General features: G+C 67.5%; 58 protein-coding genes (2 of these 58 only partly in view). 39 read left to right on the forward strand and 19 right to left on the reverse strand.

Features of this window, described 5'->3' with window-relative positions; genetic code table 11:
- Nucleotides 1-323: the 5' portion of a DUF885 domain-containing protein gene (locus J7J50_RS05095; protein ID WP_215056401.1), read on the reverse strand. Its footprint begins 1,522 nt before the window's first position; only the first 323 of its 1,845 coding nucleotides appear in the window; it begins with the start codon at nt 321-323; the stop codon falls past the left edge of the window.
- A gap of 173 nt (nt 324-496) precedes the next feature.
- On the opposite strand from J7J50_RS05095, the gene J7J50_RS05100 reads away from it, so the two are divergent.
- A complete protein-coding gene (locus tag J7J50_RS05100; RefSeq protein ID WP_215056402.1) occupies nt 497-817 on the forward strand; it encodes a TonB-dependent receptor in 321 nt (106 codons plus the stop codon).
- A gap of 386 nt (nt 818-1,203) precedes the next feature.
- Entirely contained in the window at nt 1,204-2,028 is an 825-nt protein-coding gene (locus tag J7J50_RS05105) for a DUF4349 domain-containing protein (protein WP_215056403.1), read from the forward strand.
- A gap of 51 nt (nt 2,029-2,079) precedes the next feature.
- On the opposite strand, the gene J7J50_RS05110 is transcribed toward J7J50_RS05105, so the two are convergent.
- A complete protein-coding gene (locus J7J50_RS05110; protein ID WP_215056404.1) occupies nt 2,080-2,376 on the reverse strand; it encodes a hypothetical protein in 297 nt (98 codons plus the stop codon).
- A gap of 105 nt (nt 2,377-2,481) precedes the next feature.
- Between J7J50_RS05110 and speG the strand changes: the two genes are divergently transcribed.
- The gene (gene speG, locus J7J50_RS05115) at nt 2,482-3,063 is read left to right on the forward strand and encodes a spermidine N1-acetyltransferase (protein ID WP_215056405.1); all 582 of its coding nucleotides are present in this window, start codon (nt 2,482-2,484) and stop codon (nt 3,061-3,063) included.
- Between the two features lie 228 nt (nt 3,064-3,291).
- On the opposite strand, the gene J7J50_RS05120 is transcribed toward speG, so the two are convergent.
- The gene (locus tag J7J50_RS05120) at nt 3,292-4,143 is read right to left on the reverse strand and encodes a peptidylprolyl isomerase (protein ID WP_251044229.1); all 852 of its coding nucleotides are present in this window, start codon (nt 4,141-4,143) and stop codon (nt 3,292-3,294) included.
- 116 nt (nt 4,144-4,259) lie between these two features.
- Nucleotides 4,260-4,493, reverse strand: a complete 234-nt coding sequence (locus J7J50_RS05125) for a hypothetical protein (protein ID WP_215062931.1) — start codon at nt 4,491-4,493, stop codon at nt 4,260-4,262.
- A gap of 101 nt (nt 4,494-4,594) precedes the next feature.
- On the opposite strand from J7J50_RS05125, the gene J7J50_RS05130 reads away from it, so the two are divergent.
- Together J7J50_RS05130 and J7J50_RS05135 are read left to right on the forward strand one after the other, a co-directional pair.
- Nucleotides 4,595-4,960: a PadR family transcriptional regulator gene (locus J7J50_RS05130; protein ID WP_215056407.1), complete on the forward strand. Its 366-nt coding sequence runs from the start codon at nt 4,595-4,597 to the stop codon at nt 4,958-4,960.
- Nucleotides 4,957-5,967 (forward strand): sensor domain-containing protein, encoded by a 1,011-nt coding sequence (locus tag J7J50_RS05135; RefSeq protein WP_251044198.1) that lies wholly within the window; start codon nt 4,957-4,959, stop codon nt 5,965-5,967. Before J7J50_RS05130 ends, J7J50_RS05135 begins: the two co-directional genes overlap by 4 nt.
- A 141-nt stretch (nt 5,968-6,108) precedes the next feature.
- Here the strand turns inward: J7J50_RS05135 and phaZ are convergent, their stop codons facing one another.
- Nucleotides 6,109-7,356 (reverse strand): polyhydroxyalkanoate depolymerase, encoded by a 1,248-nt coding sequence (gene phaZ, locus J7J50_RS05140; protein ID WP_215056573.1) that lies wholly within the window; start codon nt 7,354-7,356, stop codon nt 6,109-6,111.
- 383 nt (nt 7,357-7,739) lie between these two features.
- Nucleotides 7,740-8,348 (reverse strand): class I SAM-dependent methyltransferase, encoded by a 609-nt coding sequence (locus J7J50_RS05145; RefSeq protein ID WP_215056409.1) that lies wholly within the window; start codon nt 8,346-8,348, stop codon nt 7,740-7,742.
- 119 nt (nt 8,349-8,467) lie between these two features.
- Here J7J50_RS05145 and J7J50_RS05150 point away from each other — a divergent pair, with 119 nt between their 5' ends.
- On the forward strand, nt 8,468-8,890 hold the full coding sequence (locus J7J50_RS05150; protein ID WP_215056410.1) for a CopD family protein: 423 nt from the start codon (nt 8,468-8,470) through the stop codon (nt 8,888-8,890).
- Between the two features lie 187 nt (nt 8,891-9,077).
- Here J7J50_RS05150 and J7J50_RS05155 read toward each other — a convergent pair whose 3' ends face one another.
- On the reverse strand, nt 9,078-10,787 hold the full coding sequence (locus J7J50_RS05155; protein WP_215056411.1) for an alkaline phosphatase: 1,710 nt from the start codon (nt 10,785-10,787) through the stop codon (nt 9,078-9,080).
- A gap of 201 nt (nt 10,788-10,988) precedes the next feature.
- On the reverse strand, nt 10,989-12,161 hold the full coding sequence (locus tag J7J50_RS05160; protein WP_215056412.1) for an MFS transporter: 1,173 nt from the start codon (nt 12,159-12,161) through the stop codon (nt 10,989-10,991).
- A gap of 189 nt (nt 12,162-12,350) precedes the next feature.
- Here J7J50_RS05160 and J7J50_RS05165 point away from each other — a divergent pair, with 189 nt between their 5' ends.
- The 4 genes from J7J50_RS05165 to J7J50_RS05180 all read left to right on the forward strand — a co-directional run bounded on the left by J7J50_RS05165 (nt 12,351) and on the right by J7J50_RS05180 (nt 15,109).
- Nucleotides 12,351-12,794 (forward strand): helix-turn-helix domain-containing protein, encoded by a 444-nt coding sequence (locus J7J50_RS05165; protein ID WP_215056413.1) that lies wholly within the window; start codon nt 12,351-12,353, stop codon nt 12,792-12,794.
- A gap of 198 nt (nt 12,795-12,992) precedes the next feature.
- Nucleotides 12,993-14,315, forward strand: coding sequence for a dicarboxylate/amino acid:cation symporter (locus tag J7J50_RS05170; protein WP_215056414.1), 1,323 nt, complete (start codon nt 12,993-12,995; stop codon nt 14,313-14,315).
- 41 nt (nt 14,316-14,356) lie between these two features.
- Nucleotides 14,357-14,506 (forward strand): hypothetical protein, encoded by a 150-nt coding sequence (locus J7J50_RS05175; RefSeq protein WP_215056415.1) that lies wholly within the window; start codon nt 14,357-14,359, stop codon nt 14,504-14,506.
- Nucleotides 14,507-14,692: 186 nt separating this feature from the next.
- On the forward strand, nt 14,693-15,109 hold the full coding sequence (locus J7J50_RS05180) for a hypothetical protein (protein WP_215062928.1): 417 nt from the start codon (nt 14,693-14,695) through the stop codon (nt 15,107-15,109).
- A 186-nt stretch (nt 15,110-15,295) separates the two neighbouring features.
- On the opposite strand, the gene J7J50_RS05185 is transcribed toward J7J50_RS05180, so the two are convergent.
- On the reverse strand, nt 15,296-15,784 hold the full coding sequence (locus tag J7J50_RS05185; protein WP_215056417.1) for an 8-oxo-dGTP diphosphatase: 489 nt from the start codon (nt 15,782-15,784) through the stop codon (nt 15,296-15,298).
- Between the two features lie 228 nt (nt 15,785-16,012).
- On the opposite strand from J7J50_RS05185, the gene J7J50_RS05190 reads away from it, so the two are divergent.
- From J7J50_RS05190 to J7J50_RS05205, 4 genes are all read left to right on the forward strand, one after another.
- Nucleotides 16,013-17,446, forward strand: coding sequence for a pitrilysin family protein (locus tag J7J50_RS05190; protein ID WP_215056418.1), 1,434 nt, complete (start codon nt 16,013-16,015; stop codon nt 17,444-17,446).
- A gap of 11 nt (nt 17,447-17,457) precedes the next feature.
- Nucleotides 17,458-18,876, forward strand: a complete 1,419-nt coding sequence (locus tag J7J50_RS05195; protein WP_215056419.1) for a pitrilysin family protein — start codon at nt 17,458-17,460, stop codon at nt 18,874-18,876.
- Nucleotides 18,877-19,230: 354 nt separating this feature from the next.
- Nucleotides 19,231-19,860 carry an NAD(P)H-dependent oxidoreductase gene (locus J7J50_RS05200; RefSeq protein ID WP_215056421.1) on the forward strand — a complete coding sequence of 210 codons (630 nt, stop codon included), beginning with the start codon at nt 19,231-19,233 and terminating at the stop codon, nt 19,858-19,860.
- A complete protein-coding gene (locus J7J50_RS05205; RefSeq protein ID WP_215056422.1) occupies nt 19,857-20,354 on the forward strand; it encodes an acyl-CoA thioesterase in 498 nt (165 codons plus the stop codon). Before J7J50_RS05200 ends, J7J50_RS05205 begins: the two co-directional genes overlap by 4 nt.
- 235 nt (nt 20,355-20,589) lie before the next feature.
- Here the strand turns inward: J7J50_RS05205 and J7J50_RS05210 are convergent, their stop codons facing one another.
- Entirely contained in the window at nt 20,590-21,345 is a 756-nt protein-coding gene (locus tag J7J50_RS05210; RefSeq protein WP_343222434.1) for an NlpC/P60 family protein, read from the reverse strand.
- A gap of 149 nt (nt 21,346-21,494) precedes the next feature.
- Nucleotides 21,495-21,998, reverse strand: a complete 504-nt coding sequence (locus J7J50_RS05215) for a C40 family peptidase (protein WP_251044233.1) — start codon at nt 21,996-21,998, stop codon at nt 21,495-21,497.
- Nucleotides 21,999-22,167: 169 nt separating this feature from the next.
- On the opposite strand from J7J50_RS05215, the gene J7J50_RS05220 reads away from it, so the two are divergent.
- Complete coding sequence (locus tag J7J50_RS05220; RefSeq protein ID WP_251044235.1) at nt 22,168-22,686, forward strand: peptidylprolyl isomerase; 519 nt, start codon at nt 22,168-22,170, stop codon at nt 22,684-22,686.
- A gap of 342 nt (nt 22,687-23,028) precedes the next feature.
- The gene (locus J7J50_RS05225) at nt 23,029-24,267 is read left to right on the forward strand and encodes a DUF418 domain-containing protein (protein WP_215056423.1); all 1,239 of its coding nucleotides are present in this window, start codon (nt 23,029-23,031) and stop codon (nt 24,265-24,267) included.
- Nucleotides 24,268-24,471: 204 nt separating this feature from the next.
- On the opposite strand, the gene J7J50_RS05230 is transcribed toward J7J50_RS05225, so the two are convergent.
- The gene (locus J7J50_RS05230) at nt 24,472-26,271 is read right to left on the reverse strand and encodes a M4 family metallopeptidase (RefSeq protein WP_215056424.1); all 1,800 of its coding nucleotides are present in this window, start codon (nt 26,269-26,271) and stop codon (nt 24,472-24,474) included.
- Between the two features lie 349 nt (nt 26,272-26,620).
- On the opposite strand from J7J50_RS05230, the gene J7J50_RS05235 reads away from it, so the two are divergent.
- Nucleotides 26,621-26,806: a hypothetical protein gene (locus J7J50_RS05235; RefSeq protein WP_215056425.1), complete on the forward strand. Its 186-nt coding sequence runs from the start codon at nt 26,621-26,623 to the stop codon at nt 26,804-26,806.
- On the opposite strand, the gene J7J50_RS05240 is transcribed toward J7J50_RS05235, so the two are convergent.
- Nucleotides 26,799-28,625: a M4 family metallopeptidase gene (locus J7J50_RS05240; protein WP_215056426.1), complete on the reverse strand. Its 1,827-nt coding sequence runs from the start codon at nt 28,623-28,625 to the stop codon at nt 26,799-26,801. The genes J7J50_RS05235 and J7J50_RS05240 overlap by 8 nt on opposite strands.
- Nucleotides 28,626-29,162: 537 nt before the next feature.
- On the opposite strand from J7J50_RS05240, the gene J7J50_RS24675 reads away from it, so the two are divergent.
- The 5 genes from J7J50_RS24675 (at nt 29,163) to J7J50_RS05260 (ending at nt 36,222) form a co-directional block, all read left to right on the forward strand.
- Complete coding sequence (locus tag J7J50_RS24675; protein WP_251044200.1) at nt 29,163-30,461, forward strand: FAD-dependent oxidoreductase; 1,299 nt, start codon at nt 29,163-29,165, stop codon at nt 30,459-30,461.
- Nucleotides 30,458-31,837: a glutathione-disulfide reductase gene (gene gorA, locus J7J50_RS05245; RefSeq protein ID WP_251044202.1), complete on the forward strand. Its 1,380-nt coding sequence runs from the start codon at nt 30,458-30,460 to the stop codon at nt 31,835-31,837. The genes J7J50_RS24675 and gorA overlap by 4 nt, the downstream gene beginning before the upstream one ends.
- Before the next feature lie 64 nt (nt 31,838-31,901).
- Nucleotides 31,902-34,049 carry a prolyl oligopeptidase family serine peptidase gene (locus tag J7J50_RS05250; RefSeq protein WP_215056428.1) on the forward strand — a complete coding sequence of 716 codons (2,148 nt, stop codon included), beginning with the start codon at nt 31,902-31,904 and terminating at the stop codon, nt 34,047-34,049.
- Between the two features lie 8 nt (nt 34,050-34,057).
- The gene (gene hutG / locus J7J50_RS05255) at nt 34,058-34,867 is read left to right on the forward strand and encodes an N-formylglutamate deformylase (RefSeq protein ID WP_215056429.1); all 810 of its coding nucleotides are present in this window, start codon (nt 34,058-34,060) and stop codon (nt 34,865-34,867) included.
- Nucleotides 34,864-36,222, forward strand: coding sequence for a crosslink repair DNA glycosylase YcaQ family protein (locus tag J7J50_RS05260; protein ID WP_215056430.1), 1,359 nt, complete (start codon nt 34,864-34,866; stop codon nt 36,220-36,222). The genes hutG and J7J50_RS05260 overlap by 4 nt, the downstream gene beginning before the upstream one ends.
- 11 nt (nt 36,223-36,233) lie before the next feature.
- On the opposite strand, the gene J7J50_RS05265 is transcribed toward J7J50_RS05260, so the two are convergent.
- The 4 genes from J7J50_RS05265 to parE form a co-directional block, all read right to left on the reverse strand.
- On the reverse strand, nt 36,234-37,088 hold the full coding sequence (locus J7J50_RS05265; protein WP_215056431.1) for a hypothetical protein: 855 nt from the start codon (nt 37,086-37,088) through the stop codon (nt 36,234-36,236).
- Nucleotides 37,089-37,099: 11 nt separating this feature from the next.
- A complete protein-coding gene (locus tag J7J50_RS05270) occupies nt 37,100-37,405 on the reverse strand; it encodes a hypothetical protein (RefSeq protein ID WP_215056432.1) in 306 nt (101 codons plus the stop codon).
- A 318-nt stretch (nt 37,406-37,723) separates the two neighbouring features.
- Complete coding sequence (locus tag J7J50_RS05275; protein WP_215056433.1) at nt 37,724-38,065, reverse strand: hypothetical protein; 342 nt, start codon at nt 38,063-38,065, stop codon at nt 37,724-37,726.
- Nucleotides 38,066-38,326: 261 nt separating this feature from the next.
- On the reverse strand, nt 38,327-40,246 hold the full coding sequence (gene parE, locus J7J50_RS05280; RefSeq protein WP_215056434.1) for a DNA topoisomerase IV subunit B: 1,920 nt from the start codon (nt 40,244-40,246) through the stop codon (nt 38,327-38,329).
- A gap of 460 nt (nt 40,247-40,706) precedes the next feature.
- On the opposite strand from parE, the gene J7J50_RS05285 reads away from it, so the two are divergent.
- From J7J50_RS05285 to J7J50_RS05340, 12 genes are all read left to right on the forward strand, one after another.
- Nucleotides 40,707-40,931 carry a hypothetical protein gene (locus tag J7J50_RS05285; protein ID WP_057942171.1) on the forward strand — a complete coding sequence of 75 codons (225 nt, stop codon included), beginning with the start codon at nt 40,707-40,709 and terminating at the stop codon, nt 40,929-40,931.
- Nucleotides 40,932-41,175: 244 nt separating this feature from the next.
- On the forward strand, nt 41,176-41,562 hold the full coding sequence (locus J7J50_RS05290; RefSeq protein ID WP_215056435.1) for a DUF488 family protein: 387 nt from the start codon (nt 41,176-41,178) through the stop codon (nt 41,560-41,562).
- A gap of 186 nt (nt 41,563-41,748) precedes the next feature.
- On the forward strand, nt 41,749-43,407 hold the full coding sequence (locus J7J50_RS05295) for a CTP synthase (protein WP_215056436.1): 1,659 nt from the start codon (nt 41,749-41,751) through the stop codon (nt 43,405-43,407).
- Nucleotides 43,404-43,706, forward strand: a complete 303-nt coding sequence (locus J7J50_RS05300) for a hypothetical protein (RefSeq protein ID WP_215056437.1) — start codon at nt 43,404-43,406, stop codon at nt 43,704-43,706. Before J7J50_RS05295 ends, J7J50_RS05300 begins: the two co-directional genes overlap by 4 nt.
- Nucleotides 43,707-43,799: 93 nt before the next feature.
- Entirely contained in the window at nt 43,800-44,633 is an 834-nt protein-coding gene (gene kdsA, locus J7J50_RS05305; protein ID WP_215056438.1) for a 3-deoxy-8-phosphooctulonate synthase, read from the forward strand.
- Entirely contained in the window at nt 44,633-45,172 is a 540-nt protein-coding gene (locus tag J7J50_RS05310; RefSeq protein WP_215056439.1) for a hypothetical protein, read from the forward strand. The genes kdsA and J7J50_RS05310 overlap by 1 nt, the downstream gene beginning before the upstream one ends.
- Nucleotides 45,169-46,455: a phosphopyruvate hydratase gene (gene eno, locus J7J50_RS05315; protein ID WP_215056440.1), complete on the forward strand. Its 1,287-nt coding sequence runs from the start codon at nt 45,169-45,171 to the stop codon at nt 46,453-46,455. Before J7J50_RS05310 ends, eno begins: the two co-directional genes overlap by 4 nt.
- Before the next feature lie 25 nt (nt 46,456-46,480).
- Nucleotides 46,481-46,966 (forward strand): cell division protein FtsB, encoded by a 486-nt coding sequence (gene ftsB / locus J7J50_RS25085; RefSeq protein WP_215056576.1) that lies wholly within the window; start codon nt 46,481-46,483, stop codon nt 46,964-46,966.
- A gap of 46 nt (nt 46,967-47,012) precedes the next feature.
- On the forward strand, nt 47,013-47,708 hold the full coding sequence (ispD, locus tag J7J50_RS05325; protein WP_215056441.1) for a 2-C-methyl-D-erythritol 4-phosphate cytidylyltransferase: 696 nt from the start codon (nt 47,013-47,015) through the stop codon (nt 47,706-47,708).
- Between the two features lie 299 nt (nt 47,709-48,007).
- Entirely contained in the window at nt 48,008-48,481 is a 474-nt protein-coding gene (ispF, locus tag J7J50_RS05330; protein ID WP_215056442.1) for a 2-C-methyl-D-erythritol 2,4-cyclodiphosphate synthase, read from the forward strand.
- Nucleotides 48,478-49,545, forward strand: coding sequence for a tRNA pseudouridine(13) synthase TruD (truD, locus tag J7J50_RS05335; RefSeq protein WP_215056443.1), 1,068 nt, complete (start codon nt 48,478-48,480; stop codon nt 49,543-49,545). Before ispF ends, truD begins: the two co-directional genes overlap by 4 nt.
- A gap of 359 nt (nt 49,546-49,904) precedes the next feature.
- Nucleotides 49,905-50,150, forward strand: coding sequence for a hypothetical protein (locus J7J50_RS05340; RefSeq protein WP_057942180.1), 246 nt, complete (start codon nt 49,905-49,907; stop codon nt 50,148-50,150).
- Between the two features lie 51 nt (nt 50,151-50,201).
- Here the strand turns inward: J7J50_RS05340 and J7J50_RS05345 are convergent, their stop codons facing one another.
- Both J7J50_RS05345 and J7J50_RS25090 read right to left on the reverse strand, forming a co-directional pair.
- Nucleotides 50,202-50,789, reverse strand: coding sequence for a Smr/MutS family protein (locus J7J50_RS05345; protein WP_251044204.1), 588 nt, complete (start codon nt 50,787-50,789; stop codon nt 50,202-50,204).
- Between the two features lie 483 nt (nt 50,790-51,272).
- Nucleotides 51,273-52,016: a LuxR C-terminal-related transcriptional regulator gene (locus tag J7J50_RS25090; protein WP_215056445.1), complete on the reverse strand. Its 744-nt coding sequence runs from the start codon at nt 52,014-52,016 to the stop codon at nt 51,273-51,275.
- 138 nt (nt 52,017-52,154) lie between these two features.
- Between J7J50_RS25090 and surE the strand changes: the two genes are divergently transcribed.
- The 5 genes from surE to J7J50_RS05375 form a co-directional block, all read left to right on the forward strand.
- Nucleotides 52,155-52,961: a 5'/3'-nucleotidase SurE gene (surE, locus tag J7J50_RS05355; RefSeq protein ID WP_215056446.1), complete on the forward strand. Its 807-nt coding sequence runs from the start codon at nt 52,155-52,157 to the stop codon at nt 52,959-52,961.
- On the forward strand, nt 52,958-53,638 hold the full coding sequence (locus J7J50_RS05360) for a protein-L-isoaspartate(D-aspartate) O-methyltransferase (protein ID WP_215056447.1): 681 nt from the start codon (nt 52,958-52,960) through the stop codon (nt 53,636-53,638). Before surE ends, J7J50_RS05360 begins: the two co-directional genes overlap by 4 nt.
- 27 nt (nt 53,639-53,665) lie before the next feature.
- Nucleotides 53,666-54,277, forward strand: a complete 612-nt coding sequence (locus J7J50_RS05365; protein ID WP_057942184.1) for a YqaA family protein — start codon at nt 53,666-53,668, stop codon at nt 54,275-54,277.
- A gap of 129 nt (nt 54,278-54,406) precedes the next feature.
- Nucleotides 54,407-55,189 (forward strand): peptidoglycan DD-metalloendopeptidase family protein, encoded by a 783-nt coding sequence (locus J7J50_RS05370; RefSeq protein ID WP_251044236.1) that lies wholly within the window; start codon nt 54,407-54,409, stop codon nt 55,187-55,189.
- Between the two features lie 30 nt (nt 55,190-55,219).
- Nucleotides 55,220-55,430 carry the start of a hypothetical protein gene (locus J7J50_RS05375; protein WP_215056449.1) on the forward strand. The gene runs 413 nt beyond the window's last position, so 211 of the gene's 624 nt are visible here — the first part of the coding sequence; its start codon is at nt 55,220-55,222; its stop codon lies beyond the right edge, outside the window.

A 55,430-nucleotide genomic window follows, 5' to 3' on the forward strand; every position in this document is an offset into this window, starting at 1 on the left:
TCGCCGAGCAGCTTGGTGTTGAAGTCGATCTGGCGCTGGCGGCCGGCGGCGCTGAGGTCATCGACTTCGCCGTCGAAGCGGTGATCGCCGATCTGGGTCGCGGCGATCGGATTGATCTGCATGACGCCGTCGAGCCAGCGCTTGGACAGCGCGGCGAAGGCGGCATCGACCGCCGGATCGGCGGCGCCGGCGGCGGCCGCGTGCGTGGGCGCGCTGCGCGGCGCGGGCGTGGCGGAATCGTGCGAACCGCAGCCGGCCAGAGCCAGCGCGATCAGGGTGGGGCTAAGCAAGGCAGCGAGCTGCGTAGGGCGCAACGGGCGCATATCCATTCTCGGTGGGGTGGGGTGGCCGCGGCCGGGTTGCGCGGAGGATATGCCAAGCCGGTCACGCCCGCATGGGTCATTGGTCGGGCGACGATCGGCCTATATCCAATGGCCGTCAGCGCGTGCGGATTGCGTGTGCGGGCGGCGGCACTGGCCGATGTGGGCGGATCGACGTGGAGGATTCGCGCGAGCTGCAACTCGATGCAAAGCCAGCCGGCCGAGCGGGCAAATCCGGATCGGCTCGCTCGCCCGAGCTCGGCATCCGCCGGCAGGTCAGCGACGACTGGCTGCTGCGCTTGAACGCATCGCGCGGTTTCCGCGCGCCGCCGTTGCCGGAGATCGCCCAGAGCACCACCATCAGCTACGGGTCGGTGATCGATCCCTTCGATCCGGTGCAGCCCTGGCCACGACCGGCTTCGATATCGAAGGCCGCAAGGTCTGGCATGCCGGCGATTCGTCGTGGACGCCGGACGGCACCTGGACCCGGCTGCTGAGCTACGAGCAGCCGCAAGTCGGGCAGGGCGCGCTGCCTTACGACATCAGCCAGTACGACGCGCTGGGGCGGTTCGTCAGCGTCGGCTTCAGCACAAGTTCTAAGCGCCGGCGCGGACGATGCGACGGGCGGCGGCGGAACCCGATCGGGTCCGCGCGCCGCCCGTTTTGTTCGCGGCGCCAACCCCGTGCGGCGCCGGCGCGCGTTGGCACTGACGCGCGGCAACGCGCGCCGCAGTCCAGGCTGGACCCGGCGCGCGACGGTGGCATAGTGCTGCCTGCCACTGACGGCGTGGGAGATGCGGCGATGGAAGCGGGAATCGAACGATCCAGGGCGAACACGGCGGGTTTCGGCCGCGCCGCACGGCTAAGCGCGACGGCGCTGTTGATGTTGGCGCTGAGCGGCGGCATGAGCGGCTGCAGCAGCCATGACCAGCCGAAGATGGCGGAAAGCGCCGCGACGACCGTGGCGTACCTCCGCCAGGCGCCCTCCGGCGGCAACTCCGGACCGCCCGCGCCGCAGGCCGATCTGGGCGTGCTGCTGGCCTACGAACACCGCGTGCAGATCCGCCTGCCCGGTGAGCGCATCGCCGCCCAGGCCGCGGCGGTGCAGGCGGCGTGCACCTCGGCCAAGTTCGGCGCCTGCGCGGTGCTGGGCATGAATCAGAGCGGCGGCGACGATCCTTCGGCGATGGTGCAGGTGCGGATCGTGCCGGCCGGGGTCGAGCCCTTGATCGGCGTGGCCGGCAAGGGCGAGGAAATCGCCGAGCGCAGCATCCAGGCCGACGATCTGGCCACCGCGGTGCGCGACAACGCGATGCGCCAGGACCGGCTGCAGAAAGAACACGCGCGCCTGCTCGAATTCCAGGACCGCAAGGATCTGAAGGTCGCCGATGTGCTGACCTTGTCCAGCCGCATCGCCGAGATCGAATCGCAACTGCAGGCCGCGCAGCAGGAAGCCGCGCAGCAGCAGCGGCGCATCTCGACCCAGTTGGTCACCTTGAATTTCCAGACCACCCGCGGCCAGGAAAGCCGCAGCGAGATCGGCGATGCGTTCCGCGATTTCGGCAGCATCGTCGCCCTGGTGATCGCGTTCCTGATCCGCGCCGTCGCCGTGTTGCTGCCGGTGTCGGTGGTGCTGGTCGCGCTGGTGTGGGTGCTGTTGCGCATCCGCCGCGCGCGCAAGGCGAAGCGGGCGGCCGCGGGCGGCTGAGGCGCGCGGCGGCCGTGGCGATCGCGGGCGCGCACGACGCGCCCGCGAGGCTCAGCGTTCTTCTTCGGACTCGAACTCGACCAGCACGTCCAGGTCGAAGGCCAGCGCCTCCACCGCCTCGCGCACTTTGTTCGCGGTGGACGGGTTGGGCGCGTCGATTTCCAGTTCGTGCACGCCGGGACCGGCGTCGTCGGTCAGGCCGGCGGAACTGGAATCGGCATCGTCCATGTGCGGCATCAGATCGGCGACTTCCTCCACGTGCTCGATCCCGTCCAGGCTGGACAGCAGATTGCCGATCGCACGCGCGTCGTCGTCGTTGCCGGTGATACGCAATCGAAGCAGGGGCATGGCGGAAAACCTGGAATCGCGGCGGAGTCTGGAGGCTAGGCAGGGCGCAGCTAAGACCGCGTGAAACGTCACACCGTCTAAATCGCGTCGAGGTAGGCTAGGCGCATGAACACGACCTCCGAAACGGCCCCTTCGTCGGTGCCCGTGCCCAGCGTCACATTGCGACCGCTGGAGCGCGGCGACCTGCATTTCGTCCACGTGCTCAACAACAACCGCAGCGTGATGGGCTACTGGTTCGAAGAACCCTACGAGTCCTTCGTCGAGCTTGAAGAGCTGTACCGCAAGCACATCCACGACCAGTCCGAGCGCCGCTTCATCGTCCAGGACGGCGGCCAGGAGCGGGTGGGGCTGGTGGAACTGGTCGAGATCGACCACCTGCACCGGCGCGCCGAATTCCTGATCATGATTTCGCCTGAACAGCAGCGCCGCGGTTACGCGCGCGCGGCGACGCGGCTGGCGATCAGCTACGCGTTCCGGGTGTTGAATCTGTACAAGCTGTATCTGCTGGTGGACGTGGACAATCTGCGCGCGATCCAGATCTACGAAGACGCCGGTTTCCAGCGCGAAGGCATCCTGGTCGATGAGTTCTTCAGCGACGGCCGCTATCACGACGTGGTGCGGATGTGCCTGTTCCAGCCGCAGGTGCTGGGGCAGGGCAGCGCCTGGCGCGATCGTAGTAGTCGCTGATGCCTTCTCCCGCTGCGCGGGAGAAGGGGGCCCGAAGGGCCGGATGAGGGCCCGCGGCGTGCTTGTCGGTTCGCGTGCCCTCACCCCAACCCCTCTCCCGCGAGCGGGAGAGGGGCTAAGAGCGCGGTCAGCGTCTCCAAGAAATAGTTCCGTCATTCCCGCGTTCGCGGGAATGACGGGTAAAAACGGATGCTCTGCCGAAGCAGAGACTTCGCCGCTAACGCAGCCTCACTTCTTCTTGGCCGCCTTGCTTTCAACCACCTGATCGCGCACCGGCAGCGGCACGTTGCAGATATTGATGTGCCCGGCCGGGCGCTTGAAGAAATCGTCCTGGCGGTTGCGCCGCGATTCCACCAGCGCCGTGAACAGCGGCGTGTCGGTGCGCAGCACTTCCAGGTTGGCGCGCTCGGCCTTGGGCACGTCCGCGGCCAGGCGGATGGCCTGGATCGGCGTGCGCTCGGCGGCGGTTTCGTAGAAGCCCAGATTGCCGGTGCCGCGCGGCAGCGTCGACAGCAGCTCCATGCCCTTGATCACGCGGCCGACGGTGGTGATGTTGAGGTCCAGGTGACGCGGCGATTGCCCGATCACCACGTACAACTCGGTGCCGTTGCTGGAATCGGCGGCCAAGTCGCGGCCGGCGCCGACGGTGCCGTAGCAATGCGCGAGCCAGCTGTTGCCTTGCCCGGAATCGCGCGCGGCCGGAAAGCCGGCGGCGAAACCGGCCTGCGCCGCCCAGCCGTCGGGATCGGGCAATACCGTCATCGCCAGCCCCGCGCTCTTGCGCGAGAACTCGGCCGGCAGTTTCGTCTTTACCCCCTTGCCGAAGGGTTTGCGCTTGGCCGGGTCTTCGCCGTTGGCGTCGCCCCACTGCACCACGTAGTTGTCCTGCGAGCGGTTGATGCTCAGGCCGTTCCAATAGCCGTTGTGGGCGAGGGCGCGGATGTTGGCGACGTGGGCCGGCGCGAACTGCGGCGCCAGTTCGATCACCACCCGGCCGCGCGGCAGTTCGAGATAAATCGTGTTCTTCGGGTCCAGCGCGCGCCAGTCCGACGGCTGGCTGGCGTCGAGAATCTGCTGCATGGTCCGGCCCTTGGCCGGCTCGGCGGTCTGGGCGAAAACCGGGGCCGCGACCGCGGCGCTCAGGGCGAGGGCGAGCGAGGCGGCTCGATGCATCGAAAGCATGGACGATCTCCTGATCAGGGTTGGCGAGCGTAATCGCCGCGGATGAATTCCGCGAAATCGCTCTGGCCGGGGAAACGGTTTTCGATCACGAAGCGGTAGCGGTCGCCGCCGAATTCGTAGCGGTGGCGCGCTTCGCCGCGCGGCGTGGCTTTGGGTGGCGGGTCGGCGAAGCGTAGCTGGAAGCGGGAGTGAGTTGAGAGGAGTGAGTAAAAGCCCGGTCCTCGCTTGTGCTTCCACTCACTCCTCACTCCTCTCAACTAATTCCTGCTCAATGACTACCGGCACATCCGCTATACCGAACTTCGTAATAGCCTGAGGTCCAACCTAGCCAGACACCCGCGGGGGCGCCGTGATCGAACTCGACAGCCAGTTGCGTAAGTTCCAGAAGGAACTCAGCGCCGGCACCGTGTCGCTGGCCTTGCTGGCGGTGCTGGCCGCGGCCAGCGAGCCGATGTACGGCTACCAGATCGCCAAGCGCCTGGAACGCGAAGGCGAGGGCGTGCTCAGCGGCAAGCAGAGCGCGCTGTATCCGGTGCTACGCAATCTCGGCGCGGCCGGGCTGCTGGACAGCTATGTCGAGCCGTCGGTGACCGGACCGCCGCGCCGCTACTACCGCATCACCGACACCGGCCAGGCCGTGCTGCGCGAATGGACGCAGGCCTGGCGCGCCACCCGCGATTCCGTCGATTCCGTACTCCAGGGGCTGAACTCATGAACGCCATAGCCGGCACGAGCCACTATCCGAACTCCGCCGACCCGTCCGGCGCCGACGCGCCCGGCGTCGACACCGCCCACGCCGCCGCGACCGCCGCCGACGCCAGCCTGCCGCGCTCGATTCCCGATTACCTGCAACGCCTGCGCGAAGCGCTGCAAGGCGCCGATCCGGCGCTGATCCAGGACGCGCTGTACGACGCGGAGGAATACCTGCGTTCGGAAATGGCCGACAACCCCGGCCAGAGCGAGGCCGAGATCATCGCCGCGGTCGCCGGCAGCTACGGCGCGCCCGACGAGGTCGCGGAGATCTACCGCGACACCGAGGTCAAGGTGCAGACCGCGTTGCGCGCGCCGAAGCCGGCGCCGCGCAAATCGGCGCTCGGCCGCTTCTTCGGCGTGGCGCTGGAGCCGCGCACCTACGGCGCGCTGTTCTACATGCTGCTGTCGCTGGCCACCGGCACGTTCTACTTCACCTGGGTCACCACCGGCGTGTCGCTGTCGCTCGGCCTGATGGTGCTGATCGTCGGCATTCCGCTGCTGATCCTGTTCCTGGGCTCGGTGCGGGTGTTGTCGCTGGTGGAAGGGCGCCTGGTCGAGGTGATGCTGGGCGAGCGCATGCCGCGGCGGCCGCTGTATTCCGATCGCAGCCGGCCGGTGCTGGAGCGGATCAAGGAGATGTTCACCGATCCGCGCACCTGGGGCACCTTGCTGTACATGCTGTTGATGATGCCGCTGGGCACGGCGTACTTCAGCATCGCGGTGACCGGCCTGGCGCTGTCGTTGTCGCTGATCTTCCTGCCGTTCGCGATGTTGTTCGGCCTGTTCGACGGTCTGGTCCGGATCGACGGCGTTTCGTTCCTGGGCGCCTGGGAGCCCTGGGCGATGCCGGTGTTCGCCCTGGTCGGCGTGTTGCTGCTGTTCGTGATGCTGCATGTGGCGCGCCTGATCGGCTATGCGCATGCGCAGTTGGCCAAGCATCTGCTGGTGCAGTGGGCGCAGCGCGACTGACGGCATGCGACAGCGATGCGACGAAAAGCCGGCGTTCGCGCCGGCTCTTTCGTTGAGCGCGGAGCGATCGGCCGCGCATGAAAAAAGCCCGGCACGTGGCCGGGCTTTCCTGATGGCTCGATGAAGCCGATGACGCGCGGGTTACTTCGCCGCGTTCTTGGCGATGAAGTTGCGCACCTGCGGATACACCTGCTCGCGCCAGCGGCGGCCGCTGAAGATGCCGTAATGGCCGGCGCCTTCGACGGTGAGGTGCTCGCGGCGTTGCTTGGACACGCCGGTGCACAGCGTGTGCGCGGCGCGGGTCTGGCCCTGGCCTGAGATGTCGTCGAGCTCGCCTTCGATGGTCAGCAGCGCGGTGTTCTTGATCGCGCCCGGATCGACCCGCTCGCCGGCCACATCCCACAGCCCGCGCGGCAGCAGGTGCTGCTGGAACACGACCTTGATCGTATCCAGGTAGTACTCGGCCGGCATGTCCAGCACGGCGTTGTATTCGTCGTAGAACCGGCGGTGCGAATCGGCGTCTTCCAGGTCGCCCTTGAGCAGGTCCTGGTAGAAATCCCAGTGCGACTGGAAATGCCGTTCCGGATTCATCGCCATGAATCCGCTGTGCTGCAGGAAGCCCGGATAGACGCGGCGGCCGCGGCCGGGGAAGTTGGCCGGGACGTGGTGGATCAGATTGCTTTCGAACCACCACAGCGGCTTGTGCACGGCCAGGTCGTTGACCTTGGTCGGGCTTTCGCGGGTGTCGATCGGCCCGCCCATCATCACCAGCGAACGCGGCGTGGCTTCGCCGCGCGCGGCCATCAGCGACACCGCCGCCAGCACCGGCACGGTCGGCTGGCAGACGCTGATCACGTGCAGGCGGTCGGCGCCGATCAGGCGGATGAAATCCTGGATGTAGCCGACGTAGTCGTCGAGGGTGAAGGCGCCTTCCTCGGTCGGCACCATGCGCGCGTCGATCCAGTCGGTGATGTAGACCTTGTGGTCGCGCAGCAGCGTCTTGACCGTATCGCGCAGCAGCGTGCTGTGGTGGCCCGACAGCGGCGCGACCACCAGCACCGGCGGATCGTCCTTGAGTTCGGCGATGTTGTCGGCGTCGTCGGCGTAGCGCTTGAAGCGCAGCAGCCGGCAGAACGGCTTGCGCTGCATCTCGCGTTCGATCACCGGATAGGCGTTGCCGTCGATCTGCACCGAGTGGATGCCGAATTCGGGCTTCTCGTAGTCCTTGCCGATGCGATAGAGCAGTTCGTACCCGGCGGCCAGGCGCGGCGCGGCGGGCAGGGTCGACAGCCAGCTGCCGGGCGCGGCGAACATCTTCGCGCCGGCGTCGGCCCAGTAGGTCATCGGGGCCATCCAGGCGCGGCCGAGTTCGTGCATTTGGTAAAGCAGCATCGGGTCGGACTCTCAGTGGCGGTGTACAGCGGTGGCGGTGCAGGGCTGGCGCCGGAGAGTAGCTGACCCCGGCACGAGCGGTTTGCTGCGCCGCAGCATAGCGGATTGGGACGGCGGTCGCGTGAATGGTGAGGGGTGTCGCGGTGGGGGGCGAGATCGTTGGCTGGGCGGGCCGATTCGAATGCTCAGGCTTCGACCAAGCGCGTCAACCATTGCCCACTTTGAAAAAGGGGGCGAGCGCCCGGCGTGAGTACGAAGCCGGGCCTTGCTGTAGCGCGGGGGATTTGCTTTTGCTTTCGGGAAGAGCAAAAGCAAATCCCCCCCTAGCCCCCCTTTTTCAAAGGGGGGAACAGCTCAGAGGGGGGCGGCTTCGTCGCGGATCAATCCACCGTCTCCAACGCCGCCGTGCCGCCGCGCAGCATCGGTCCCAACCACAAATGCGAACCCAGGGCGGCGAATCCCTGCGCGGCGAAGCGCTCGCGGTAGAACTTCGCCGGCCGGCGCTTGAAGCCGTCGGTGTCGCCCTCGATTCCATCCTCGCGAGTGAAGGTTTCCAGGAACGCCACCCCGCCGCATAGCTCGGCCAGGCCGGGCAGGCCGCGATCGAGTTCGCGCGTGTCCAGGTAATGCAGCACGTCGCTGCAGATCAGCAGATCCACCGGCGCGCACGGCCGCAGGTATTCGAAATCGCCGAACCGGGCCAGATGCAGATTGCGGCTGCGACCGAAGCGCGCAGTGGCGTACTGGCTGCTGTCGAATCCCAGATACTGCAGGCGCGGGCGCAGCTTGAGCAGCGGCGCGCGCCACGGGCCTTCGCCGCAGCCGATGTCGAGCACGCTGCGGATCGGCCGCTCCAGGTGGTACTCGGCCGTGGCGACGGTGAGCGCCACCTTGCGCGTCAGCCGCGCGGCGCCGCCGATGGCCTGGTCCTTCAGGGCCGGGTCGCGGTACCAGCGTTGGAAGTAATCGCGGTCGTATTGTTTGCTCATGGTGGCCGTGCGTGGCGTGGGGGCGTGGCATCCTAACGCGCCCGGCGGCGCTCGGCGGAGCGCCCGCGCGAGCCGCCGCCGTTCGCCGTCACTGCCAGCCCGTCTTCAGGAAGCCCGCGATGAATGCCTATGTCTGGACCAAGACCTTCCATGTCGTATTCGTGATCGCCTGGATGGCCGCGGTGTTCTACCTGCCGCGGATACTGGTCAACCTCGCCGAAGCCGGCGACGAACCGGCGGTGCGCGCGCGGCTGGTGTTGATGGGACGCAAGCTGTATCGCTTCGGCCACATGATGTTCGGGATCGCGGCGATCCTGGGACTGACCTTGTGGCTCGTGTTCCATATGAGCGGCGGTTGGCTGCACGCCAAGCTGACTCTGGTCGCGGTGCTGCTGGTGTATTACATCTTCACCGGGCGCTGGCTCAAGGGTGTGGACAAGGGCCGGGCGCTGCCTTCGTCGCGCATGTTGCGCTTGTTCAACGAGCTGCCGTTGCTGGCGCTGATCGCGATTGTCTGGCTGGTGTTGGCTAAGCCGTTTTGAGGGTTATGGGGGGAAGAGCGAATCCCCCTTAATCCCCCTTTTTCAAAGGGGGAGACTGGTTGCGTTGGTGGTGGGGAGTGGCGTTGCGATCTGCATGATCGTTTTTGTTTTCTACCGAAGCCCGTGCCGTTCCCCCCTTTGAAAAAGGGGGGCAGGGGGATTGCCCCCAGACCTGAGCGCCAACCCCTCAGTTCTTCCTGAAATCCTCACCCTTAGGCAACATCACCGGCACCTTGTTCGCATCGCAATCGCCCTTGGCGCACAGCGCCGCGCGCAGCTTCGGCATCGACTGCAACATGAAGTGATAGATGGTGTTCTGCTCGACGCTGCCGCGCACCGCGGCGCTGCCGGGGCCGCGCGCCCAGATGCCGACGTCGTCGCCGCCATGAGTTTCGTTGCTGGTCGGCACCAGCGCTTCCTGCATGTAGTCCGGCGCCTGGGTATCGACGTTGGTCAAGTCCGGACGGCCCTTCTCGATTTCCTGCATGCCGCTGGCGGTGTGCGGGAACGTGTGCGGGCCTTCGGGCTGCTGCGAGCTGGCGCCGGTGTAGCCCGGGCCGTTGCTGTAGTTGAGCGTGGTGTACGGCTTGCCCAGCGCGTCGCGGGCGTAGTCGTTGGCGTCGCCGTCTTCGCCGCTGGTGCCGCGCACCTTGCCCAGCATCGGGTTGCCGCGAACCGGGTAGCCGACGAAGCTGAGCGTGTGCGAGTGGTCGGCGGTCACCAGAATCAGAGTGTCGTCGGCCGAGGTCGCCTTGTTCGCCGCGTCCACCGCCTGGCTCAGCGCGATGGTGTCGGTCAGCGCGCGATAGGCGTTGCCCTGGTGATGGGCGTGATCGATGCGTCCGCCCTCGACCAGCAGCACGAAGCCGGTATCGCCCTTGATCGCCTTCAGCCGCTCGATCGCCGCGACCGTCATCTGCGCCAGCGACGGCTCGCCCGCGCCGTCCTGCGGACGGTCGTGGTCGAACTGCATGTGATCGGGCTCGAACAGCGCGAACAGCGGCTTGTCCTTCGGCGCGGCGGCGAACTGCTTGGCGTTCCACACGTACTCGCCGCCGGGATGGCGCTGCTTCCAGGTCGCGATCAGGTCGCGGCCGTCCAAGCGCTGGCCGACCTTGTCGTCGTATTCCGGATCGCGCTGCTCCACGGTCATGAAGTTGCCGCGGCCGCCGCCCATCAATACGTCCGGGCCGGTGCCGTAGGGCGATTCGATCATCTGCCGGGCGATGTCGATGCAGCCCTGGGCCTTGGCCTTGTCGGTCAGGTCCATGTCGTTTTCCCAGTTGCGCTCGGCCGAATGGCTGAAGGTCGCGCCCGGGGTGGCGTGAGTGACGCGGGTGGTGGTGACCACGCCGGTGGCCAGGCCGCTGCTGGCGGCGAGTTCCCACAAGGTCAGCATCGGCGCCTGCAGCGCGGCCGCGCAATCGCCGCGCAGGCCTTTCTGGCCGATGCTGAGCACGCCGGCGCGGGTCTTCACGCCGGTGGCCATCGCGCTCATGGTGCCGGCCGAGTCGGGCGTCTGCGAGTCGGTGTTGTAGGTCTTGCTTAGCGCGGTCGCCGGGAAGCGCTCCCAGCTCAGGCGGTTTTCTTCGCCGGGCGAGCCCTTGAGCTGGCCGTCGAGAATGCGCGCGGCGGCGACGGTGGTCAGGCTCATGCCGTCGCCGACGAACAGGATCACGTTCTTGGCTTTGCCGGTGCTGGCGCCGCGCTGCGCGGCCTGGGCGGCGCCGTCGCGGTACCACCATGCCGGGGTTTCGTCCTGCGGGTGCTTGATCTGCGGGACATCGACGACGACGCCGCTGGCGGGCGCATCGGCGCGCGTGGTCGGCGCGGCCGCGGCGCAGGCGGTGAGCAGCGCGGGAACGAAGAGAACGGAAGCGGAACGCAGCTTGGACATGGGCGGGCCGGGCGTTGGGAATGACAAGCCGGCGATTATGCCCTGGACGTGTGACTGCGGTTGGGCGTCGGCGCTGGTGGTACGGCGCCGGATGTTTGCTGGTCGTGGCGGAAAGCAGGAGGCAGAAACGAGTTCAGAGGAGTGAGGAGTGAGTAAAGCATCGCCCCTACTCACTCCTCACTCCTCTGAACTCATTCCTGCCTAAATAGCCATGTTCAGGCGCCGATCCGCCCGGTGCTCCAGAAAATTCACCACCAGGCCCAGCCCGATCACCGCCGCGGCCACCACCAGCACCTGATTGAGCCCGACCTGGCGCAGCACCGCGCCGCCGATCAGCGAACCCAGGGCGATGCCGATGTTGTAGCCCGACACGGTCAGGCTGGAGGCGATCTCGGCCGAACCGGGAATCAAGCGGCGCGACACCTCGATCCCGTAATGCCCCAGCGACGGCGTCGAGCTCATCGCGAACAGCCCCAGCAGCAAGATGCCGGCGTAGGCGAACGAGGGCAGGCCGATCAGGAAATAGATCGCCACGAACAAGGCCGCGATCAGCGCGTAGTTGAAACCGATCGTGCGCGACACGCCGTATTTGGCCGCGGCGATGCCGCCGAAATGATTGCCCAGCACCACGCCGACGCCGAACAACAGCAGCAGGAAATTCGCCGTGTCCTGGCTGTAGCCCAATGAATCGATGATCAGCTTGGGCAGATAGGTGTAGGCGATGAAATAGCCGCCGAACAGCAGCACGATCTTCATCAGCGCCGACAGCACGCGCGGGTTCGAGATCACTTCGGCGAAGCGCACCTGCTGCGATTCCAGCGTGCGCGCGCCGGCCTGCGCCGGAATCCAGCGCCACATCGCCGCCGCCGCGATCAGGTACGCGCCGCCGAGCAACCAGAAGGTCGCCTGCCAGCGATAGTGATCGCTGACGAAACCCATGATCGGAATGCTCAACACGATGGCGATGGTCAGGCCGGAGATCACCTGCGCCATGCCTTCGATGGTCGAGCGCGGGCTGAGCCGCCCGGCCAGCGGCATCGCCAGCGAGAAGAACAGGCCGTGGTTGGCGCCCAGCAACAGGCGCGCGGCCAGCAGCAGGCCGAAGTGTTCGCTCATCGACGCCAGCACCGTCAGGGCGCCGGCCGCGGCCATCGACACCGCCAGGGTCAGGCGGGTGTCGTAGCGCTGCAGCAGCCGCGTCAACACCGGCGCGCCGATGGTGACGCCGATGGCGTAGATCGCCACCAGCCAGCCCAATTCGTCGCTGCTGCGGTGCAACTGGTGCGTCAGCGACGGAATCAGCCCGACCGTGCCGAATTCGGCCGAGCCGAGGGCGAAGGCGCCCAGGAGGAGAGCGAAGAGTGCTTTGTTCATGAGGCCGGGATGGGGGTTGGGGCGTCGGGAGTCGCAACGGCGCTTGCGCAGCGATCGGGGCGATCGGGTTCGCGGGCGGGAGAGCGGGGTGGCGCCCCGGTGAGTTCCGGATCCGGTTGTAGTATAGTTCCAATATTCGGAACTATGGAAAATATAGCAGCAGGCCCCGGCTTGTTGCAAGCTGTCGCCATGAGACCTCTGCATCACCCCGCCACCGACGACATCGAACTGACCACCGTGCTGTACGCGCTCGCCGATCCGGTGCGATTGGGCCTGGTGCGCGGGCTCAGCAAGGATCAGCCGGTGTCGTGCATCGGCGCCTGCATCGACGAGGAATTGCCGCGCGCGACGCTGTCGCGGCATTTCGATGTGTTGCGTTCGGCCGGACTGGTCCGTACCGTCAAATCCGGAACGCAAAATCTCAATACCCTGCGCTGCGACGATCTGGAGCGCCGCTTCCCCGGCCTGCTGAGCGCGATCCTGCATTGCGCGGGCGGCGTGCCGGCGGCGAAATATCCGGGCAAGACGCCGGCGGCGCTGGCAAAACCCGCGGTTAAAGCGGCGACCAAGCCCGCCGCGCGTGCCCGTCGCGGCGAGCCGGCGCCCGTGCGCGCCGGCAAGGCCCGCGCATGAAAGCGCGGACCGCGATGCGGCGTTTTGCCGAAGCGGTTCACACTAATGAAGTTTCGTTGCCGGCTTATGCACTTCCATCAGCCGGCGCGATGGCGAAGCTGTTTATCGTGTCGTCCTCTCGCGCCGCCGCCGCGCGGCGCGCGCATCCGCAACCGCGCGCAGGCGCGTCCCACGCTGAATTGACTGGATAGTCCCGCGATGAGTGCTCTGTTCTCGGCCTGGTTCCGCATCCCGTTCTGGCAACGCGTGGTCGGCGGCTTCGTGCTCGGCGCGCTGGCCGGCTGGGCCTTCGGTCATTCGGCCGAGACCTGGTTCGGGCCACTGGGCGATCTGTACGTCACCCTGATCAAGATGATCGCGGTGCCGCTGGTGTTCTTCGCGGTGATCAACGCGGTGGCTTCGCTGCATGGGCAGAAGTCGATCGCCGCGCTCGGCGGCCGCACCTTCGCCTGGTTCGCGGTGACCGCGGTGCTGGCGGTCGGCGTCGGCCTGGCGGTCGGCACGATCCTGCAGCCGGGCACCGGCGTCATCGGCCTGGCGATGGATTCGTCGTACAAGCCGCGCGACGTGCCCAGCGTGACCAAGGTGCTGCTCGACGTGGTGCCGAGCAATCCGTTCTACGCCCTGACCGGCATCGGCACGACCAAGAACGCGGCCGGCGACACCGTGCTCGCCGCCGGCAAGGGCTCGATCCTGCCGGTGATCTTCTTCGCCGCGCTGCTCGGCTTCGCCATGGTCAAGCTCGGCGAAAAAGTCGCCGGCGTGCGCAAGCTGGTCGGCGAAGCCAGCGAGTTGATGATTCAGGTCACCCGCTTCGTTCTCGAATTCACCCCGATCGGCACCTTCGGCCTGATCGCCGCGCTGGTCGGCGCATACGGTTTCGAAAAACTGCTGCCGCTGGGCAATTTCGTCCTGGCGCTGTATCTGGCCTGCGGCATTCACATCGTCGTGGTCTACAGCGGCCTGCTGCTCGCGCACGGCCTGAACCCGCTGAAGTTTTTCCGCGGCGCGGCGCCGGGCATGCAGGTGGCGTTCGTGAGTTCCTCGAGCTTCGCCGCGATGCCGGTGGCGATGCGCTCGATCACGCACAACCTCGGCGTCAACAAGGATTACGCCGCGTTCGCTTCGCCCTTGGGCGCGAGCATCAAGATGGACGGCTGCGGCGCGATCTATCCGGCGCTGTGCGCGGTGTTCATCGCGCAATACACCGGCACGCCGTTGACCGCGGACCAGTACCTGATCGTGCTGATCGCCTCGGTGCTGGGCAGCTTCGGCACCGCCGGCGTTCCCGGCACGGCGGTGATCATGGCCACCGTGGTGCTCAGCGCCGCCGGCCTGCCGCTGGAAACCATCGGCTATCTGTACGCCATCGACCGCATCCTCGACATGATGCGCACCATGACCAACGTGACCGGGCAGATGCTGGTGCCGGTGCTGGTGGCGAAGGAAACCGGCCTGCTCGACCGCGCGGTGTACGAGGCCGCGCCGACCAACGTCGGGATCGAGCAGGAAAACGCTTAGCGCGGCGCTGCGCCGATCTCGATGCGCGTCGGCCGGCGGCGTTGAATCTGGCGCACAGGATCAACGCCACATCCGTGATCCACGCACCGATCGACGGCGTTGTCGCCGACCGCCAGATCGAGCAGGGCGATGATGGCAAGATCTGGAACCGGCCATGGGACGGGATCGCGCGCCGCTGGAGACAGATTTGATTCGGATGGCCGCCGTTCGTTCCGAGTAATGCCGTCTTTCCATTTTCGGAGGAAGAAACGATGAGGTCATGGATGTCCGCGTTGTTGTTGGCGACTCTTGCTGGATGCGCGAGTGCGCCACGATCCGTCGAGCCGCCGCCGGACCCGCGCAGCGGCGCCGTCGGCGTGCGCTCCATCGACAAACTCATGCCGTCCGACGACCGCATGCAGCTGGCCGACAACGAAACCTTCCAGATGCCGTTGGCCGAGGCGGATAACGCGGTGCCGGTGTATCCGGTCGAGTTGCTGGCGCAGCGGCTGGCGCCCCAGACCGTGTGCCTGCGCGTGGCGATCGGCGCCGACGGGCGGGTCATGGACAGTCAGCCTATCGACGATGTGCAGGCCGGCTGCGCGATCGGGTCGGACGCGCGCTTCGTCGAAGCCGCGCGCGCCGCGGCGGCGCAGTGGCGTTTCGATCCTGCCTTCCGTTGCGTCTACCCGGGCGCGAAACCCGATGAGCAAGGCTGCGTGACCGGGAAGGAGGAATCGGTGGCGGTGAGCCTGGCTTTCAGCTTCGTGTTCGAGCAGAAGGACGGCAAGGGGTCGGTGAGGGTGGGCGGTTGAGGGCTTGCCCGGCGAAGCGCTGACTTTTGTGGGAGGGAGCTTTAGCCCCGATGCTTTTCGATCAGCTCAGGTGAAAGTCCGGTGACCTGACTGAAAAGCATCGGGGCTAAAGCTCCCTCCCACAAAAGACTCCCTCCCACAAAGGCTCCCTTCCACAGAAGCCTCTCCCACAAAAAGCAGCGCCACTCAAATCCGCGAAAACTTCCAGGACACCATCCGCCCGTCGCGATACGGCATCACCCCATGGAACGGCCGCGGGTCGGCGTCGAACACCAGCGGCAGGAATTCGCGGTCGCCTTCCCACATCGGCAACTCGTGCAGGCGTTCGATGTCCACCCATTCCAGCGTGCCTTCGGGATTGCTCGCGAACGGCGCGCCTTCGAAGGCGGTGATGGTGAACACGAAGCCCAGCCAGTCCTCGCCGTGCTTGCCGAAGCCCGGCCAGCTGATGGTGCCGCGCAACTGCATGGCGGTGCAGTCGATGCCGGCTTCCTCGAAGATCTCGCGGCGCATGCCCGCGACCACGTCTTCGTCGGCCTCGAGCTTGCCGCCCAGGCCGTTGTACTTGCCCAACTGGTGATCGTCGGGACGGGCGTTGCGATGGACCATCAGCACTTGGCGGCCATCGGGCGAAATCACGTAGCCCAGGGTGGCCACGATAGGCGTGTACGGCATCGGGGGATCGGCGTCGGAAAGGGCGCAGCGGAACTGCAGGCGCACAGTGTCGACGATTCGTCCGGCAACGGCCAGCGGCGCCGGTCTGCCTACGTGAGTTTCGACCTGCCACGGTGTCATCGGCGCGGGTTAAGGTGCCCGGGCCCGCGGCGGCGGCGCCCGCATGCGGCCATAATCGCCACGGAACCATCACGATCCGAATATCTCGACAAGGACAGGGAGCACTCCATGCGCAAGCGTCACCTGAGCGTGCTGCTGGCCGGCCTGACCACGATCACGACCGCCGCGTTCGCTACAGCGTCCGCGGCCGAGAGCGATCGCTGGCAGGTGCCGGTGGCGGTCAAGAAACTCGACAACGGACTGACCGTGGTCGTATCGCCCGATCACACCTCGCCGACCGTCGGCATCAGCGTGGTCTATCACGTCGGCATGCGGCTGGAGCCCAAGAACCGCACCGGCTTCGCGCACCTGTTCGAGCATCTGATGTTCCAGGGCACGCCGGTCGCGCCGAAGGGCGTTTTCGACAAGGTCATCAGCGGCGGCGGCGGACGCAACAACGGCTCGACCCGCCCGGACTTCACCAATTACATCGAAATCGCGCCGGTGTCGGCGCTGGACCGCCTGCTGTGGCTGGAGGCGGACCGGATGAAGACCCTGGACTTCAATCCGACCACGCTGAAGAACCAGCAGGACGTGGTCAAGGAAGAAATCCGCGTCAACGTGAAGAACCAGCCCTACGGCGGCTTCATGTGGATCGATATCGGCCAGCACGCGTTCCAGAAGTGGGAGAACAACCACGACGGCTACGGCAGCTTCCAGGATCTGGAAAACGCCAGCCTGGCCGACGTGCAGTCGTTCCACCGCGATTACTACGGCCCCAACAACGCCGTGCTCGGCATCGCCGGCGACATCAGCCCGGCCGAGGCGTTCGCGCTGGCCGACAAGTATTTCGGCGCGGTCCCCGGCCGCCCGACGCCGGCCGCGCCGGATTACAGCGAAGGCCTCAACACCGCCGAGAAGCGCATCGACCAGACCGACGCGCTGGCGCAGGTGCCGGCGATCGCCGCGGCCTGGAAGATGCCGGCGCGCGGCAGCCGCGATCACGCGCCGATGGCGGTGCTGGGCAACGTGCTGGCCGGCGACGACGCTTCGCGTCTGTATCAGGGCCTGGTCAAGCAGCGCCAGATCGCCTTGAACGTCGAACCGCTGTACGGCCTGGTCGATCCGTGGACCTACAACGGCCCCACGCTCTACACCTTGTTCGCGCTGTACAAGCCCGACACCAACGCCGACGCGGTGCTGGCCGCGATCGACGAGGAAGTGGCCAAGATCGCCCGCGACGGCGTCGATGCGGCCACGCTCAAGCGGGTCAAGACCAAGATGCTGGCCGATTGGTACAACGGCCTGGAGAGTTTCATCGAGCGCGCCAACACCATCGCGCTGATGCAGACCCTGTGGGGCGACGCCAACGTGGTCAACAAGATCCCGGGCTTGATCGAAGGCGTGACTTCGGCCGATCTGCAACGCGTGGCCAAGACCTATCTGACCCGCGCCAATCGCACCGTGATCGATCGCCGGCCGGCCGCGATGGCCGCCGCCGCGCCCGCGGCCAAGGCCGACGCCGCGCCCTCCCAGACGGCCGCGCCGTCGGGCAAGAACTGAGGACCCGCGCCATGAGAATCCATACCCACTCGCTCGCGCTGTCGCTGGCCCTGACCCTGATCGCCGGCACCGCCGCGGCCGGCCCCAACGCCAAGCTGCCCGAACGCCTGCCGCCGCTGGCCGCCGACAAGGCGTTGCCGGTGCCGCAGATCGCGCAGAAAACCCTCGCCAACGGCCTGCAGGTCTGGGTCGTGCCGCGCCAGGGACTGCCGCGCGTGGACTTCGCCCTGACCGTGCGCAACGCCGGCTATGCCAGCGACGCCGCCGATGCGCCGGGTTTCTCCGCGTTGTACGCCGGCCTGCTGGTCGAAGGCACCGCCAAACGCGACGCCAAGGCCATCGCCGAAGCCGCGCAGAGCTACGGCGGCGTGATCGGCGCGGGGCCGTACAACGACGGGCTGACCCTCAGCGGTTACGCGCTGCCTTCGCAGGCCGCATCGATGATGCAACTGCTGTCGGAAGTCGCCGAAGGCGCGAGCTTTCCCGACGATGAGGTCAAGCTGGCCAAGGCCAATGCCCTGCAAGGTCTGAAGGCGCAGCAGTCGCAGCCCTCGTTCAAGGCCACGCGCGCGTTGCTGGCGACGACCTATGGCGATCATCCGTACGCGCGCACGCAACCCACCGAGGCGGCGATCAGCGCGGTCACCGCGCAGGCGATGCGCGCCGAGCATGCGCGTCGCTTCCGTCCCGACCGCGCGTTGCTGGTGGTGACCGGGCGGATCAGCGCCGAGGAAGGCTTCAAGTCCGCCGAAGCCGCCTTCGGCGACTGGAAAGCCAGCGGCGAACCGATCGCCGATGTCGCGCCCGCGCGCAGTTCGGCGCAGGCGCAACGGGTGTTCGTGCAGCGCGACGGCAGCGTGCAATCGGCGCTGCGGCTGGGCCGTCCGGCGATCGCGGCCACCGATGCCGACTACATTCCGGCGCAGTTGGCCGGCATCGTGCTCGGCGGCGGTTTCAGCAGCCGTCTGATGCAGAAGCTGCGCGAGGAGAAGGGCTACACCTACGGCGCGCGCGGCGGACTCAGCGCGTTCCGCGCCGGCGGCGCGGTGCAGGCCTCGGCGGACGTGCGCAACGAAGTCACCGGCGCCGCGATCGGCGAGTTCATCTACGAACTCGGCCGCCTCAGCGACTATCCGGTGCCGGCGCAGGAACTGGAAGACACCAAGCGCTATGTCGCCGGCGGTTACCTGATCAACAACCAGTTGCAGGCCTCGGTGGCGTCGTCGTTGGCCAGCAACTGGCTGTACGGCCTGCCGCCGGAATTCCTCGGCGAGTACGTGCCGAAGGTCCGCGCCGTGAGCGCCGAGCAGGTGCAGGCGATGGCGAAGAAGTATTACGCGGTGAAGGATCAGTCGATCATCGTGGTCGGCGACTACAAGGCGGTGCAGCCGCAGCTCAAGGAGTACGGCGAGTTCAAGCAGGAGAAGTGAGTTCGCTGCTGATTGGAGGCTGTTGCGGCTCGGTGACGGGTGCGGCTGACGGATTGTCGGCGTGCTCGCCACCTTCGCGATCAAGAAAAGCCCCGGCCGTTCGCGGTCGGGGCTTTTTGGTTTTGGTCGCTGTTTGAGCGAAGCGACAACGTGAGCGTGATTCGCTTCTTCTCGCTCGTCATTCCCGCGTTTGGGCGCGATTCGCTCTTTTTTGCTCGTCATTCCCGCGTTCGCGGGAATGACGGCGTTGGTGCGAGTATTCCGACAGTCCGAATCCGAGTCCGAGCCTGAGCCAAAAAGCCCTCCCCTTCGCCACTGCTCGCGCATAATGCCCGCCTTGCCACGGAGGACCGTATGTCTGCCGCCAGCCCGCTAGCCGATCCGCCCGCTGCCCCGCGTCTGCTCGCCTTCGCCGGCAGTCTGCGTTCGGGGTCTTACAACCGCCGCCTGATCCCGGTGCTGGTCGAGGGCGCGCGCGCCGCCGGCGCGCAGGTCACCCATATCGAATTGCGCGATTACGCGCTGCCGATCTACGACGGCGACATCGAAGCCGAAGGCCTGCCCGACAACGCCCGGCGCCTGCAGGCGCTGATGGCCGAACACGACGGCCTGCTGATCTCCACGCCCGAGTACAACGGCTCGATGCCGGCCTTGGTCAAGAACACGCTCGACTGGATTTCGCGACCGCTCGGCGACGGACGCTCGGGCACCGCGCTGTTCACGGACAAGGTCGCCGGCATCGTCTCCGCCTCGCCCGGGCCGCTGGGCGGACTGCGTTCGCTGCTGGTTCTGCGCGACGCGCTGGCCAAGCTGGGCCTGATCGTGGTGCCGCAGCAGGTCGCGGTCGGTCAGGCCGGGGAGAAGCTGCTCGACTACGGCCAACTCGGCGACGAGCGCGCGCGCGAAGCGGTGCATCGCGTCGGCGCCGCGGTGGTGCGGCATCTGCACGTCTACAACCCATCCATCGCCGGAGCCCGCGCATGAAAGGCCAGCAACGCGAATTGAACCTGCGCTTCCTCGCCCAGCCCACCGACGTGAACTACGGCGGCAAGGTCCACGGCGGCATGGTGATGAAGTGGATCGACCAGGCCGGCTATGCCGCCGCGGTAGGTTGGAGCGGCAAGTACAGCGTCACCGTCGCCGTCGGCGGCATCCGTTTCGTCGCCCCGATCCGCATCAGCGACTTGGTGACCGTGCACACCAAGCTGATCCTGACCGGCAACAGCAGCATGCATTTCGCCGTCGATGTGAAAGCGCGCGACCCGGGCCTGGACGACGGCGAGCCGGAAGAGCGGCTGTGCACGCATTGCGTGATCGTGTTCGTGGCGATGGATCAGGTCGAGGGCAAGCCGACCGCGGTGCCGTCGTGGACGCCGGAGAGCGAGGACGACAAGCGTCTGGCCGAGTACGCGCTCAAGGTGATGGAGCTGAGCAAGGGCATCGAGGCTACGGTGGAGCGGTACGTCAAGGAAGGTTGATTCGGCTGTTGCTGCTTCCCCCCCTTTGAAAAGGGGGGCAGGGGGGATTCGCTCTTAGCCGCAGTTGCCTGCGTCCCCACCCAAAGCAAATCCCCCGCGCTCCGATCGTTCCTCAGAAGCGAACCCCGCGCCGGGCGCTCGCCCCCTTTTTCGAAGGGGGCAATTCACAAGCCCACAACGAAACAGGCCGCCCGAAGGCGGCCTGTTTCATCGAATCGTCGATCGAGCGCGAAACTCAGATCCCATCGACCCGGCGCGCTTCCATGAACTTGGCGCTCCAGTACCCGCTGTCCAGGCTGGACACGGTCACGTCCTTGCCGGTGCGCGGGGCATGCACGAAGCGGCCGTCGCCCAGGTAGATGCCGACATGGTCCACGCGACCGCGGCGGCCGAAGAACACCAGGTCGCCTTCGGTCAGCGAGTCGCGTTCGATCACTTCGCCGGTCTTGGCCATCTCGCGCGAGACGCGCGGCAGTTCGATGCCCAGGGCGTTGCGGAATACGTAGCCGACCAGGCCGCTGCAATCGAAGCCCTGGTCGGGCGAGGTGCCGCCCCAGCGATAGGGTGTGCCCAGCAGGGCCAGGGCGCGTTGCAGCATGCCCTTGATCCGGCCCTGCTCGGCGACCGGCATGTCGGTCTTGCTCAGCTCCACGTCCTGACCCTGGCCCAGCAGGCGGTTCAGGTCGGTGGCGAGCATCATGGCGCGGTCGGAAAGGGTCATCGCCTCCGGCAGCATGTTGCTGGCGGTCGGCTCCGGAGCGTCGGCCGAGTCGTTACGCAGCGACGGGCCGCCCGGAAGGGCGCCGCCGGCCATCGACGAGCCGGCCACGCTGGTCGGCGCGGACTGGGCGAAAACGGGCAGGGCGCAAACCGCCAGCACGGCGGTCAGCACAAGACGTTGGGTAGCCCGGCCGGAGTGGCTCTGGGCGGTGTCGCGGGATGCTTGGGGGGTGGCAGCCTGGCGGTTGTGGCGAGTGGTATTGGTCGTCACTTATTAATCACGAAGTCGTCACCGGTAGGGGACGATACCTTCGAAGAGCAAGAGGTTGGTTCAAATTTCGTTAGACGGTCGTTAACAGGTATGTGATTTTCCTCACATTTCTGACGAGTCTGAGACGGAAGCCGCATTCATAAAGGGTCTCAGTTCTTTCTGAGAACCCGTTTGGCGCCGCTGTAGTGATCGCGCCAGTAGGGGCCGTCGAGCCGGTCCAGGCGCACCGTGCCGCCGCTGCTGGGGGCGTGGACGAAGCGGCCCTCGCCGACGTAGATGCCGACATGGCTGACGTTGCCGGAGCTGCCGAAGAACACCAGATCGCCGGCCGCCAGCCGCATCGGGTCGATGCGCGGGCCCTGGTAACCGGCCAGATCGCGCGAGGTCCGCGGCAGGCTCAGGGCCAGCATGTCGCGATAGACGTAGTTGACCAAGCCGCTGCAGTCGAAGCCGCCGTCCGGGGTATTGCCGCCGTAGCGGTAGGGCGTGCCGACCAGGCTGAAGGCGCGCATCAGCACCGAATTGGCGGCGCCGGGGTTTTCCGGATCGACCTGCGGCCAGACCCGGACGGGCTGGGACGGCGGCGGGCGGCGGACGATCTGCTTGCCCCCGCCGCAGGCCGCGAGCAGCCCGCACAGGGCCAGCCCCAGCAGCGCCGCCGACCACGGCAGCGGCCCGCGCGCTGGCGCGGACACGGTGTTGCCGGGATAATGCGCGGCCTTCGTCACGGCCGATAGCTTGGCGGCTATCGGCGGCGGCGGCAAGACAATCCATGTGACCTTTTGTGGCGGCCCGCGCACATCGGCGCCGCCGTTACCTTTCCTGATCGCCCCGTGGGCGGTCATCCCAGCCGGACTTGCCATGAAAATCGAAAAAGATCGCGTCGTGCGTTTCCACTACACCGTTTCCGAGCAGGGCAGCGAGCCGCTGGAAACCTCGGAAGGCCGCGATCCGCTGGCGATCCTGATCGGCCACAACAACATCATTCCGGGCCTGGAGAAGGCGATGGAAGGCCACGAAGCCGGCGACAAGTTCGAAGTCGATGTGGCCGCGGCCGACGCTTACGGCGTGCACCAGGAAGGCCTGACCCAGCGCGTGCCGAAGAAGTACTTCAAGGACGCCAAGCTGTTCCCGGGCATGCAGGCGGTGCTCGAGACCAACTTCGGCCCGCGCGCGGTGACGATCCTGAAGATCGGCATGAGCGTGGTCGATGTCGATCTGAACCACCCGATGGCCGGCAAGGATCTGCATTTCGCGGTCGAGATCGTCGAGGTGCGTGAGGCGGTGGAGGAAGAGATCGCGCACGGTCACGTGCACGGCGACGGCGGCCACGCTCACTGATAAGCGCGCGGCCGGGTGGGGCGATCGCGCCGCCGGCACTACCGCACGACGACGGCCCGCGCGAGCGGGCCGTTCGTTTTTTGCGCGGTGGCGATGCGGTCGTTGGGTTGTGGGTGGCGGGGGCTTGAAGGTCGATGTTTTCCTGATCGGTTCGCTCGCCTGATCCTCGAGTGGGTGGGGTTGGTCCCGGGGTGATCGAAGGGCGTCGGGGCTGAAGCCCCTCCCACAGAAGCTCCTCTCCCACAGAAGCCCTTCCCACAAAGTCCCTCCCATAGAAGCCCTGACTGCATCATCGTCGCTCGTGCCACGGCCGCCGCCATTACTCATACCGCCATCGATTCCATGATCGCCGCCCCGCCCGAGTTCGCGCCCATCGCCGCACGCGAGCGCCTGCTCGCGCTGGATGCGCTGCGCGGGATCGCCCTGCTCGGCATTTTGCTCAGCAACGTGGCCAGCTTCGCCGGGCCGCTGGCGGAATTGAGCGAGGGCATCGATCCGAAGCTGAGCGGATCGGATTACTGGCTGTCGGCGTTCGTGTACGTGGCGATCCGCAACAAGTTCTGGACGCTGTTCGCGCTGTTGTTCGGCATGGGCTTCGCGGTGATGTTCGAACGCGCCCGCGACGCCGGCCGCGGTTTCGGCGCGATCTACCTGCGCCGCAGCATCGGGCTGCTGGCGATCGGCCTGATCCACGCCTGGCTGATCTGGGCCGGCGACATCCTGGTCACCTACGCCTTGAGCGCATTCGTGTTGCTGGCGCTGCGTTCGTGGTCGGGCTCGGGCTGGCTCAAGCTCGGCGCGGCGTTGTATCTGGGCACGATCGCCTACTGGCTGCTGGTCGCCGCCGCCCTGGCCGTGCCCGGCGTGGCCCAGGGCGACGCGGCGGATCTGGCGCGCGCCCAGGCCGAACGCGCGGCGGAAGTCGCCGTGTACGCGCGCGGCGATTACTTCGCCGTTACCGGGCAACGTGTGCGCTTCTTCTTCGAGTCCACGATCGGCGGCTGGATCATGATGCTGCCGTTGTCGCTGGGCCTGTTCCTGATCGGCGCCGGGCTGGCGCGCGCCGGCCTCGTCGCCGATCCGCGGCGCCATCGCGCGCTGTTGCGCGAGTTCGTGCGTATCGGCCTGCCCATCGGCGCGATGCTGACTCTCGCCAGCGTGATGATCGACAGCGCGCCGTCGCTGGCCTTGTACAGCGCGTCCTCGATTCTGGCGCAGACCCTGCACATGCTCGCGGGGCTGCCGTTGGCGCTGGCCTTGATCGCCGGCGTGTTGCTGCTGATGCAAGGCGGCGCGCGCTGGCCGCTGCGTTTCGCCCCGGCCGGGCGCATGGCCCTGAGCAATTATCTCGGCCAGTCGCTGATCGTGACCTGGGCGCTGTACCACTATGGCCTGAATCTGTGGGGACGCTTGTCCTATACCGAACTGATCGCCGCCGCCGTGGTCCTGTTCGCGCTGCAGATGGCCGCGAGCGCCTGGTGGCTGCGGCATTTCCGCTTCGGTCCGCTGGAATGGCTGTGGCGCGCGTTCGCGTACTGGCGCCGGCCGGCGATGCGCAGCCCGACTGATGGGGAGGAGTGAGTTCAGAGGAGTGGGGTCAGAGAAGTGAGTTCAGAGGAGTGAGGAGTGAGTAAAGGCCGCCAGCGGCTTCGCACTCACTCCTCACTCCTCTGAACTCACTCCTATTCGCGACCGCGAATGACGAAGCGCGCGGACAAAGGAACGGCCCGCTCGCGCGGGCCGCTCCATGTCGCAGGTGTCGCCGGCATACGATGCCGCCAGGCCTCAGTTGACGCTGGCCGCGCTCCAGGCGCGGGCGAGGATCTTGTACTCGTTGGAGGTGCTGCCGTACAGATCGCCCGCCGCCTGCAAGGTCCAGGTGCGGGCCTGCGGGTAGGTGGTGCTGGAGACGAAGTAACGGGTCAGCGCGCGATAGAAGATCGCGCCGACCTTGTCGCGGCCGATGCCGACGATGGTGGTGTCGGTGTTGCAGACCAGTTGCGCCTTGGTGTAGCTGAAGCCGCTCGGCACGACCACGCCTTCGGAGGCCAGGTAGTTCACCCGGTTGAGCACGCCGGAGGTGTAGTGCGGATCGTAGGTGCCGCCCTGTCCGGTCTGCGACGCGGTGAAGCCGCCGCTGGGGTAGCACACCTTGGACCGGCCGTCGGCATCTTGCTTGAACAACACGCGCAGGGCCTTCTTGTCGCCGGGATTGCTGATGTAGATCTCTTCGCCGATCAGATAGTCGCCCGGATCGTTGGCATTGGCGACGCTGAATTCGACCAGGGTGCCGAAGATGTCCGAGATACCTTCGTTGATGCCACCGGAGTCCTTGATGTTGTAGTAGCCCAGGCGCGCGGTCGCGCCGGTCACGCCGTGGGTCATTTCGTGGCCGGCTACGTCCAGGGCCACCAGCGGACGGTAGGTCACGCCGTCGCCGTCGCCGTAAAGCATCGCCGAGCCGTCCCAGTACGCATTGACCAGATTGGTCGGGCCGTAGTGCACGAAGCTCTTCACGCCCTTGCCGTCGTTGAAGATGCCGTTGCGGCCATGCACGGATTTGTAATAGTCCCAAGTGGCGGCGACACCGTAGTGAGCGTCGGTGGCGGCCGAGGCGCGGTCGGAGGTGGTGTTGTTGCCCCAGGTGTTGTCGGCGTCGCTGAACACGGTGCCGCTGGCGCTGCTGCGGTTGCCGGCGTCCAGGGTCTGGCCGCTGCCGCGGCTGGGATCGGTCATCTGGAAACCGCTGGCGACCGAATTGGTGACGATGCCGACGTTGCCCAGGGTCAGGGTCCGGCCGGTGCCGTTGGCGGCGGCGGAGTGGACGCGATCGTCTTCCTGCAGCAGCGCGCCGTTGCGCGCGTCGATGAAGTAGCTGATGTTGCCTGGCGCGGGATCGTCGCGGCGATCGCCGAGCACGTCTACCTGATAGGCCAGGGTCGGTTCGACGGCGCGCGCGAAGACCACTAACTGGGTCGAGGCGACCGAAGTCACCGTGCCGTCGAACGCGGCGCCGGCTTCGATCCGCGCCTGTTCGGCGCTGATCTTCGGCGCGATGTCGGGGCGGCCGAAGGTGCGCATGTTGTCGCCCTGGGTGATCGACTTGAGTTCGCCGTTCTGCGAATGCACGACGAAGTCGCCGCCGACCACCGGCAGGCCCAGGTAGCTGCGCTCCATGCGCACGTGCTCGGTGCCGTCGCGGTCGATCATCACGTCGCGGGCGACGAAGGCGTCGGCCTGCACGCGATGCACTTCCTGCGCCGCCGCGCCGGACAGCAGGCCGCGCGCGCGGTGGGCGGCGGGCGATGCGTCGGCCTGTGCCGGCGATTCGGATGAAGCGACCAGATCGCTGCCTGGACGCGCGCCGGGCGCGCTGGCGATCGCGCCGAAGGCGGAATGACGGGGCGCGACGGCCGAGGCGATTGCGGGCGCGGTGGCGTTGGTCGCGGCGACGCCGGATGGTGCCGTTGCCGAAGTTTGGTGCGACAGCGATTGCGTCGGACCCGAACCCGAGCCGACTTGGGTCGACAGAGCGACGAGCGCGGCGACCACGGCCGTGCTCAGCACAGCGGTCTTGAGTTGCATTCGATTGGACCCCTACAAGGTGGATGGAATGTGGTTGCGCACGTCCTCGCGAATGCGCGCAAGACAGCTCTCCCGGAAGCAATGGGAGACTCATCGGCGTTGGATGCATGTTTCTTATGTGCCTGTGAGCGTTGAAAACCATATGCCTGCGCCAGCGATGCAGGCAGCGAAAACCAGCGCATCGCGTCACACAATCGCGCGCGCTAGTTCGCAAGGCGTCACAGAACTTCATCAAGGCGTAAACACGGCGTCGTAAAGGCGGGCATCGCGATGCGCGAACGCGCTAAGGCGGCCGAGGCATTGGCTGCAACAACGCAACGGAGCGTTTGCGTGGACGAATGCATGCACGATGCGGGAGCTCGCGGTTCGCGCGATTTCGGTCGCGATCGGTCTGATCGATGTCGCGGCGGTCAACGAAATCGGGCGAGTCCGTGATTTCAGCGACGAAGCCGGGCATTGCGGCGACACGAGCCCGCGCAAAAAAACGGCCCGCGATGCGGGCCGTTTCGGTAACGCCTATGGATCGGTCAGTTGACGTTGACCGCCGACCAGGCGCGGGCGACGGTCTTGTATTCGGCCGAATCGGCGCCGTACAAATCGGCCGTTGCCTGCAGCGAGCCCGTGCGCGCGCCCGGGTAGTCGGTGCTGGACACGAAGTACTTGGTCAGCGCGCGGTACCAGATCGCGCCGGCCTTGGCCGGGCCGATGCCGGCGACGCTGGTGTCGCCGTTACAAGCCAGGTCGGCGGGGGTAAGGCTGGCGGAGTAATCCGCGGGCACGACCGAGCCTTGCGAGATCAGGTAGAAGGCCAGGTTGGCCACGCCGGAGGTGAGGTGCGGATCGTACTTCTTGCCTTCGGCGGTATCGGCCGCGGGGAAACCGCCCACCGGATAGCACTTCACCGAGGGGCTGGTGCGGAAGGCGATGTCGAGGTTCTGCTGGAACATCACCCGCAGCGGCAGCGCCTGGGTGCCCGGGCCTTTCGGGCGGAAGTTCAGCTTCTCGCCGACCAGGAAGTCGCCCGGATCGGCGGCGCTGCCGATGCTGTACTCGACCAGGGTGCCGAAGATGTCCGAGGTCGCTTCGTTGAGGCCGCCGGTGTCCTTGATGTTGTAGTAGCCGAGCTTGGCGGTGGCGCCGGTGACGCCGTGAGTCATCTCATGGCCGGCGACGTCGAGGGCGACCAACGGCAGATTGCCGTTGCTGGCGTCGCCGTCGCCATAAATCATGTTGGTGCCGTCCCAGGCGGCGTTGAAGTAGTTTTTGCCGTAGTGGACGTAGCTCTTCACGCCGAGGCCGTCGTTCTTGATGCCATTGCGGCCATGGACGGTCTTGTAATAGTCCCAGGTCGCGCTCACGCCGTAATGCGCGTCGGCCGCGGCGGTGGCGCGGTCGGAGGTGGTGTTGTTGCCCCACACGTTGTCGGCGTCCTTCACGATCTTGCCCAGGAAGGTGAACGAGTAGTTCTGGGCGTCCAGGGTCTGGCCGCTGCCGCGCGAGGGATCGGTCAATTCGTAGCCGCCGCTGACCGAGTTGCTGACGAGGCCGACGTCGCCCAGCGTCAGGGTCTTGCCGGTGCCGTTGGCGGCGGCGGCTTCGACATGATCCTCGGCCTCCAGCAGGCGGCCGTCGCGGGCGTCGATGAAGTACGACATCACGCCCGGCGCCTGGCTGTCGTTGCGCTCGCCGCGCAGGCCAACCTGATAGGCCAGGGTGGGGTCCATGCCGTTGCGTGCATACACCACCAGCTTGGCCGGATCGAGTTCGGCGACGCGGCCGTCGAATTGGGCGCCGGCCGCGCTGCGGGCCTGGGCGGCGGCGATGCCGGGCTTGAGTTGCGGGCGCGCGGTGGTGCGTAGGTTGCCGCCCTGGGTGACCGAGAGCAGTTCGCCGTTGCGCGAATGCACGACCATGTCGGCGCCGATCACCGGCAGGCCTTCGTAGCTGCGTTCCATGCGCACGTGCTCGGTGCCGTCGCGGTCGATCATCACGTCGCGGGCGTGGAAGCCGTCGGCCTGGGCGAGATGGACTTCGCCCGCGGCGGCGCCGGCGAGCAGGCCGCGCGCGCGTTCGGCGGCGGCGGTGCGGTCGGCCTGTTCCGGCGAGCTGCTGGCCCAGGCCTGCTGGCTGCCCGCACGCGCGCTGGTGTCGATCAGCGCGCGCAGCGCCACGGTGTTCCGCGCGGCGGCGGCCAGCGCCTGGGCCGAATGCGCCGGCGAGGCCGGCGCCGCGACGGCGCGTCCCTGTGCGTCGGCCGCGGAAGCGGCGTCGGTGTTCGGGCGCGAGCCGTACACGGCCAGGCCGGCGAGCCCGGCGACGACGGCGAGGGTGAGTAAGGTGGTCTTCGACTGCATGGAAACGATTCCCCTGTAACTGCTGCGGAAGGACGGCATCGGCGCGGGCTGTTGCGGCGCGACGCGGCGATGCCGGTGCGATGGCGCCGCGGCCGTCCCGGTAGCGTCCGGCGGTCCGTGGCAGCGCATCGGGATTCACGTTAGAAGCCGAGGGGCGATCGGCAGCGGCACGCGCCGGGCGCAAGCACATTGCAAATGTGATGATGGGCGCGGTAATTTTGAATTCAGACGAGTCCTAGCCGTCATTTTCCGGCCGGCACTGTGACGTGAGCCCGGCGGCATCGGCGAGATCGGGGACGTTTCGCACCTGTCGGAGCGGCCGACCGGCCCGGTTCCGTCCCGTCCCGCGCCGTCCGACGCCGCGGCGGCGCGGCCTTTGCACGATCCCGGCCGCCGCATCACCGAAACCCTGCATCCGATCCACAACACAACCGCATCGGCGCGCGCTCGTTACTATGTCGGCGGCGCCGTGCGAACGGCCCACGCCAGCGCCGCGCCGCCGCGCGCTGATCAGTTCGAACCGAGCGACGGAGCACAATGGGCGCAGTGGAAGTGGAAGTGGATTCGGCGGCCGCCGCCGTGGGCGGGCGCGAAGACGTAATCGTCGTCGGTGCCGGCGTGATCGGCCTGACCTGCGCCCTGGCCCTGCTCGAAAGCGGGCGCGGCGTGCGCGTGATCGACGCCGGCCCGGTCGGCGGCGGCAGTTCGCACGGCAACTGCGGCACCATCACCCCTAGCCACGCCACGCCGCTGGCCGCGCCGGGCGTGATCGCGCAGGCGCTGCGCTGGATGCTGACCCCGGACGCGCCGCTGTACGTGCATCCCAAACTCGATCCGCAGCTGTGGAGCTGGCTGCTGCGCTTCGCCGCGCGCTGCAACGCGAGCGACTGGCGCGCCAGCGCGCAGGCCAAGTCGGCGCTGCTGAACGATTCGCGCGCGCGGCTGGAAGACTGGGTGACGCGCTACGGCTTGGTCTGCGAATTCGACAGCTCCGGCGTGGACTACGTGTTCCGCGACGCCGCCGCCTTCGCCTCCGGCCAGCATGAGCTCGACCTGCTGCGCGAGTTCGGCGTGCAGATCGAACTGATCGACGGCGCCGCCTACGAAGCGCAAGACCCCGCCTTCAAGCCCGGCCTGGCCGGGGTGATCCGTTTCGATCACGACGCGGTGCTGCGCCCGGATCGTTACGTGGCCGAGCTGGCGCGCACGCTGCGCGCGCGCGGCGGCGAGATTATCGAGCGCTGCGCGCTGCGCGGCCTGCGGCAGGGCGCCGGCGGCATCGAGCTGGACACCACGCACGGCCCGATGCGCGCGCGCGAAGCGGTGATCGCGCTCGGCGCGTGGTCGCCGAAGTTGTCCGACGCGATCGGCCTGCCTTCGCTCAAGCGCACCATGCAGCCCGGCAAGGGCTATTCGATCACCTACGACCGTCCGGCGCTGACGCCGTTGCGGCCGGTGGTGCTGCGCGAACGCAAGGTCTGCGTGACCATGTGGGACAGCGGCTTCCGCCTGGGCAGCACGATGGAATTCTCCGGCTTCGACGACAGCCTCAACCCGCGCCGCCTGGCCGCGCTGGAACGCGGCGCCGCCGAATATCTGCACCAGCCGGTGGGCCCGGTCGAACGCGAGCGCTGGCAGGGCTGGCGGCCGATGAGCGTGGACGACGTGCCGCTGATCGGCCGCGTGCCCGGCCGCGACGGCCTGTGGCTGGCGACCGGCCACGGCATGATGGGCGTGAGCATGAGCGCCGGCACCGGCCAGTTGCTGGCCGACCTGATCGCCGGTCGCGCGACCGCGATCGACCCGCATCCCTACCGACCGGAGCGTTTCGCTTGAACGCAGACGAACAAGGCAAGACCCACTTCGACCTGATCGTGGTCGGCGGCGGCTCCGGCGGCCTGGCCGGCGCGTTCCGCGCCGCCGAGTACGGCGCGCGCGTGGCGCTGCTGGAACCGGCGCTGCTGGGCGGCACCTGCGTCAACGTCGGCTGCGTGCCGAAGAAGGCGATGTGGCTGGCCGCCGACATCGCCGCCAAGCTGCGCATGGCGCAGTCGCTGGGCTTCGCCATCGACCAGCCGCCGCAGCAACGCTGCGAACTGGACTGGCCGACCTTCATCGTCCATCGCCAGCGCTACATCGCCAACATCCACGAAAGTTACCGCAAGCGCCTGGACGCGTCCGGCATCGTGCTCGCGCCGATGCGCGCGCACCTGCTCGACGCGCGCACGGTGGAGTGCGAGAACGGCGCGCGCCTGAGCGCGCCGCGCATCCTGATCGCCACCGGCGGCCACGCGGTCAAGCCGGACATGCCGGGCGCCGAACTGGGCGGCACCTCGGACGATTTCTTCGCCTGGAACGCGGCGCCGGAACGGGTGGCGATCATCGGCGCGGGCTATATCGCGGTCGAACTGGCCGGCGTGCTGCAGGCGCTGGGCAGCCGGGTCGAGGTGTTCGTGCGCGGTTCGCGCCTGCTCGAAGGTTTCGATGCCGAACTCACGGCGCAACTGTCGGACGATTACTGCCAGAGCGGCGTGCGCCTGCATTTCGATCATGCGGTCGCGGCGCTGGAAGCCGACGGCCTGCGCGTGCGCCTGCGCGGCGCCGACGGCGCGCTCAGCGAGCCGTTCGACAAGGTGCTGTTCGCGACCGGGCGGCGGCCGAACAGCGCGAAGCTGGGCCTGCAGCAGTTGGGCGTGAAGCTCGATGCGCGCGGCCATATCGTCGTCGATGAACTGCATGCGACCAGCGTCGCCGGCGTCAACGCGGTCGGCGATGTCACCACCGATGTCCAGCTGACCCCGGTCGCCATCGCCGCCGCGCGTCGGCTGATGGATCGCGTCTACGGCAAGCGCGAAGGCCGGCTCGATCAACACAATATTCCGACCGTGGTCTTCGCCCATCCGCCGATCGGCAAGGTCGGCCTCACCGAAGACGAAGCCCGGGCGCGACATGGTGACAATCTGCACATCTATCGCGCCGGGTTTCGGCCGATGCTGTACGCCCTGGCCGAATCGCCGCAGCGCAGCCTGTTCAAGCTGATCTGCGTCGGCGAGGAGCGCCGCGTGGTCGGCATCCATCTGCTCGGCGAAGCCGCCGACGAGATGCTGCAGGGCTTCGCGGTCGCGCTCAAGCGCGGCATCACCCTGGACGACCTGCGCGACACGGTCGCCATCCATCCGACCAGCGCCGAGGAAGTGGTGCTGATGCGCTGAGCCGGCGGCAAGATCGCCGCGCTGCCTGGTCGGTCACTTATCCAAGCGACACGGAGCGGGCGGCATGAAGGCAACACAGCGCGGGATTACACGGCATCGCAAGATCGGCGCGGCGGCGGGCTTTGCGATCAGCATCGCGCTCGCTGGCGCCGCACAGGCCGCCGACGACGGCATCGACATCGCCGATCTGCTCAGCGCGCCGCAGCCCGAACAGCTGACCGCGTCCCGCGGCGCGCCGGTGCTGGCCTGGGTGTCGAACGAGCGCGGCGCGCGCAATCTGTGGTCGGCGCGCGCGCCGGAATTCGCGCCGCGCAAATTGACCGCGTTCGACGAAGACGACGGCCAGTTGCTCGGCAGCCTGCAACTCAGCCGCGACGGCCGTTGGCTGGCCTACGTGCGCGGCAGCGGCCCGGATGCGGCCGGCAACAACAGCAATCCCACCAGCGATCCGGACGGCAAGGAACAGGCGGTGTGGATCGTCGCCAGCGACGGCTCGGGCAAACCGCAGCGCATCGGCCCCGGCCGCTCGGTGCAGTTCGCGCCGAACGGCGATGCGGTGATCGTGCAGGGCCGCGGCGTGGGCTGTTTCGCGCTGCCCGGCGGCAAGGCGCCGGACTGGTGCAAGGAAGCGTTGATCAAGAGCCGCGGCGCCAACAGCGCGGCGGAGTTTTCGCCCGACGGCAGGTTGCTGGCCTTCGCCAGCAATCGCGGCGATCACGCCTTCGTCGGCGTGCTCGATCTGGCCGCGCGCTCGGTGCGCTGGATGGGCGCGGATTTCTACAACGACGCCAATCCGGTGTTTTCGCCCGACGGCCGCCGCGTCGCGTTCCTGCGCACCGCGCCGACCCGCGCCGGCGATGCGTTCGATCTGACCGCCGCCAACGCGTTTGAAATCTGGACCGCCGATGTCGCCACGGGGCTGGCGAAACGCGTGTTCCGCTCCAGCGACAAGGCCGGCGGCTACGCTCAGTTCAGCGCCAGCAAGCCGCTGTCCTGGAGCGGCGACAACCGCCTGATCTTCGCCTCGGAACAAAACGGCTGGCTGCATTGGTACGCGTTGTCGCCCGATGCCGAGAGCGGCAAGAACGCCGAACCGGTCGCGCTCAGCCGCGGCGAATGCGAGGTCGAGACCAGCACCCTGGCCGACAACGGCGAATTCGTGTTCAGCGGCAACTGCGCCGAAATCGATCACCGGCAGATTTTCAGCGTCGATGCCAAGGGCGCGGCGCAGACGCTGCTGACCGCCAGGAATGAGATCGCGACCGAACCGGTGGCGGTGGCCGGCGGCCAATGGCTGGCGTTCCGTCATGCCGATGCGCGCCGGCCGACCGCGATCGCGGTGATGCCGCGCGCCGGCGGCGAGATCAAGCGGATTTTCCCGGCGCAGTTGCCGGCGCGGTTTCCGCTGGAGCGCCTGGTCGAACCCAAGACCCTGACCTTGCGTGCGAGCGACGGGGTGATCTCGCACGCGAACGTGTTCGAGCCGCCGACATCTTTCACCGGCAAGCGCCCGGCGCTGATCTATGTGCACGGCGGACCGATCCGGCAAGTCGTCGCCGGTTGGCATTACATCGGCTACTACTATTCCGATTACGCCAACAACCAGTGGTTGGCCAGCCAGGGTTATGTAGTGCTGGTGTTGAACTACCGCGCAGGCGTCGGCTACGGCCAGGGCTTCCGCCGCGCCGACAAGCAGGGCCCGCGCGGCGCCAGCGAGTACCAGGACGTGCTGGCCGCGCAGGCCTGGCTGGCCAAGCGCGACAACGTGGACGCCAAGCGCATCGGCATCTACGGCGGCTCCTACGGCGGGTTCCTGACCGCCTCGGCGCTGGCGCGCAACTCGGACCTGTTCGCCGCCGGCGTCGACCGCCACGGCGTGCACGACTGGCGCGTCAGCGCCCAGGGCGGCGACAACAGCGGCCTGTGGGGGCTCAAGCCGGACGAACTGGAGACCGCGTTCAAGTCCTCGCCGGTCGCGCATGTCGATGGCTGGCGCTCGCCGGTGCTGATCGTGCACGGCGACGACGACCGCGCGGTCAAGTTCGCCCAGAGCGTGGATCTGGTCGAGCGCCTGCGCGCGCGCAAGGCGCCGGTGGAAACCCTGGCGATCCCGGACGAGGATCATTTTTTCCTGCGCTACGCGACCTGGCTTCAGGTCCATCGCAGTACCATGGACTTCTTCCGCCGGCATCTGCAGTCCGGCGCCGATTGAATGGTCCCATGAACGTCCCGCACCCCACCGAGCCCGTGTTCCAACTGCATCGCGGCAGCGCGCCGCTGTTGATCAGCCTGCCGCACGACGGCTCGCTGATCCCGGACGCGTTCAAGGCGCGCATGGTCGAATCGGCGCGGCGCGCGCCGGATACCGACTGGCACGTCTCGCGCCTGTACGCGTTCGCGCGCGAGTTGGGCGCGTCGATCCTGGTGCCGCGCCATTCGCGTTACGTGGTCGATCTCAATCGCCCGCCCGACGACGTCTCGCTGTATCCGGGCCAGAACACCACCGGCCTGTGCCCGGGCGTGCAGTTCAGCGGCGAGGCGGTGTATCTGGACGGCCAGGCGCCGGACGAAGCCGAAGTGGCGCAGCGCGTGGAGCTGTACTGGCGCCCCTATCACGACACCCTGGTCGCCGAGCTCGACCGCATCCGCGGCGAACACGGCCGCGCGGTGTTGTGGGAAGGCCATTCGATCCGCGGCGAAGTGCCGTTCCTGTTCGACGGGGTGCTGCCGGATCTCAACCTGGGCACCGCCGCCGGCAAGAGTTGCCTGCCGGAACTGCAGGCGCGGCTGGAAAGCATCCTGTCGACGCAGAACGATTACGACTGGATCGCCAACGGCCGCTTCAAAGGCGGCTACATCACCCGTCACTACGGCGATCCGGAGATCGGCGTGCAAGCGGTGCAGTTGGAACTGAGCCAGCGCAACTACATGGACGAGGATTCCTTCGCCTACGACGAAGCCAAGGCGGCGCGCCTGCAACCGCTGCTGCAGGCGCTGCTGCGCGCCACCTTGCAAGCGCAGGACGCATGAGCCCCGCGCGGCCGGCGTCGCGACGCAAGTCGGCGCCGGCAGAATCCGCGCCGGCCGATCGCGCCGCCGCCAAACCCGCGCCAGCGAAGCCCGCGGCGAAGCAAACCTCCGCCGCCGATCCGGCGCCGATCGCCCTGGCCCAGGCGCGCGCGCTGCACCTGCACGCGCAAGGCCTGCTGACGCGGCCGCGCAAGCGCGCCACCCAGGCCGATGCGCTGGCGGCGATCGCGCGCATGCAGTTGCTGCAGATCGACACCATCCATGTCGTCGCGCGCAGCCCGTACCTGGTGCTGTTCTCGCGCCTGGGTTCGTACCCGGCGCGCTGGCTGGAAGACCTGCTGGCGCAGCGCGGGATCTTCGAAGTGTGGGCGCACGAAGCCTGCTTCGCGCCGATGGACGATTACCTGCTGCACCGCAACGCCCTGCAACAGCGCGAGCACCATTGGGCGATCCGCAACGCGCAGCATCATCGCCAGACCAGCGCGGACAAGATCGAGCGGCTGCTCGCGCACATCCGCGAGCTGGGCCCGGTCAAATCCTCCGACTTCGAACGCGAGGCCTCCGGCGGCGGCGGCTGGTGGGGCTGGAAGGACGAAAAGCGCTGGCTCGAAGCCGGCTTCGCCCTCGGCGAGCTGATGGTCGCGCGGCGCGAGAACTTCCACCGCGTCTACGACTTGTCCGAACGCGTGGCCGGCATCGCCGTGCCCGGCTGGGACAGCACCCGCATCGATGCCGATACGGTGCGCAGCCAGACCATCCTCAAGTCGGTGCGCGCGCTGGGCATCGCCCAGGCGCGCTGGATCGCCGACTACTTCCGCACCCGGCCGCGTTTGCGCGATGCCGACCTGGACGCGTTCGTCGAGCGCGGCGAGTTGAAGCGGGTGGCGGTGAAAGGCTGGAACGCGCCGGGCTATGTGCACCCCGATCACGCCGAGGCGTTGTCGCAGGCCGCCGCCGGCCGCCTGCGCGCGAATCACGCGGCCTTGCTGTCGCCGTTCGATCCGGTGGTGTGGGATCGCGAACGCGCCAGCGAATTCTTCGGCTTCGACTACACGCTGGAGTGCTACACGCCCGAGCTCAAGCGCCGCTACGGCTATTTCGTCCTGCCGATCCTGGTGCGCGGCCGCCTAGTCGGGCGCCTGGACGCGAAGGCGCATCGCGCCCGCGGCGAGTTCGAGATCAAGGCGCTGTATCTGGAAGAGGGCGTCGATGCCGACGAGGCATTGGCGGCGCAGATCGCCGGCGCGATCGACGACTGCGCGCGCTGGCACGAGACGCCGAAGGTGAAGCTCAACCGCTGCCGGCCGGCGGGATTCGCCAAATTGCTCAAGGCGGCCTTGGCGGCTCGGAAATAATTCGGCTCGACTCAGCGACTCGTGCTCGGCGCATGAGTGGGACTGGGTTGATGCATCGGCTCGTTCTGAGCAGATGGCTTCGCAAGCGCCTCGCTGGTTTGAGCCAAGGGCGGAACCGGCTCGCGCAAATCGAATTTCGCCAGATAGCCCGGCGTTTTTCCCGCGATGAATACCTGGCCATCATGCACTGCGGCACGATCGAGCTTGTCCGCACTGTCGATGCCCGCGACTTTCGCGACGTATACGGCGTGCGCGACCTGAGCGTCGCTGACCTGCTCGGGGAGTTGGTCGCGCAAACGCGTGTACATGTCATGGAAGGGATGCCCGGGTTGATTGATGAGCGGATCTTCATCAACACTCCATGAGCTTGAGCCGCCTTTGGCGATATCGCCGGGCTTGATCGGCGAATTCGGAGCGGTGGGGTGCCTGGCCTCCAGTTCGCTCAGGCTATCGATCAACTCCTTCGGTGTTTCGAAAGCGCCGTACTCCGTCGCGTCTATTTTCTCGCCGGTAATCCGGCTTGTCACTTCGCTCGCCCAGGACGCGCAGGTGTTGGTGTAGCCCCACGTCACGTTTTTCTGGATCTCCGCGTCCAGAGCCGTAACCTGCTCGGGCGTCAGGCTATAAAAGCGGCTTTCCGTCGCTTTGCGGCCGGCTTCCAGGCCTGTGCGGATGTCCGATCCCGAGCCGTTGCTCAATCCACGTCGTTCGATCATGCCGTGATCGTCCGGCCAAAGCCCGTAGTACTCGGTGTGTCCGTTACGTGTCACGGATATCCAAGCATGCCCATCGACGAACCGATCGAAACTGCCTTCCGTATTCGGGTCCGTCCAACTGTGTATCCCTAAAACGACTCTGTCGTCCATGGCTCGTTTCCTTACAAATGCACGACCTGTTCCTTGTCGGCGTGGACCACTACGACCTTCTCCCCGTGGTAAGGCAAGTGAACCTCCGCCATGCCATCGTCAGAAAGTTTGGAGTGTTGAGACATGACGGTACATGTAGTGCGGATTCTGCAGCGGCCGATAACCACGCGCAGTATTCCTGCCTGCGCTTGGTAGTCCACGCCCGGCGAGAAGTACATGCTTTCCAGCGGCACTCGATACGTGAAAATCATTTGGTTGTCGCCGAGCTTGCTCGCCGAAACCGGTTGCACCGACGACTCGGAGTAGTGCGGTTTCATGTGGCCTCCAGCACAGGCGACGAGTGGGAGAGAAGCGATGAAAAGACCGGCGAACCGCGTCATTCGCATGGCGGACCTCGTTGTTGCGACAGTCGAGGAGTTTTATAGGTTGGCGGCAAGAATCGTGTCAACGCGACGACGATTGATTAAGTGCCTTGAGCGTGTCTTGAAATCACAGGGTTATCGAGCGGGTTTCAATAATGCGACCGCCGTCGTGACAGGGCCTGATGTTGAGTACGGCTTTCAGCTGTCGGATGAGGATTCGCCTCATCGACCTGGATACCCATCGCCGCGCACCGAGGCGGCTGACCGCCGATCCTATGCCCGGTCGGCGATCAGCATGTAAGCGGCCAGCAAGCCCAGCAACGGAATCATGTTCAAGACCAGCGCCGGCACCGCCAGCGAGCGGCGCTCGCCGCGGAACAGCGCGGTCATCGCCAGCAGACTGCCGAACAGCCAGCTGGCGGCGCTGTACATGATGGCCTTGCCGGTGCAGTGCAGGCTCCAGTTGCCGCACTGGTTTTCCGGGGTCAGGCCGAATACCACCAGCCACGCCAGCGCCGGCCCGAGCAGCAGCGCGAACCAGGCCAGCGCGCCGAACAGGCGGCCGGCGGAATCGGCCGCGGATTTGCGTCGGATGGTGTCGGTTTCAGCGGCCATGGCCATGCTCCTCGCCGTGATCTCGATCCGGGCAGTGCGGGGCGGAAGTGCTGCGTCCTTTCATCTCGATCTCCTGATGGCGGGGCGATACCCGCACGTTGCCGCATTACGCCGCATGACTGCGTGATTATGCCGTCGGTTGGCCGCCGATCGGACGAATCAAAAAAGAAACGCCGCCTTGCGGGCGGCGTGGTGTCGTTTCGAAGCGAGGCGGGCTTGCGCCATTCGGCCTCGCTGGACGCGCGTGGCGAACCGAGCCCGTCAGACTTCCAGGGTGGCCAGATCGCCCTTCGTCTCCAGCCAACTCTTGCGATCGCTGGCGCGCTTCTTGGCCAGCAGCATGTCCATCAGCGAGTGCGTCTGCGCATTGTCGTCGATGGTCAGCTGAACCAGGCGGCGGGTGTCGGGGTGGATGGTCGATTCGCGCAGCTGCGAGGCGTTCATCTCGCCCAGGCCCTTGAAGCGGGTGACGTTGATCGCGCCGCTCAGGCCCTTCTTGCGATCGCCTTTCTCGCGCTCGATCTTTTCCAGCAGGATGCGCTTTTCCTCTTCGTCCAGCGCATAGAACACGGTCTTGCCCACGTCCACGCGGAACAGCGGCGGCATCGCCACGAAGATGTGCCCGGCCGCGACCAGCGCCGGGAAATGGCGCAGGAACAAGGCGCTGAGCAAGGTCGCGATATGCAGACCGTCGGAATCGGCGTCGGCCAGGATCACCACCTTGCCGTAGCGCAGGCCGGTGATGTCTTCCTTGCCCGGATCGCAGCCGATCGCCACCGCCAGATCGTGCACTTCCTGCGAACCCAGCACGCTGCCGGAGGCGACTTCCCAGGTGTTGAGGATCTTGCCGCGCAGCGGCAGGATCGCCTGGAAGTCCTTGTCGCGGGCCTGGCGCGCGCTGCCGCCGGCCGAGTCGCCTTCCACCAGGAACAGCTCGGTGCGCGACAGATCCTGCGAGGAGCAGTCGGCGAGCTTGCCGGGCAGGGCCGGGCCCTGGGTGATCTTCTTGCGGGTGATCTGCTTTTCGGTCTTCAGGCGCGCGGCGGCGCGCTCGATCGCCAGCTGGGCGATCTTCTCGCCCAGTTCGGTGTGCTGATTGAGCCACAGCGAGAATGCATCGTGCGCGGCGCCTTCGACGAAGCCGGCGGCCTGGCGCGAGGACAGGCGCTCCTTGGTCTGGCCGCTGAACTGCGGATCGGTCATCTTGACGCTGAGCACGAAGGCGACCCGGTCCCACACGTCTTCCGGCGCCAGCTTGACGCCGCGCGGCAGCAGGTTGCGGAAGTCGCAGAACTCGCGCAGCGCGTCGGTGAAGCCGGTGCGCAGGCCGTTGACGTGGGTGCCGTGCTGGGCGGTGGGGATCAGGTTGACGTAGCTTTCCTGGGTCAGCTCGCCGTCCGGCACCCAGGCCACGGCCCAGTCGGCGACTTCGTTTTCCTTCTTGAGCTGGCCGACGAACAGGTCCGGCGGCAGCAGCTCGCGCTGCGGCTGGCCGTCGCGCAGTTCGCTGGACAGGTAATCGCGCAGGCCGTCTTCGTAATACCACTCGCCGCGCTCGCCGCTGGCCTCGTCGAACAGCTTGACGTTGAGGCCGGGGCACAGCACCGCCTTGGCGCGCAGCACGTGCTTGATCGAGCGCAGGTTGAACTTGTTGGTGTCGAAATACTTCGGGTCGGGCCAGAAGCGCACGCGGGTGCCGGTGTTCTTCTTGCCGACGCTGCCGACCACTTCCAGCGGCGTCGCGCGATCGCCGTTGTTGAAGGTCATGCGGTATTCGTTGCCGTCGCGCTTGATGTGCACTTCGACCAGCTTGGACAGCGCGTTGACCACGCTGACGCCGACGCCGTGCAGGCCGCCGGAGAAGGTGTAGTTCTTGTTGCTGAACTTACCGCCGGCGTGCAGGCGGGTCAGGATCAGCTCCACGCCGGGGACTTTCTCCTCCGGATGGATGTCCACCGGCATGCCGCGGCCGTCGTCGGAGACCTCGCAGCTGCCGTCGGCGTGCAGGATCACCTCGATGCTGCGCGCGTGCCCGGCCAGGGCCTCGTCCACCGAGTTGTCGATGACTTCCTGGGCCAGGTGGTTCGGCCGGCTGGTGTCGGTGTACATGCCCGGGCGGCGTTTGACCGGGTCCAGTCCGGAGAGGACTTCAATGTCGGCGGCGTTATAGCGACTGCTCATTAACTGTTGGGCGTGGCCGTGGTGTTCGGAGCGGCGAGGATGAAGACGGCGGGCAGGGTGGTCAAGCCGGGCGTGGTTAAAACCGGGTGAACGGTCGAGCGGGAAGCTTGGCGGGTCGAGGTCTCGCGGGGTGAGACGGGGTCGCGGCGATGCGTGTGCGGGGCCGGTCGGGTGGACTTTGGGAGGAGCGGCGGCCGGCGATCGGCCGCGGCTGCGCGAATCCGGTCTGCGCGGCGACCGCTGGCTCCGATTGAACCGGCGCCGGCGCAACCCCATAGTCTGGTTCGATCCAGCGGCGCTCGCGCCGCCCCGGCAGTCGTTCAGGTCCGAGCGAGGGTGCCGGGGCTAGGGTTCGCGGCGTCGCAGTACCGACGCGGCGCGCCACCCGCGACGCCGGACGCCACCGATGCCAGCGATGGCCGCTCGATGCCGGCTCCCACACGTTTCAGGAGGTCAAGTCATGAAGATCCGCAAGCTGCTGCTCCCCGCCGTCATCGCCGCCGCCCTGACCGTGCTGATCGCGCCCGCCGCGTTCGCCCAGCAGGACCCGCAGGCCGACAAGAAGGCCGAAGACGCCAAGAAGGCCGAGGACGCGAAGAAAGCCGAAGCCAAGAAGAAGGCCGACGCCGAGAAGAAGAAGTCCGGCGACCGCGGCGTCGAGCCGGAGGAAGAGGGCGACAAGTAATCGCGCGACCGCGCAAGCGGCCCCGTCCAGGAAAACGCCCCGGCCCGCCGGGGCGTTTTTCGTTGCGGGCCACGGCGAGCGGCGCGGTGGCGCGGCCCGGGTTGGTCGAGCACCGGCCGATGATCGTCGCGTCCAGCCTCGCATTGGCCGTGGGCATCGAGCTGGGCTACTTTGGCGCCAGGCGGCTGTGGCCGCAGGCGGCGGGCGCCGCCTGAGCCGTCGCGCCGATCAGGAGAATGCAGCGATGGCCGTGCGCATCGTCAGGCTGGGAACCCAGCGCCAGCGGGGCGAAGGCACCCGCATCGGCACCGTGCGGCGGCCGCCGCGCGGGGTGCCCAAGAGCGAATTCGCGACGCAGGATTGGTACGACGTGTGGTTTCCGAACCTCGCGCCCAGCCTGGACACCATGAAACAGGCCCAGGCCGCGCAGACGCCGGCGCAGTGGACCGCGTTCGTGCGCAAGTACAAGGCGGAGATGGCCGCGCCCGACGCCAGCCACGCGATCGAATTGCTGGCCAGGTTGTCGCATCACAGCGATTTTTCGGTCGGCTGTTATTGCGAGGACGAATCGCATTGCCATCGTTCGATCCTGAGCGAGTTGCTGGTCGCGCGCGGGGCCCGGCTGGCCTAGCCGCGCCGCTCCTGCCCCGGAGGCCCAACCGGGGCGGACCGCCCGTCGTCCGATTCCGGCGAAATCCGCGCAAAGCCGCGTGTTTCAAGACTTTGCACGCGGCGAGGGCCGGCCCGGCCGCTGTCAAGCAGTCGCGGCTTCACGTCCCAGCCTGTAAACTGCGGCTTTCCAGCGGCAGCAAAATCCATGACTCCCCTGATTTTCGTCACCGGCGGCGTGGTGTCCTCCTTGGGTAAGGGCATCGCAGCGGCCTCGTTGGCGGCCATCCTCGAAGCGCGCGGCCTGCGCGTGACGATGATGAAGCTCGACCCCTACATCAACGTGGACCCGGGCACCATGAGCCCGTTCCAGCACGGCGAGGTCTACGTCACCGACGACGGCGCCGAGACCGACCTGGACCTGGGCCACTACGAGCGCTACCTGCGCACGCGGCTGAGCCGCAAGAACTCGATCACCACCGGCCGCATCTACGAGAACGTGATCCGCAAGGAACGCCGCGGCGATTACCTCGGCGGCACCGTGCAGGTGATCCCGCACATCACCGACGAGATCAAGCGCTGCATCGTCGAGGCCACCGAAGGCTTCGATGTGGCCCTGGTCGAGGTCGGCGGCACGGTCGGCGACATCGAGTCGCTGCCGTTCCTGGAGGCGATCCGCCAGCTGCGCACCGAGCGCGGCCCCGAGCACGCCTTGTTCATGCACCTCACCCTGGTGCCGTTCATCGCCGCGGCCGGCGAGCTGAAGACCAAGCCGACCCAGCACTCGGTGAAGGAACTGCGCTCCATCGGTATCCAGCCCGACGTGCTGCTGTGCCGCAGCGAACAGCCGCTGCCCGACAGCGACCGCCGCAAGATCGCCTTGTTCACCAACGTTCCGGAAAAAGCGGTCATTTCCGCGGTCGATCTGGACAATATCTACAAGCTGCCGCAGTGGTTCCATGAGCAGGGCCTGGATGCCATCGTCCTCGACCGCCTGCGCCTGCAGCCCGGTCCGGCCAATCTGGTCGAGTGGAACGAAGTCGTCGATGCCTCCGAGCATCCGGTCGATGAAGTCACCATCGCCGTGGTCGGCAAGTACATCGACCATCAGGACGCTTACAAGTCGCTGTCCGAAGCGCTCAAGCACGGCGGCCTGCGCCAGCGCACCAAGGTCAAGCTGAAGTGGCTCGAATCCAGCGAGATCGAGCGCGACGGCGTGGAACCGCTCAAAGGCGTGGACGGCATCCTGGTGCCGGGCGGCTTCGGCGATCGCGGCTTCGAAGGCAAGGTCGCCACCGCCCGCTATGCGCGCGAAAACAACGTCCCGTACTTCGGCATCTGCTACGGCATGCAGGCGGCGGTGGTCGATTACGCGCGCCACGTGGTAGGCCTGGAAAACGCCAACAGCAGCGAGAACGACAAGCACAGCCCGCACCCGGTGATCGGCCTGATCACCGAATGGCGCACCGCCACCGGCGAAGTCGAGCGCCGCAACGAGGCCAGCGACCTGGGCGGCACCATGCGCCTGGGCCTGCAGGATCAGCGCATCAAGCCCGGCACGCTGGCGCGCGAGTTGTACGGCAAGGACGTGGTCGGCGAGCGTCACCGCCACCGCTACGAGTTCAACAACCGCTACCGCACCCAGCTGGAAGACGCGGGACTGGTGATCGCGGCCAAGTCGATGGACGACCTGCTGGTCGAGATGATCGAACTGCCGCGCAGCCAGCACCCGTGGTACCTGGCCTGCCAGGCGCATCCGGAATTCCTGTCCACGCCGCGCGACGGCCACCCGTTGTTCATCGGCTTCGTGCGCGCCGCGCGCGAGGCCAAGGCCGGCGGCAAGCTGTTGCGCGAGGTCAAGGCTTGAACCCAGCCGCGCCCCTATCGGCTGAGAGCTCGCAGGGCGCTGTGGCGCCGGGTCGGTCTGCTCGCAGCAATTTTCACGTCGCCGGCATTTGGCTGTTCGTTCTGGCGGGGGGCGTGGTGGTGACCGGGTTGGTCGCCTATGGGCTGATCCTGCGCAACCACAGCGACGGCATGGGCGTGTTGGCCACGATCATGGCCCTCGTCACCGTGGGCATCGCCGCGCCTTTGGGCCTGATCGGGGCGGTGCTGTGGTTGATCGGAGTGGTGCGTGCCAATCGTTCCGGCAATGCTCGATCATGACCGACACGCTTGTACCCGATGCCGGCCGCATCCATCTGATGGCGATCCCCCGCGCATGCGCCAACGCGCACTCATGAACCTAGGAAGCAAGCGATGAAACTCTGCGGCTTTGACGTCGGTCTCGACCAGCCTTTCTTCCTGATCGCCGGCCCCTGCGTGATCGAGTCGATGCAATTGCAGCTCGACGTCGCCGGCCAGCTCAAGGAAATCACCTCCTCGCTGGGCATTCCCTTCATCTTCAAGTCCAGCTTCGACAAGGCCAACCGCACCTCGGCGACGAGCTTCCGCGGCCCGGGCGTGGAAGAGGGGCTCAAGGTGCTGGCCGAGGTCAAGCGCCAGATCGGCGTGCCGGTGCTGACCGACGTGCACGAGTACACCCCGCTGGGCGAAGTCGCCTCGGTGGTGGACGTGCTGCAGACGCCGGCGTTCCTGTGCCGGCAGACCGATTTCATCCAGAACGTGGCGCGCGCCGGCAAGCCGGTCAACATCAAGAAGGGCCAGTTCCTGTCGCCCTGGGAGATGAAGCACGTCACCGCCAAGGCCCAGGCGGTCGGCAACGAGCAGATCATGGCCTGCGAGCGCGGCGCCAGCTTCGGCTACAACAATCTGGTCAGCGACATGCGCTCGCTGTCGGTGATGCGCGATACCGGCTGCCCGGTGGTGTTCGACGCGACCCACTCGGTGCAGTTGCCCGGCGGCATGGACGGCAAGTCCGGCGGCCAGCGCGAGTTCGTGCCGGTGCTGGCGCGCGCGGCGATCGCGGTCGGTGTCTCCGGTGTGTTCATGGAAACCCACCCGCGCCCGGAAGAGGCCCTGTCCGACGGCCCCAACGCGGTGCCGCTGCCGAAGATGCGCGGCCTGCTCGAGACCCTGGTCGAGCTGGACCGGATCACGAAGAAGAACGGGTTCCTGGAACAGGATTTCTGATGACGCGCGGCTGGGGAGTCGGAGCGTTGCGGGTACTCGTGCTGTTTACGGGCCTGAGTCTGGCCTGCGCCCCGGCCGTGGCCTGCAGGACGGTTCCCGCGCATCAGCCGCCGGCCGCGGCCGAAGTGGCCGATACCGCCGCATGGATCTTCATTGCTCACGTCGAGACGGTCCACCCGTTGACCCCGGAACAGGACGAGTTGGCGGTGCGCATCATGACCGGCAACGTGCCCATGAACGTGAGCTTCTCCTTGCCGACGCAATTGGCCGATGCCTCGTTGAAGCGCGCGCTCAAGGGGGCGGGGTATGGCGAGAAGGCGGCCTCCGCGCCCCTCGTGCTACACAGCGGCGTCAGCAACTGCGACTTCCCGCTCAGCCCCGGTGCCGACTACCTGATCCTGGCCAACCCGCCGAAAAATGCGAACGACGGCATACGCCCCTTGGCCGGTTCGTTCAAACTCGACGACACTGCGGCCAGCCGAGCCAAGCTCGCCGACCTGCAAACCCATCTTTCCACTCAGACCCCCTCGACCCCATGACCTCGATCACCCAGATCCACGCCCGCGAAATCCTCGACAGCCGAGGCAACCCGACCCTGGAAGCCGAGGTCACCCTGGCCGACGGCAGCTTTGGCCGCGCGCTGGTCCCCTCCGGCGCCTCCACCGGCAGCAAGGAAGCCGTGGAACTGCGCGACGGCGACAAGACCCGCTATCTCGGCAAGGGCGTGCGCAAGGCGGTGGAGAACGTCAACACCACCATCGCCCAGGCCGTGAAGGGCCTGGATGCGACCGATCAGGCCGGCCTGGACCGTCGCATGATCGATCTGGACGGCACCGAGAACAAAGGCCGCCTGGGCGCCAACGCGCTGCTCGGGGTTTCGCTGGCCAACGCCCATGCGGTGGCCGCCTCGAAGAAGCTGCCGCTGTGGAAGTACCTGGCCGGCGACCGTCAGGCGGTGCTGCCGGTGCCGATGATGAACATCATCAACGGCGGCGCGCATGCCGATAACAATGTCGATCTGCAGGAATTCATGATCCTGCCGGTCGGCGTGCCGAACTTCGCCGAGGCGCTGCGCGCCGGCGCCGAGGTGTTCCATGCGCTGAAGTCGGTGCTCAAGGGCCGCGGCCTGAGCACGGCGGTCGGCGACGAAGGCGGCTTCGCGCCGGACCTGCGCAGCAACGAAGAAGCGCTGGAAACCATCCTGGAAGCGATCGGCAAGGCCGGCTACAAGGCCGGCGAAGACATCCTGCTGGGCCTGGACGTCGCCTCCACCGAGTTCTTTGATAACGGCAAGTACAACCTGGTCGGCGAAGGCAAGCGCCTGACCAGCGAGCAGTTCGTCGATTTCCTCGCCAACTGGGCCGCGCAGTACCCGATCGTGACCATCGAAGACGGCATGGCCGAAGACGATTGGAACGGCTGGAAGCTGCTGACCGACAAGATCGGCAACAAGGTGCAACTGGTCGGCGACGATCTGTTCGTGACCAACCCGAAGATCTTCGCCGAAGGCATCGACAAGCACGTCGCCAACGCGATCCTGATCAAGGTCAACCAGATCGGCACCCTGACCGAAACCCTGGAAGCCATCGCCATGGCCGATCGCGCCAAGTACGCGGCGGTGATCTCGCACCGTTCGGGCGAAACCGAGGACACCACCATCGCCGACCTCTCGGTCGCCACCACCGCGACCCAGATCAAGACCGGTTCGCTGTGCCGCAGCGATCGCGTGGCCAAGTACAACCAGCTGCTGCGCATCGAAGAAGCGCTGGGCGCGGGCGCCCGCTACGCCGGCCGCGACGCGTTCGTGTCGCTGCGTCGCTGAGTCCGGCCCAGACGCAATGGCTTCGATGTCGAGCAAGCGCTGGCTGATCGCGCTGGTGCTGGCGTTGCTGGCGCTGCTCGCTTTCCTGCAATACCGCCTGTGGTGGGCCGGCGGCGGCAGCGGCGGCAGCGTCGCCGCGCTGCAGGCCCAGGTCGATGGCCAGACCCGCGAAAACCAGGGCTTGCAGCAGCGCAACGACGCCCTGGCCGCGGAAGTGGAAGACCTCAAGTCCGGCGAAGCCGCAGTCGAGGAGCGCGCGCGCAGCGAACTGGGCATGATCAAGCCCGGTGAGACTTTCTATCGCGTGGTCGAAGCCAAGCCGCAGCAGCCCGGCCCGAACGCCGCCGCCGCGGTCAGCGCGGTGCAGAACGGCGCCGTGCAGGACGATCCGGCCGGCAACGACGGCGCCAGCCTGGAAGAACAGGTGGACGAGCCGCCGACCGAACTACCGCCGCAGACGCCGGACCCGCAACCCATGCCGGCGCCGGTGCAAGAGCGGCCGGGGCATTGAGGCGGGCGATGGCCGCGATGATGGGCGCGATCGATCGTCGCCGCGGATGCCGGCGATGATCTGGGCCGTGCTTCCCGCCGCCGGACGCGGCCAACGCTTCGGCGGCGACACGCCGAAGCAATATCTGCACGCCGCCGGCAAACCCCTGATCGAACATGCGCTGAGCGCCTTGCTGGCGCATCCGCGCGTGGCCGGCGCGATGGTCGCGCTGTCGGCCAACGACGCTGCGTGGCCGGGCTGGACGCAGTTACACGGCAAGCCGGTGCTGCGTTGCGTGGGCGGCGGCGAACGCGCCGATTCGGTGCTCGCCGCCTTGCGCGCGCTGCCGGCTGAACTCGACGGCGACACGCTGGTGCTGGTGCACGACGCCGCGCGTCCCAATCTGCGCGGCGACGACATCGAGCGATTGATCCTGGCCGCCGAAACCGGCGACCAGGGCGCGATCCTCGGCGCGCCGTTGCGCGACACGCTCAAGCGCGCCGGCGACGGCCGCATTATCGCCACCGAACCGCGCGACGGCCTGTGGCGCGCGTTCACGCCGCAGGCTTTCCGCCGCGCCGCGTTGACCGCGGCGCTGGCCGATGCCGCCGCCGCCGGCGTGGTGGTGACCGACGAAGCCTCGGCGATGGAACGTGCCGGTTTCCGCCCATGTCTGGTCGAAGGCCGCGAGGACAATCTGAAAGTCACCACGCCGGCGGATCTGGCGCTGGCGCAGTTTCTGTTGCAATCAGATCGTGAATGAAGCGTCAGCGAGCTGCCGCGGCTTTTTTGTTGTAGGAGGGAGCTTTAGCCCCGATGCTTTCCGCTCCGATTTTGTGGGAGGGAGCTTTAGCCCCGATGCTTTTCGGTCAGGCTTGCCGCGTCGGAGCGGAAAGCATCGGGGCTAAAGCTCCCTCCCACAACTGAAAAGCATCGGGGCTAAAGCTCCCTCCTACAACAAAAGCCCGCATTCCCGGCAATGACGGGCAAAATAGACGCATTGATCGGCGAGCGTCCGCTTGCAACCCGACTTTCCATCCGACTCCTGAGGCAACCATCTCCATGCGCATCGGCCAAGGTTACGACGTGCACGCCTTCGGCGAGGGCGACCACATCATGCTCGGCGGCGTGCGCGTGCCGCACGATCGCGGCGTGCTCGCGCATTCCGACGGCGATGTGGCGCTGCACGCGCTGTGCGATGCGATGCTCGGCGCGCTCGCGCTGGGCGACATCGGCAAGCATTTTCCGCCCAGCGACGAACGCTGGCGCGGCGCCGACAGCCGCCAGTTCCTGCGGCATTGCAATGCCTTGATCGGCGAGCGCGGCTACAAGCTCGGCAACGCCGACGTCACCGTGATCTGCGAGCGGCCCAAGGTCGGCCCGCATGCGCAGGCCATGCGCGAGGCGATCGCGGCCGATCTGGGCGTGCCGGCCGATGCGATCAGCGTCAAGGCCACCACCACCGAACAACTGGGTTTCACCGGCCGCGGCGAAGGCATCGCGGCGATGGCCGTGTGCCTGTTGGTCCGCGCATGAGCCAGGTTCACGATCCGGCCGCGGACACCGGCCTGCCGCGCGCGCACGGCGAGCCCGCGCTGCGCGCGCGCATCCGCAGCGCGCCGGAGGACTTCCGCGTCGAGGAACTGCCCGGTTTCGAAGCCAGCGGCAGCGGCGAGCATCTGTTGCTGACCATCGAAAAGCGCGGCATGAACACCGCTTTCGCCGCCAAGCGCCTGGCCGAGTGGGCCGGGATCGGCGAGGTCGGCATCGGCTACGCCGGGCTCAAGGATCGCCACGCGGTCACCGTGCAGCGTTTCAGTGTGCATCTGCCCAAGCGCATCGCGCCGGATCTGGCCGCGCTGGAAAGCGATGAGATGCACGTGCTCGAACACCAATGGCACGCGAAGAAATTGCCACGCGGCGCGCTGGCCGGCAATCGCTTCGTGCTGCGCCTGCGCGAGGTGGAAGGCGAGCGCGCGGCGATCGACGCGCGCCTGACCCGCATCGCCGAACGCGGCGTGCCGAACTACTTCGGCGAGCAGCGTTTCGGCCGCGACGGCGACAACGTCGCCAACGCGCTGGCGATGTTCGCCGGCCGGCGCATGCGCCGCGAGCAGCGCAGCCTGCTGTTGTCGGCGGCGCGTTCGGAATTGTTCAACCGCGTGCTGGCCGCGCGCGTGCGCGACGGCAGTTGGGACGGATTGCGCGAGGGCGCGCCGTTGCCCGGCGAAGTCTGGTCGCTGGCCGGCAGCCGCAGCGTGTTCGGGCCGGAACCGTGGGGCGATGCGCTGGCCGCGCGCCTGGCCGGGTTCGACATCCATCCCAGCGGGCCGTTGTGGGGCCGCGGCGAGTTGCGCAGCCTCGATGCGGTGCGTGCGCTGGAGCTGGAGGCGATGGCCGGCGATCAGGCCGTGGCCTTGCGCGCCGGCCTGGAAGCGGCCGGCATGGATCAGGAGCGGCGCGCGCTGCGACTGCGTCCGGACGGGTTGAGTTGGCAGTGGCTCGACGACGGCGCGCTGGAAGTCGCCTTCGTGCTGCCGGCCGGGGCTTACGCCACCGTGGTGCTGGCGGAGTTGGGGCAGATCGACGGCGCGCGTTAATTCATGGATTTTGTAGGAGGGGCTTCAGCCCCGATGCTTTTCTTTCAGATCGCCGCTAGCAGCCCAGGCCTGATCTGAAAGAAAAGCATCGGGGCTGAAGCCCCTCCTACAAAAGACTTTCTGGCGGCGCATTGGCCGCTGTGCGGCCCCGGTCGATCGGCCGCGCGATGTCCTGAAACCATCTATTCAGTTCCCGAGACGCCGCATTCGGACGCCGGAAACGACCGCTTGTCGGATGGTATCGGACGGCACTGGCTCACGGTTTGCGCCGGCGTATAAGCCGAGTTAACAGCGGGCAGGGGCCTGCTGCCGCCCGGCGCCCAGCGCGACCGGGTTTCACGCGTCAGGGAGCCAGCGTCATGAACGCATTGTCGCGTACCGTCGTCCTGTCGTTGTCGATCCTGGGCCTGGCCGCTTGCGCCGGCACCCAGAGCAAATCGACCTACGTCGAACCGAGCATGTCCAATCACCAGATCGCCGGCATGAGCCGCGACGACCGTTATGTTTCCGCGGTCGAGCGTCTGGCGCGAAAGCGCGGGATCGAGGTGATGTGGGTCAACCCGCCGGATCGGCGCAAGCTGATCAGCGAGGCGACGCCACAATAATCGGCCGACGCTGGCGCCGGCGATCGCGCCGGCGCCGGCATTCGCAACGGTTCAACGCCGCCGCTGCGATTTGGCCAGCAACACCACCACCGCTCCGGTGCCGCCTTGCGCAGGCGGCGCGGAGTGGAAGGCGAGGATGTCCGCGCGCTGCCGCAGCATCCGATCGACCAGATTCTTCAATACCGGCGCGCCGCGGCTGTCGAGGTAATCGTTGACGCCGTTGCGGCCCTTGCCGTGGATGATCCGCACGCAACCCAGCCCGTGTTCGCGCGCGTCGTTGAGAAACGCGCGCAGCAGGGCTTCGGCCTCGCGCACCGGGCTGCCGTGCAGGTCCAGTTCCTCTTGCGCGGACATCTCGCCGCGGCGCAGCCGGGCGAACACTTTCGGCGGCAGTTCGTCGCGGCGATAGCTCAGCGCGTCGCCGGCTTCCAGCAGGCTTTGATCGAGGGCGTGGCGGAATTCGTCGCGCGCCAGCGCTTCGTCGCGCTCGGCCATGCACGGCAACGGCCGCGGCTTGGGCGCGGCCGGCGGCGGCGCAGCATCGGGCAGGCGGCGCACCTCGCCGATCGCGGCGCGGAACAGGGCCGCGTCGTCGTCGCCGTCGGTGTCTTCGTCGGGGCGGTCGGGCAGGGGCGTCATCGGCACAGGATAATCGCCGCGCGGCGCATGCGCGGGCGGCATCGCCGCGATCGCGCGCCCGGCGGCGCGGCGCCCGCGAATAAAAGCCCCGGCCCTTCCATGGGAACTGCGACCCGTCGGTATCGGGCCTGCACCGGGGAAACAGGTGTCAGGAACGGTGCTCCGCCGCGAAGTCCCCTCGCACCGTGCGCCGCGCATGTGTCGGCGGGCGCCGTGTGAGTGAAGTGGACCACGCGCGGCGGCGGGCGCGAGGCGGCGACTGTCAAAACTGACAGGCCGGGCGGGGCGGCGGGGTGGGCGGGATCGCGGCCGCGAACCCGCGAAGAATCGTGCGCGGCCGCGGATTGGGACCGCGCTGGACGGTGTCGCGGGCTGCGAGCGAATCGGCCGATTAAGCAAAGTCGCCGCGCGTCCTCGCGGCACGGATGCGCGGTTCGGCCCGCGTCGTCCCAGCCGATGCGAACCGTCAGCGCCCCGCGCGCGTCACAGCACGATCAGGCCCATCGCCACCGCGCGCGCGCAGGCCGCGCGCCGGCCCTTGACGCCGAGCTTGCGCGAGACCTGCTGCAGATGAAAATTCACCGTGCGCTCGCTGATGCGCAGGATCATCGAGATTTCCCACGAGGTCTTGCCGATCGCCGACCAGCGCAGCACCTCGCGCTCGCGCGCGCTCAGCCGCGGCGCGCCGACCGGGCGGCGCAGCAGCCGATCCATCGCCGCGTGCATGCAGCTGACGAAATACACCGACTCGCCGAGCACCGGCAGAAGTTCGCGCGGGTCCAGCCGCGACTGCAGGGTGAAGGTAGTGAACGCCCACTGCGTGCCCGGCGACCAGCTCGGCACGGTGATGCCGCCGTGCAGGCCGAATTCGCCGGCCTGCACCAGGGTCTTGCGCGTGCGCAGCGCCAGCGCGATGCGCGGCGCCTCGTAACTGGTGTGTCCGCGCGAATTCCACGCCACCGCCGGAAAGCCTTCGCGCGACAGCACGATGCGCGGATCGGTCTGCTCCGAATCCGGCGTGGCCAGGCGCGGATAGGTCTTCGACCAATCGCTGTCGAAATCTTCGAAAAACACGAAGTCGCCGCCGTCGCCGAGCGGCTCGCGCAGCTTGGTCGCGTAACCGTGATGCCGGAACCCGGCCGCCCGCGTATAGGCGGTGGTGGCCGCTTTGACTTCCTCCAGCGTGCCGGCGCGCATTACCCGATCGATATGATCCCAATACTCCATGCCGTACCTGTATACCTGCGTCCCGGCGGGCCGCGACCATCATACGCCGGCCCGCCGCGGGCCGCGGCGCGGGAAGGCGGTCGCCCTATCGGGTATCATTCGGGCTCTGATTGCCAGCCTTTTTCTCAGCGGAGCCTCATGCGCGTATTGGTCAGCAACGACGACGGCGTCGACGCGCCCGGCATCCGTATCCTCGCCCAGGGGCTGCGCGACGCCGGTCACGAAGTGCTGGTGGTCGCTCCCGATCGCGATCGTTCCGGCGCGAGCAATTCGCTGACGCTGGACATGCCGGTGCGGGTGAATCAGCTCGACGAGCGCACCTGGCGCGTCTACGGCACGCCCACCGACTGCGTGCACGTGGCCCTGGCCGGCATGCTCGAGCTGGAACCGGACATCGTCGTGTCCGGGATCAACAACACCGCCAACATGGGCGACGACGTCATCTATTCGGGCACCGTCGCCGCGGCGATGGAAGGCCGGTTCCTGGGCCTGCCGGCGGTGGCGATGTCGCTGGCCACCGCCGATCACCACGGCCGCCACTACGAAACCGCCGCGCGCGCCGCGGTCGAGATCATCGCCCGCCTGCGCACCGATCCGCTGCCGGCCGACACCATCCTCAACGTCAACGTGCCCGATCTGCCCTGGTCGCAGGTCGCCGGTTTCGAAGTCACCCGGCTGGGCAACCGCCATCGCGCCGAGGCCTGCATCGAGCAGAAAGACCCGCGCGGCCGCCAGTGGTGGTGGATCGGTCCGGCCGGCGCCGAGGCCGACGCCGGCCCGGGCACGGATTTCCAGGCCGTGCGCACCGGCAATATCTCGATCACCCCGATCCACGTCGATCTGACCCGCTATCAGGCGCTGGAACAGGTCGCCAGCTGGGTCGGCGGCCTGGCCGCGGCGCTGGACGCGCCGGCGGCCGACGCCTCGGCGGAGCGCCGGGCATGATCCAGCGCATGCGCCTGCAGCCCGAAGCCATCGGCAGCGGCCTGACCTCGCAGCGCGTGCGCGACCGCCTGGTCGAGCGCCTGCGCGAGGCCGGCATCCGCGACGAACGCGTGCTCAACGCGATCCGCACCGTGCCGCGCCATCTGTTCGTCGATGAAGCCCTGGCGATGCGCGCCTACGAAGACACCGCGCTGCCGATCGGCCACGGCCAGACCATTTCCCAGCCGTGGGTGGTGGCGAGGATGACCGAGGCGCTGTTCGAGGACGGCGTGCCGGCCAAGGTGCTGGAGATCGGCACCGGCTCGGGTTACCAGGCCGCGATCCTGGCCGCGCTGGGCCTGGAAGTGCACACCGTCGAGCGCATCGGCGAGTTGCTGCGCACCGCGCGCAAGCGCTTCCGCCAGCTCGGCCTGAACGTGCGCAGCAAGCACGACGACGGCCGCATCGGCTGGCCCGAGAACGGCCCCTTCGACGCGATCATCGTCACTGCCGCCGCGCCGGCGCTGGTCGATGCATTGACCGATCAGCTCGCCGTCAACGGCACGCTGATCGCGCCGGTCGGCGCATCGTCCTCGCAGTCGCTGCTCAAGCTGCGCAAGGACGCCGACGGCAACATCGTCCAACACACGCTCGCGCCGGTGGTGTTCGTGCCGCTGCTGTCGGGCATGATCGACTGACCCTCGCAGCCGACAGGAATTCCCCCCTTGAAGATTTTCGGCCCGCTCTACGAGCGCACCATCACCTGGGCCCGGCACCGGCACGCGCCGGCCTACCTGACCGGCCTGAGCTTCATCGAGGCGATCATCTTCCCGGTGATGCCCGAGGTGATGCTGGCGCCGATGTCGGTGGCGCAGCCGCGGCGCGCGTTCTGGTTCGCCACCTTGAGCCTGATAGGCTCGATGGCCGGCGCGCTGGTGGGCTATGCGCTGGGCCATTACGCCTTCGAAGCGCTGAAGCCGATGTTCGCCGCGCTGGGCATGCTGCCGGCGATCGAGTCGGGCATCGCCACCGTGCAGGCCAAGATGGTCGAGTCGCCGTGGGCGGTGTTCGCGTTCCTGGTGCTCGGCGGCTTCATGCCGATTCCGATGAAGGTGTTCACCTGGGCGTCGGGCATCGTCGGCGTGCCTATGTTGCAATACATCCCGAGCATGTTGATCGGCCGCGGCAAGCGCGTGTATCTGCTGGCGCTGGCGATCCGCATCGGCGGCGAACGCGCCGAGCAGGCGCTGCGGCGCTACATCGAGCCGATCGGCTGGATCGCCACCGCGCTGGTGGTGGCCGCGGTCGCCTGGTTGGTCTGGCGTTCACAGCACTGAGCCGGGCCTGACGCCACACTGGCGCAGGCGGCAATACCCCACCGGCGCACCACCGGACACAACGCGCGCGAGCAGCGGCGCGGCAAGAGGACAGGCATGAGCAAGACGACCCGAACCCCGACCTTGGCGATGGCTTCCTGCGTATTGGCCTCGCTCGTCCTGATCGGTTGTTCGAGTACGGTCGTCCGCGAACCCAACCGCGGCGGCGGACGCCCCAGCGCCTCGCGCCCGAGCGGCTCGCGTCCCGCGCCGCCGCCGGCGTCGCGGCCGAAGTACGGCGCCACCGTCACCGTCCAGCGCGGCGAAGGCCTGTATCGCATCGCCACCAACAACGGCATCCAACTGGCCGACTTGGCCGCCTGGAACAATCTGTCGCCGCCTTACAGCCTGTATCCCGGCCAGCGCCTGCGCCTGTATCCGCAAAGCGGCGGCCGGCCCTCGTCGGGTTCGGCCGGCGGTGCTTCTCCGGTCGCCGGCGGCACCACCACCGCGCCGCGGCCGAGTACGCCGCCGCCGGTTGCGGCCGCGCCGGTCGACAGCGGCATCCGCTGGCGCTGGCCGTCCGACGGCCCGCTGCTGGGCCGTTACCTCGCTAACGAACCAACCAAGCAGGGCATCGACATCGGCGGCGCCAGCGGCGCCCCGGTGCGCGCGGCCGCCGACGGCGTGGTCGTTTATTCGGGCACCGGCCTGGTCGGCTACGGCGAGCTGATCATCGTCAAGCACAACGAACAATGGCTGTCGGCCTACGGCCACAACCGCAAGCGGCTGGTCAACGAAGGCCAATTGGTCAAGGCCGGCGACCAGATCGCCGAGATGGGCCGCAGCGGCGCGGCGCGCGACATGCTGCACTTCGAAGTGCGCTACAACGCCAAGCCGGTCGATCCGATGTTGTACCTGCCGGCGAAATAGTCGCTCTCGCGAATCGTCTGAAGGATCAGCATGTCGACACCGCCGGATGCAACCCGGGCCGGGCCGCCGCCGGGCTCGCCCGATGACGGCGACGATCTTCGATGGGACGGCATCGAAGCCACGCCAGGGCTGATCCAGACCCGGCCGCTCGATGCGGGCGACCGCGAGGTGTTGGTCTGCATGCAGTCGGGCGCCAGCGGAATCATCGGTTTCGTGGGCGCGATGGCCCTGATCATCGCGA

The sequence above is a fragment of the Lysobacter sp. ISL-50 genome (genome assembly GCF_018612875.1).
GTDB lineage: Bacteria > Pseudomonadota > Gammaproteobacteria > Xanthomonadales > Xanthomonadaceae > Lysobacter.

Coding starts and splice junctions, on each gene's coding strand:
- J7J50_RS05190 (WP_215056418.1), top strand. CDS start 16,013: ATGCGCAAGCGTCACCTGAGCGTGCTGCTGGCCGGCCTGACCACGATC.
- J7J50_RS05155 (WP_215056411.1), bottom strand. CDS start 10,787: ATGTCCAAGCTGCGTTCCGCTTCCGTTCTCTTCGTTCCCGCGCTGCTC.
- J7J50_RS05275 (WP_215056433.1), bottom strand. CDS start 38,065: ATGGCCGCTGAAACCGACACCATCCGACGCAAATCCGCGGCCGATTCC.
- J7J50_RS05235 (WP_215056425.1), top strand. CDS start 26,621: ATGCGGGAGCTCGCGGTTCGCGCGATTTCGGTCGCGATCGGTCTGATC.
- J7J50_RS05240 (WP_215056426.1), bottom strand. CDS start 28,625: ATGCAGTCGAAGACCACCTTACTCACCCTCGCCGTCGTCGCCGGGCTC.
- J7J50_RS25090 (WP_215056445.1), bottom strand. CDS start 52,016: ATGGAGTATTGGGATCATATCGATCGGGTAATGCGCGCCGGCACGCTG.
- J7J50_RS05370 (WP_251044236.1), top strand. CDS start 54,407: ATGGCTTCCTGCGTATTGGCCTCGCTCGTCCTGATCGGTTGTTCGAGT.
- J7J50_RS05340 (WP_057942180.1), top strand. CDS start 49,905: ATGAACGCATTGTCGCGTACCGTCGTCCTGTCGTTGTCGATCCTGGGC.
- J7J50_RS05180 (WP_215062928.1), top strand. CDS start 14,693: ATGCCGTCCGACGACCGCATGCAGCTGGCCGACAACGAAACCTTCCAG.
- J7J50_RS05270 (WP_215056432.1), bottom strand. CDS start 37,405: ATGAAACCGCACTACTCCGAGTCGTCGGTGCAACCGGTTTCGGCGAGC.
- J7J50_RS05165 (WP_215056413.1), top strand. CDS start 12,351: ATGAGACCTCTGCATCACCCCGCCACCGACGACATCGAACTGACCACC.
- J7J50_RS05295 (WP_215056436.1), top strand. CDS start 41,749: ATGACTCCCCTGATTTTCGTCACCGGCGGCGTGGTGTCCTCCTTGGGT.
- speG (WP_215056405.1), top strand. CDS start 2,482: ATGAACACGACCTCCGAAACGGCCCCTTCGTCGGTGCCCGTGCCCAGC.
- parE (WP_215056434.1), bottom strand. CDS start 40,246: ATGAGCAGTCGCTATAACGCCGCCGACATTGAAGTCCTCTCCGGACTG.
- J7J50_RS05145 (WP_215056409.1), bottom strand. CDS start 8,348: ATGAGCAAACAATACGACCGCGATTACTTCCAACGCTGGTACCGCGAC.
- eno (WP_215056440.1), top strand. CDS start 45,169: ATGACCTCGATCACCCAGATCCACGCCCGCGAAATCCTCGACAGCCGA.
- J7J50_RS05285 (WP_057942171.1), top strand. CDS start 40,707: ATGAAGATCCGCAAGCTGCTGCTCCCCGCCGTCATCGCCGCCGCCCTG.
- ispD (WP_215056441.1), top strand. CDS start 47,013: ATGCCGGCGATGATCTGGGCCGTGCTTCCCGCCGCCGGACGCGGCCAA.
- J7J50_RS24675 (WP_251044200.1), top strand. CDS start 29,163: ATGGGCGCAGTGGAAGTGGAAGTGGATTCGGCGGCCGCCGCCGTGGGC.
- J7J50_RS05250 (WP_215056428.1), top strand. CDS start 31,902: ATGAAGGCAACACAGCGCGGGATTACACGGCATCGCAAGATCGGCGCG.
- J7J50_RS05160 (WP_215056412.1), bottom strand. CDS start 12,161: ATGAACAAAGCACTCTTCGCTCTCCTCCTGGGCGCCTTCGCCCTCGGC.
- J7J50_RS05345 (WP_251044204.1), bottom strand. CDS start 50,789: ATGACGCCCCTGCCCGACCGCCCCGACGAAGACACCGACGGCGACGAC.
- kdsA (WP_215056438.1), top strand. CDS start 43,800: ATGAAACTCTGCGGCTTTGACGTCGGTCTCGACCAGCCTTTCTTCCTG.
- truD (WP_215056443.1), top strand. CDS start 48,478: ATGAGCCAGGTTCACGATCCGGCCGCGGACACCGGCCTGCCGCGCGCG.
- J7J50_RS05230 (WP_215056424.1), bottom strand. CDS start 26,271: ATGCAACTCAAGACCGCTGTGCTGAGCACGGCCGTGGTCGCCGCGCTC.
- J7J50_RS05150 (WP_215056410.1), top strand. CDS start 8,468: ATGAATGCCTATGTCTGGACCAAGACCTTCCATGTCGTATTCGTGATC.
- J7J50_RS05135 (WP_251044198.1), top strand. CDS start 4,957: ATGAACGCCATAGCCGGCACGAGCCACTATCCGAACTCCGCCGACCCG.
- ispF (WP_215056442.1), top strand. CDS start 48,008: ATGCGCATCGGCCAAGGTTACGACGTGCACGCCTTCGGCGAGGGCGAC.
- J7J50_RS05105 (WP_215056403.1), top strand. CDS start 1,204: ATGTTGGCGCTGAGCGGCGGCATGAGCGGCTGCAGCAGCCATGACCAG.
- J7J50_RS05185 (WP_215056417.1), bottom strand. CDS start 15,784: ATGCCGTACACGCCTATCGTGGCCACCCTGGGCTACGTGATTTCGCCC.
- surE (WP_215056446.1), top strand. CDS start 52,155: ATGCGCGTATTGGTCAGCAACGACGACGGCGTCGACGCGCCCGGCATC.
- hutG (WP_215056429.1), top strand. CDS start 34,058: ATGAACGTCCCGCACCCCACCGAGCCCGTGTTCCAACTGCATCGCGGC.
- J7J50_RS05260 (WP_215056430.1), top strand. CDS start 34,864: ATGAGCCCCGCGCGGCCGGCGTCGCGACGCAAGTCGGCGCCGGCAGAA.
- J7J50_RS05360 (WP_215056447.1), top strand. CDS start 52,958: ATGATCCAGCGCATGCGCCTGCAGCCCGAAGCCATCGGCAGCGGCCTG.
- J7J50_RS05170 (WP_215056414.1), top strand. CDS start 12,993: ATGAGTGCTCTGTTCTCGGCCTGGTTCCGCATCCCGTTCTGGCAACGC.
- J7J50_RS05310 (WP_215056439.1), top strand. CDS start 44,633: ATGACGCGCGGCTGGGGAGTCGGAGCGTTGCGGGTACTCGTGCTGTTT.
- J7J50_RS05120 (WP_251044229.1), bottom strand. CDS start 4,143: ATGCAGCAGATTCTCGACGCCAGCCAGCCGTCGGACTGGCGCGCGCTG.
- J7J50_RS05205 (WP_215056422.1), top strand. CDS start 19,857: ATGAAAGGCCAGCAACGCGAATTGAACCTGCGCTTCCTCGCCCAGCCC.
- J7J50_RS05265 (WP_215056431.1), bottom strand. CDS start 37,088: ATGGACGACAGAGTCGTTTTAGGGATACACAGTTGGACGGACCCGAAT.
- J7J50_RS05195 (WP_215056419.1), top strand. CDS start 17,458: ATGAGAATCCATACCCACTCGCTCGCGCTGTCGCTGGCCCTGACCCTG.
- J7J50_RS05290 (WP_215056435.1), top strand. CDS start 41,176: ATGGCCGTGCGCATCGTCAGGCTGGGAACCCAGCGCCAGCGGGGCGAA.
- J7J50_RS05110 (WP_215056404.1), bottom strand. CDS start 2,376: ATGCCCCTGCTTCGATTGCGTATCACCGGCAACGACGACGACGCGCGT.
- ftsB (WP_215056576.1), top strand. CDS start 46,481: ATGTCGAGCAAGCGCTGGCTGATCGCGCTGGTGCTGGCGTTGCTGGCG.
- J7J50_RS05200 (WP_215056421.1), top strand. CDS start 19,231: ATGTCTGCCGCCAGCCCGCTAGCCGATCCGCCCGCTGCCCCGCGTCTG.
- J7J50_RS05225 (WP_215056423.1), top strand. CDS start 23,029: ATGATCGCCGCCCCGCCCGAGTTCGCGCCCATCGCCGCACGCGAGCGC.